The organism is Knoellia terrae, from assembly GCF_048606435.1.
In the GTDB taxonomy this organism is placed as follows: Bacteria; Actinomycetota; Actinomycetes; order Actinomycetales; family Dermatophilaceae; genus Knoellia; species Knoellia terrae.
Window position 1 is genome coordinate 1 of sequence record NZ_JBMBWH010000012.1, and the last position, 55,307, is coordinate 55,307.

Here is a 55,307-nt window from a genome sequence, read left to right on the forward strand (position 1 = left end):
CGAGGTGTCACTGGTGATGACCGACCGGACCCTGCTGCCCGCCGCCTTCGGCGGGACCGCACCGGCCGACGACTGCGCCACCATCCCCGGGTGGGGACCCGTCCCCGGGACCGAGGCCCGAGCCCACATCGCGGCGCTCCTCGCCTTCGGCGGTGACGCGCATGACGTCGATGGGAACGCGGAGGGTGCCGCTGAGAAGGCTGGGTTCGTGTGGCTGCGGCGGCTGTGCACCGACCCGACCGGTCGCGACCTCGTCGCGCTCGACTCCCGGCGCCGGCGCTTCCACGGCGGGCTACGCCGGTTCCTCGAGCTGCGCGACCCCACCTGCCGCATCCCGTTCTGCGACGCCCCGGGCGTCGAGTCGGACCACGCGCACCGGACCACCGACGGCGGCGCCACCGACGCGGTGAACGGCACCCGCCTGTGCCAGCGGCACAACCTCGTCAAGGAGCTCGACGGCTGGCACGTCCGCGTCGAGTCGACCGGACTGGACGGCACCGGAGCACACGGCACACGCCTCACGACACCGACCGGACGAACGCACGACGCGACCGCCCCACCGGTCCTCGGCCACGGATGGACACCACCCTTACCCGACGACGACATCCACCACGACGGCGAACCGCCGCCCTCACTGGCGGACTGGTGGCCCGACGACGACGCCTACTGGGCGGCGTGAGGCCTCACCCGGCGAGCGCCTCTTGGCGCAGCACGATCCGGGTCCACGACCCGAGGTAGAGCACGTTGCCCGAGCGGACGGGGAGGCCCACCTCGATCGGGTCGTCGGGGATGTCACCGACAGCGGCACTGACGTAGGTGCCGTTGGCCGAGCCCAGGTCCTCGAGCACCCACCCGGCGCCGTGTCGCGTGAGCTGGGCATGACGTCGGCTGACGCCCGCGTCACCCTCGCAGTCGATGTGGGGGGCGACCGACGACGTGGCGCTGTGCCGCCCGATGAGGATCTGGCTGCCGCGGAGGCTGACGACCGTCGGCGGGCCCGGGTCGGGCAGCCGGTCGGGGCTGCTCTGGCACTCGTACCACTGGGGGTCGACCCAGACCTCGGCCACCCAGGGGGCGGCTGCGGCGAAGCGGCTGCCGGGGAGGACGGGCATGCGGGCTCAGGCCCGGGGCGCCGGAGGCACGTCGGTCGGGTCGATCGGCTGCGTGTGCTCGACGGGCGCCGCCGGCGTCTGGGCCGGGGACGGTGTCCCCGGGGGTGCCTGCGGGGTGTGCGGCGGCTGGGCGCCGGAGTAGCCGCTCGGCGGCGGGATGGTCGCATCCCGCTGCCCGAAGTCGACCCGGGGCGCCTCTCGCTGCTCGCCGACGGCCTCGAAGTACTCCGCCTGGCGGATGCCGAAGAGGTTGGCGACGATGTTCGTCGGCACCGTCTCGACCTTGGTGTTGAGGTCGCGCACGGTGGCGTTGTAGTAGCGGCGGGCCGACGCGATGCGGTCCTCGGTGGAGGTCAGCTCCTGCTGGAGCGCAAGGAAGTTCTGGTTGGCCTTGAGGTCCGGGTAGGCCTCGGCCACGGCGAGCAGGCGCCCGAGCGACTGGCTGAGGATGTTCTCGCTGTCGGCCTGCTGCGCGGGCGACTGGTTCGGCTGCATCGCCGCACTGCGGGCCCTCATGACGTCCTCGAGGGTGCCGCGCTCGTGGGCGGCATACCCCTTGACCGTCTCGACGAGGTTGCCGATGAGGTCGTGGCGCCGGGTGAGCTCGACGTCGATCTGCCGCCAGGCCTCCTGCACGAGGTTGCGCAGCTTGATGAGGCCGTTGTACATCGCGACGACCACGCCGACGAGCAGCAGCACGACGACGGCGATGACGATGGCGGTGATCATGGGAACTCCCCTGTTGGTGGCGTCTCGCTCGCGATCCTAGGGCCTGGCAGGGCCGGTTCAGGCGAGGCCGAGGTCGGCCAGGCCGTACGCGTGGCGGTACTCCAGACCGGCGTCGGCGAACACCTGCGCGGCCCCCGTGGCGCGGTCCGCGATGGTCGCGACACCGACGACGGTGGCTCCCGCCTCCTGTGCCGCCCTGGCGGCGTCGAGCGGGGAGGCGCCCGTGGTCGAGGTGTCCTCGACGATGAGCACGCGCCTGCCCTCGATCGACGGACCCTCGATGCGCTGCTGGAGGCCGTGCGCCTTGCCCGCCTTGCGCACGACGAAGGCGTCGAGCCGCTCGCCCGCCGCCGCTGCCGCGTGGAGCATCGAGGTGGCGACCGGGTCGGCGCCCAAGGTCAGGCCACCGACCGCGTCGAAGTCCAGGTCGGCCACCATCTCGCGCATGACCCGGCCGACGAGCGGGCTCGCCTCGCCGTCGAGGGTGATGCGGCGCAGGTCGACGTAGTAGTCGGCCTCCTTGCCGGACGACAGGGTGACCCGGCCGTGGACGATGGCCCGGTCCCTGATGAGCTCGAGCAGTCGGGCGCGGTCCGCAGCGGTGTCGGTCATGCGCCCGAGGCTACCGAGCCGCCGGTCAGTCGGCGGACGGGCGGTGGACGCCGCGGGACTGGACCCGCACCAGCGGGCGCGGGAGGAGCCGCAGTGCCGCCACCGCGACCTTGTAACGACGGCCGGGGACGGAGACGACCTTGCCCCGGTCGACGTCGGCAAGGGCGTCGCGCACCAGCCGCGGGGCGTCCAACCAGACGAGCTCCGGCAGCCGGCTCATGTCGACGTCGGCTCGCTGGTGGAACTCCGTGTGGGTGAAGCCCGGGCACAGTGCCGTCGCGGTCACACCCGTTCCCCGGAGCTCGGCCGACAGCCCCTCGGTGAACACGGTGACGAAGGCCTTCTCCGCGCTGTAGGGACCGGACGCGAGGAAGGACGCCACCGACGACACGTTGACGATCGCCCCGCGACCCCGGGCGCGCATGGCGTTGCCGGCCGCGTGGGACAGCACGAGCACGGCCCGGGCCAGCACGTCGAAGACCGCCTCCTCGTCGGCGACGTCGTTGTCGAGAAACCGCTTCTTGAGCGAGTAACCCGCGTTGTTGACGAGCACGTCGACCGGCTGCTCCACCGACGCGAGCCGGGCCGCCACCCGAGCGGTCAGCTCGCGATCGGAGAGGTCGGCGGGGAGCACCTCCACGTCGACGCCGTGGGCCGAGCGCAGCTCGTCCGCGAGCGCCTCCATCCGGGCGACGTCGCGCGCGACGAGGACGAGGTCGTCACCGCGCGCGGCGAGCTGGAGGGCGAACTCCCGGCCGATGCCGGCGGTGGCGCCGGTCACGAGTGCTGTGCTCATGCCTCGACTCTAGGCAGCCTGCTGGCTACCCACGGGTAGGGTGTAGAGGTGCGCATCGCCACCTGGAACGTCAACTCCATCCGTTCACGCATCGACCGGGTCGAGGCCTGGCTCCAGCGGTCCGAGGTCGACGTCCTTGCGATCCAGGAGACCAAGTCCCGCGAGGACCAGTTCCCGTTCGACCGCTTCGAGGCCCTCGGCTACGAGGTCGCCCACCACGGGCTGAGCCAGTGGAACGGCGTGGCCATCGCCTCCCGGGTCGGGATCGAGGACGTGAGCCGGGGCTTCCCTGACATGCCGCACTGGGGCGAGCCGGCCGCCGAGGAGGCCCGCGCCATCGGCGCCACGTGTGCCGGCATCCGCCTCTGGTCCCTCTACGTCCCCAACGGTCGGCACATCTCCGACCCGCACATGCACTACAAGCTCGCCTGGCTGGAGCAGCTGCGCGTCCAGACGGCCGCCTGGGCCGCCGAGGGTGCGCCGTTCGCGCTCATGGGCGACTGGAACATCGCGCCGCAGGACGAGGACGTCTGGTCGATGGAGTACTACCTCGACAAGAGCCACGTCAGCCCGCCCGAGCGCGCCGCCTTCCAGGCCGTCCTCGACGCCGGCGTCGTCGACGTCGTCCGCCCCCACACCGAGCCCGGGACCTTCACCTACTGGGACTACCAGAGGCTCGCCTTCCAGAAGCGCCGCGGCATGCGGATCGACTTCATCCTCGCCTCGCAGGCCCTCGCCGAGCGCGTCCGCGGCGCCGCGATCGACCGCGAGGAGCGCAAGGGCAAGGGCGCGAGCGACCACGCCCCGGTCGTCATCGAGGTGGCCGACGCGTGAGCCAGCGCACCCTGAAGATCCCTGCCGAGGGTGGGGCCCTCCTCGCGGCCACCGAGTTCGCACCCGCGTCGACGCCGGACGCCGACACCCCGACCGTCGTCCTGGCGCACGGGTGGACGCTCACCCGCGAGAGCTGGGAGCCGGTCGTGCGGGAGGTGCAGTCGCACAGGGACGTCCGCATCGTCACCTACGACCAGCGCGGCCACGGGGGCTCCGGCTGGGGCCGGGTGCGGTCGCACTCGATCCGTGCGCTCGCCGACGACCTCGCGACCGTCATCGCGGCCACCGCACCGGCCGGGCCGCTCGTCCTCGGCGGTCACTCCATGGGCGGCATGACCGTCCTGGCGTATGCCGGCCGGCACCGTTCCGCGTTCGCGGACCGGGTGCGCGGGACCGTTCTCGTGTCGACGACGGCCTCGGTCGAGGACCGCAGGGCCATCCGAGGGGAGGCCGCCGCGATGGGCCTCGCCGCGCGCGTGCCGCTCCTGGCACCCCGAGGCCTCCTGCCCGCGGCGGTCCACCGCCGGCACGCCTTCGGCGAGAACCCCGACCCGGCGGCGGTGAAGGCGACCGCGCGCCAGATCGGCCGGACGCCGATCGCGACCACCGGCCGCTACTTCGCGTCGATCAGCGCCCACGACGAGGTGGAGTCGCTCGAGAGCGTCGCCCTCGCCCCCTCCCAGGTGCTCGTGGGCAGCCGGGACCGGATCACCCCGGCGAGGTGGTCGCGGGCCCTGCACGCCGGCATACCCGGCTCGCGCCTCACCGTGCTGCCCGGCAAGGGGCACATGCTCACGTACGAGGCCACCGACGTCGTCGCGGACGCCCTCATCGAGATGATCGACCGCCGCTGACAAGGCGCCTCAGCGGGCGCACCGGTGTCCCGACACACGACACGGCGTGGTCGTCTGCCACGCGGAACCTGCCGTATCACTCCGGGTAGTCGTTCCGTCGGCGGCCTGCGATGGCCGGGTCCGGGAGCCTGCGGTTGAGCGAGAACAACCGGCCGAGGACGGGCATGAGGACGATATTGAGCCCGTGCAGGACGCCGATGATGAGCAGGATGCCGCCGATCCGCATGAGCTCGAAGGTGACCTGGCCCGCGGTGACGTCCTCGATCGGCTTGATGCTTGACCAGCCGTCGGATGGCGCGACCCTGACCGTGAAGAGGATGTAGGCGCTGAAGATGAGGTAGTAGACGATGTCCGTGAGGACGATGTAGCTCTTGCCGGTGAGCGGGTTGTCGTGGAAGACGTCTGCGGCATAGGCCCGCCCGAACCTCTTGATGAACGGACCGAGCCAGAGGGCGATGGCACCGAGGACGAGGTTCGTGGCGACTTCGAGGACCCACCAGGGCATGGCGAGGGCTCCGTTCTCTGCGCGGGGGGTGAGGGTGAGGACGGCCGTGACGACCAGCATGAGGACGAGCAGTCCGACGAGGGACCAGGTGAGCACCGAACGCCGACGGACCCGGTCGGCCTCGATGCTCTCCACGACCCGCTCGAACAGGTCGGGCGAGGGCTCCATGGGGTAGTCGGACAGGGCACGGCTGAGACGGTCCTCGAGGTTGCTCATCGGGTGCCCTCCAGGGTGGTGGCGAGGCTGGCGAGCCCGCGCTGCAGGTGGGTCTTGACGGTGTTGTTCGTCAGGCCCAGGGTCTCGGCGATGTCGGGGATCGACAGGTCCAGGTAGTAGCGCAGCGTCACGCAGTCCCGTTGTCGGCGCGGGAGCGAGCGGAGGGCGTCGATGACCTGCTGGCGCTCCGCCCGAGTCGTCGCGTCCTCCTCGGCGGACGGCGCATCCGGATGCGCGGGCGGGCGGTGCCGCAGGGAGACCAGGCCACGACGGTTGTGGTCCCGGGCGAGGTTGATGACGATCGAGCGGAGGTATGCCGCCGGGTTGCCACCGTGGCGGATCCTGCCGGCCGAGCGTGAGAGTCGGATGAATGCCTCCTGGACGAGGTCCTCGGCGGCGGTGCGGTCGTCGAGGTAGAACCGGGCGAGGCGGGTCAGCGAGGCCGCTTCCGCGGCGAAGAGCCCGACGATGTCGAGGCCGGGCCCGACGTCGGCGACGGACTCCATCGCCCTGACAGACGCGCGAGCAACGGTGTCCGGGTGACCTGCCGGACCGACATTTTTCTGTGAGGTTCCGGTGTCACCCAGCAGCCCCGGAAGCGCGTCTGCATCGATGTCGGCACCCGGTCGACGACGAAGAAAGGTCACCCCGATGCTCACCTCCTCACCACTGCGAACTGCTGCCGGCGCCACCGCCATCGTCCTCCTGACGGCCACCCCGGCGCTGGCACTTGGGCCATTCCTCCGCACCTCGGGCGCCCTCAGCGACTTGGCCCCGGCGGCCTCCGGTCCGTTCGACGGGGCCAGTGCCCGCGTCCAGATGGTCGAGTCGGCGGCCGGCAGTCACGTCGTCCTCACCGTCAAGGGCATCGGCCCGGCTGCGGAGGGCAACACCTATGGTGCGCACCTGCACGACGGACCGTGCATTGCCGGCGACGGACCCGCGGCCGGCCCGCACTACAACGCCCACACGCACGGCCAGGCGCCTCTCCCCGGCGTCAGCGACCGCACCGAGGTCTGGCTGGACTTCGCCGTCGAGGACGGCGCCGGGACCGGCACGGCGAGCGTCCCGTTCGTGCCGAAGCCGGAGAACCGCTCGGTCGTCATCCACGCCCTCCCGACGAACCCCCAAACCGGTACTGCCGGCGCGCGGCTCGCCTGCCTCACGGTCGCCTGGTGATGGCCGCCCTCCTGCGCCACCTCGGTGCCGGCCTCGCGCTCGGCGTGGTGACCGGTGCCGTGGCCCGAGGCTTCATGGCGCTGCTCACCGAGGACCCGCAGTTCAGCTGGACAGGCACGGCCTTCATCGTCGGCGTGTTCGCCGTCGCGGGCCTCTCGTTCGCCGCCGCCCACGACGTCAAGCTGAGGCAGCGGTCGCGGTGGTGGAAGCTGCTCGCCCTGCCGGCCGCGCTGATCGGCTTCGGGCCGGGCGCGCTCATGGTCCCGCCCATCGTGGGCATGGCCCTCGTCGGGTCGCGCAACCGCTGGGTGCGGATGTCCGGCGTCGTGCTCCTGCTCGGGTTCCTGGGCTTCATGCCCACCCTCGTGGGGTCCTCGGACGAGCCGTTCACCACCCGCACCCTTGCCGGCTTCGTGGTCATGTTCGTCGTGTGCGCCGCGGTGGCCGCCGGTGCCCGGACGGCCCTGACGGGCTGGACGCCGAAGCGGTCACGCGGTGCGGTGGCGTCCCTCGAGGCCGAGCGCGAGCGAGGCCAGGGCGCCGACCGCGGCGGCGACGGCCGCCCCGCGGAAGACGTACTCGACCTGCACGACCGCCGCATCGAGCAGGGCCTGGCTGTCGGTCTGGTCGGGCAGGGCGGCGACGGCGGCGTAGTACTGGTTGAGCCCGATCGCCGTCAGTAGCGCCAGCCCCACGACCATGCCGATCATCCGGGCGACGACCACGAGCGCGCTCGCCGTGCCGTGGGCGTCCTCGGGTGAGTCGGCGAGGGCGGCGTTGTTGACCGGCGCCAGGGCCAGACCGATCCCGAGCCCGACCGCCGCGAGGACGACCGTCGAGGACCACTCCGCGAGCGACCCGCGGCCCCAGGTCGACATGACCAGCAGCCCGACGGCCGTGAGCGCGAGGCCCACCCCGCTGACGAGGCCGTCCCCCAGTCGACGCAGCGACCAGCCTCCGACCAGCGCCCCCACGGGGACGGCCACGAGGAAGCGGACGAGGACGAAGGCGGCCACCGTCTCGCTCTCGGTGTGCACGAGGCGGGCGAGCAGCGGCACGTCGACGATGACGGCGACGAGGGCGACCCCGACGCAGAGGCTGACGAGCAGCGACCACCGGGTCCGGCCGACGACCACTCCGCGCGGGACGAGCGGGTGCCTCGCCCGGCGGTGGTGCGCCAGGTAGAGGACGGCGAGGACCGCCGCCACCGGGAGCAGGGCGAACCCGAGTGGGCCGACCACCTCCTTCTCCGGGTCGGAGGCGGCGAAGGTCAGTACGACGCAGCCGAGGGCCCCACCGAGGAGCAGCGCTCCGAGCAGGTCGGCGCGGCGCAGGACAGCCCAGGACCCGTGCACCCACAGGACGACGGCGAGCGCGACCAGCAGCAGCGCGAACACACCGATCGGCGTGAGAACACGCGAGCTCGACCCACCGAAGGGCACGAACGGCACACCGAGCGTCAGGTCCGTCGCGAGGGCCTCGGGAGCCGCCAGCGCCAGCCACCCCACGAGTGCGGCCACGAGCGAGACGACGACGGGCAGCGCCCGGGGACGGGACGGCATACCGCCGCCGACGGCGACCACGGCGGCGGCGAGCAGGACACCGAGGACGGCGTTGAGCCAGAAGATCGCCCGCCCGTCGGCGACCGCGAGCACGGCCGCGCCGAGCACCGGTCCCAGCACCGAACCGAGCTCCTGCACCGCTCCGACGACACCCAGCGGGGTGCCCCGACGCTCACGGTCCCAGAGCTGGGCGACGATGGCGAGGGTGGCCGGGACGAGGCCGCCGCCACCGACGCCTTGGATGACGCGACCGGCGACGAGGACCGGCAGCTCGACCGCGAGCGCGGTGACCGCCGAGCCGACGACGAAGATCGCGAGACAGGCGAGGAGCACCCGCTGGCGCTCGGTGAGGTCGGCGAGGCGGCCGATGAGCGGGAGGACGGCGATGTAGCCGAGCAGGAACCCGGAGATGATCGGGGTCGCGCGCTGGAGGTTGTCGATGCCGAGACCGACGCCGGCCATCATGTCGGTGAGCGCGAGCACGACGACATAGGTGTCGGCGGCCGCGAGCGCCACCGCGACGGACGCCGTCGCGAGCAGCGCCCTAGGGGCGGGTGATCTCAACCGGCGTCCCGTAGTTCTTGAGGCGCAGGGTGAAGGTGGAGGTCGTGCCGGCGAAGAACGGGCCGGTCAGGTCGACGAGCTGGAGCGTGTCGCCCTCGGCGATGCCGTAGGTCGCCGTGAAGGTGCTCGTCCCGTCACCGAGGTTGAGCAGCTCCTTGATCCGGGCGCCGGGCAGGGTTCCGCTGTACTGCTGGAGGACCGCCGCGCCATCGCGGACCTTCTCCCCCGCCACCGGGCTGCCGGTGTCGACGAGCAGCGCGGAGATGCCGGAGGCGGGGTCGAAGAAGTTCGACGGGTTCGGGGCGCCGAGGTCCGCGAGGTCGGTCGGGTTGTAGCCCGGGGTGAAGAACTTCATGTAGGCCTGGTCGCCGATCGTCACCACGTCGGCCGAACCGGTGACGCCCTTGATGGTGGCGGTGACCGTGCCCTTGAACTTGGGCTCGGTGGCGCTGATCTCGCCGGTGCCGATGGCGCCGGTGACGCCGTTCTCGGTCTTCGGGACGTTCTTGCTCGACAGGGTGAGCCCCACGAACTTCGCCTCGTCGAAGGTCTTCTTCGCTGCGGCGAGGTCCGCCGTCGGGTCGACCTCGGCCTCGGCCGCACCTCCCCCGGAGCAGCCGGTCAGCAGGACGACGGCCACGGTGAGGGAGGTGCCCAGCAGGGCGCGTCGTCGCATGGGGCTCACCCTACGTGCCGGCCGAGGCTCAGCCGAGGACGAGCCCGTCGTCCTTGCGGTCCACGGTGACGGTCTGGCCGTCGCGGACCTCGCCCGCGAGGAGGGCGCGGGCCAGGCGGTCGCCGATCTCCTTCTGGACGAGCCGGCGGAGCGGACGAGCACCGTATGCCGGGTCGTAGCCGGTCTCCGCGAGCCACTCCCGTGCCGTGTCCGTCACCTCGAGGGTGATCCGGCGGTCGCTGAGCCGTGCCGCGAGAGCACGGACCTGGAGCTCGACGATGTGGCTCAGCTCCTCGCGCGACAGCGGGTCGAAGATGACGACCTCGTCGAGGCGGTTGAGGAACTCCGGTTTGAACGACGTCCGCACCGCCGCCATCACGGCGTTGCGCTTGGCCTCCGGCTCCATCAGCGGGTCGATGAGGAACTGGCTGCCGAGGTTGCTCGTCATGACGAGGATGACGTTGCGGAAGTCGACGGTGCGGCCCTGCCCGTCGGTGAGGCGGCCGTCGTCGAGGACCTGGAGAAGGATGTCGAACGTCTCGGGGTGGGCCTTCTCGACCTCGTCGAGCAGCACGACGGAGTACGGCCGGCGCCGGACGGCCTCGGTGAGCTGGCCGCCCTCCTCGTGACCGACATAGCCGGGGGGCGCGCCGATGAGCCGCGCGACGGCGTGCCGTTCGGAGTACTCGGACATGTCGATCCGGACCATCGCCCGCTCGTCGTCGAAGAGGAAGTCGGCGAGCGACTTGGCGAGCTCGGTCTTGCCCACACCGGTCGGTCCGAGGAAGAGGAAGCTCCCCGTCGGCCGGTCGGGGTCGGCGATGCCGGCCCGGCTGCGGCGCACGGCGTCGGAGACGGCCTGGACCGCGGTGGACTGGCCGATGAGGCGCGAGCCGATGATGGACTCCATGGAGAGGAGCTTCTCGGTCTCGCCCTGCAGGAGGCGGCCGGCCGGGATGCCGGTCCACGCCGAGATGACCTCGGCGATGTCGTCGGCGCCCACGCGCTCCTTGACCATGAGGTCGGACGAGCCGGCTCCGGCCGCCGCCGCCTCCTCGTTGGCCGCCGCGAGCTGCTTCTCGAGCTCGGGGATCTCGCCGTAGAGAAGCCGGGAGGCACCTTCGTAGTCACCCTCGCGCTGGAGCCGGTCGGCGCGGGTGCGCGCCTCGTCGACCTCGGCCTTGAGGTTCCCGACCCGGTTGAGGCCGGACTTCTCGGCATCCCAACGGGCGTTGAGGGCCGAGAGCTGCTCGGACTTGTCGGCGAGGTCTTCCTGAAGTAGCTGCAGGCGGGCCCTGCTTGCCTCGTCGGTCTCGCGCTCGAGGTGCAGCTCCTCCATCTTGAGCCGGTCGACGGCCCGGCGGAGCTCGTCGATCTCGACGGGACTGGAGTCGATCTCCATGCGCAGCCGCGAGGCCGCCTCGTCGACGAGGTCGATGGCCTTGTCGGGGAGCTGGCGTCCGGTGATGTAGCGGTCGGAGAGGCTGGCCGCGGCGACCAGGGCGGTGTCCTCGATCTCGACCTTGTGGTGGGCCTCGTAGCGTTCCTTGAGCCCGCGCAGGATGGCGACGGTGTCCTCGACCGAGGGCTCGCCGACGAAGACCTGCTGGAAGCGTCGCTCCAGCGCAGGGTCCTTCTCGACGTGCTCGCGGAACTCGTCGAGGGTCGTGGCACCGACGAGACGGAGCTCGCCACGGGCGAGCATCGGCTTGAGCATGTTGCCGGCGTCCATGGAGCCGTCGCCGGTGGCGCCGGCGCCCACGACGGTGTGCAGCTCGTCGAGAAAGGTGACGATCTGCCCGTTGCTCGCCTTGATCTCCGCGAGCACGGCCTTGAGCCGCTCCTCGAACTCACCGCGGTACTTGGCGCCGGCGACCATCGCCCCGAGGTCGAGGCTGATGAGCCGCTTGTCCCTCAGCGACTCGGGGACGTCGCCGTCGACGATGCGCTGGGCGAGACCCTCGACGACCGCGGTCTTGCCGACTCCCGGGTCGCCGATGAGGACCGGGTTGTTCTTGGTGCGGCGGGAGAGGACCTGGACCACCCGGCGGATCTCGGCGTCGCGGCCGATGACGGGGTCGAGCTTGCCGTCGCGCGCCGCCGCGGTGAGGTCGGTGCCGTACTTCTCGAGCGACTCGCTGCCGCTCTCCTGCGCCTCGGACGTCACGGTGCGGCCTGCCCGCAGCTCGTCGATGCGTGCCTCGACGGCTGCGGCTGCGCTGCGCTCGACGCCGGGGAGGGCGCCCTTCTCGACGAGGGCGAGGACGAGGACGTCGGTGGCCAGGTGGGTGTCGCCCTTGGCCGACATCAGCGTCGTCGCGTGCTGGAGCACAGCGAGGGCGGCCTGGCCCAGCGTCGGCGTGGCGGCGCTGGGACCGGAGCTGACCGGCATACGGGAGAGCGCGGAGCGCGCGGCTGCGGTGACGGCAGCGGCCGTGGTGCCGACCGCCTCGAGCAGCGCCGGCGTCGAGGTCTCGGACTGCTCGGCGAGAGCCAGCGCGAGGTGGTCGGGGGTGACCTCGGGGTGGCCGGCGGCCTGGGCGGCGCGCTGGGCGAGGGCGAGGGCTTCGGCGACCTTGGTCGTCGGCGTCAGTTCCATGGGCGTCTCCTCACGAGCTCAGGACAGGGGTCTCGCCGGGTCCAACGCGCGCGAAGTTGAGTTGATTCCGCTCAACTCTGACATCTGCCTCAGCAGGTCGCCGCGATGTCCTCGACCTGGTCGGTGGGCTCGCTGGGTGAGGTGCTTGGCGACGGCGCCGTCGACGGCTTCGGGGTGGTCGTCGACGGGGCAGGGGTGGCCGTCGTCGAGACGGGAGCGGGCTCGATGGCCGACTGCACGAGGGCGCGGATCTTGGCGAAGTCCGGCCGGCCGACGTCGACCACCTTGTTGGTGATCGGCAGGCTGCGGATGGAGCCGCTCTCCTGCACGGTCCCGACGAGCTCGGCCCATGCGGGCAGCTCGGACTGGGGGATGTCGACGCTGACGTTGTCCTTGACCACCCGGGCCAGCGAGGGGTAGTTGCGGAGCAGCTCGGTCGGGTTCGCCTGGTCGAGGATCGCCGCCGTGACGCACCGCTGGCGCCGCATGCGGCTGAAGTCGTCGCTGCCGGCACGGGAGCGGGCGTACCAGAGGGCGTTGTAGCCGTCGAGCCGCTGCAGGCCGGGCTCGATCCAGCGCTCACGGTCCCCGGCGAAGACGATGCGTCCGTTGCGCAGCTGACAGTCGACGCACACCCGTTCCTTGACGTTGATCTCGACGCCCCCCATGGCGTCGACGAGCGCACGGAAGCCGGCGAGGTTCACGACCATCGAGCGGTCGATGTCGAGGCCGAGGGTCGCTCCGATGACGTCGCGGGTGGTCGTGAGCCCGGGGTTGGGGTCCCCCGCAAAGAGCGTGGGGTCCGCTGCGGCCGCATCGCTCGCCAAGGTCCAGACGCCGTTGAGGAGGCACTCGTCCCCGCAGTCGTAGCCGTTCGGCCACTTCGCCGAAAGGGGATTGGAGTTGGGGATCGGGACGCGCTCGAGGTTGCGCGGCAACCCGAACAGCACCGTGTTCCCGGTCTCGGTGTCGATGCTCGCGACCATCATCGAGTCGGTGCGCACACCGACCCGGGTGTCGCTGGCGTCGGAGCCCAGCAGGAGGATGTTGACGCGCGGGTTGCCGGCCCACGCGTTGGCGTCCTCCTCGTCGACCCCACCGGAGATGACGCTGATGACGTCGTGCTGGATGGTGAGGTAGCGGACGGCCGTGGCCGCCGGTGCGACGACGACGAGGCAGCAGAGCGCGGCGAAGGCGGCCCGCCAGACCCGCCCCGACCCACCCGGGGAGGTCTCACGTGCCGTGAAGAGGATGCCGAGGCACCAGAGCAGCGTGCCCACGACGATGAGCACGAGCAGGGTCACGAGCATCCGTGGACGGACGGCGAGGTCGAGCGCGGCGAGCACGAAGCCCTTGCGCCACGCGTAGAACAGCACGAGCGAGGTGAGCAGCAGCGTTCCCAGCAGCAGGGCCAGCCCCTGCGGCCGGCGCCGGGTCGGGATGAGGCCGGCGCCCGGCAGGAGGGTGCTCAGCGCCGTCAGGCCGAAGAACCGGCCGGAGCCGTCGTCCGGGTGGCGACTGTCCTGTCGGCGCGGGGTGGTGGGCACGCGGACATCATGCCGCTCACGCCTATGTGCTCCGTGAGAAAGCGCGGGACTCGCCGGTCAGCCCCGTACGCCCAGCCATGCCACGGCCGCCGTGATGATCTCCTCGGGCGGCCGACGGACATCGAGCACGATGCCGCTCTCGTCGGGGCCGAGCGGCTCGAGCAGGTCGAACTGCGACTGCAGCAGCTGCGGCGGCATGAAATGACCGCGGCGGCTCGTGATGCGCTCGCGAATCACCTCCGCGGGTCCGTCGAGGTGCACGAAGTCCAGGGAGGGCAGCCCGGTGCGCAGGACGTCGCGATAGCGCCGGCGAAGGGCCGAGCAGGTGATGGCGGTCGAGTCCCCCGCCTCCGAGCGCTCCTGCATCCACGCGTTGAGCGCCTCCAGCCACGGCCCCCGGTCCTCGTCGGTGAGGGCGACGCCGGACTCCATCTTCTCGATGTTGGCCCGAGGGTGGAAGGCGTCCGCCTCGGCGAAGGTCATGCCGGTGCGCGCGACGACGCCCTCGGCGATGGTCGTCTTGCCACTGCCCGAGACGCCCATGACGACGACGTGTCGGGTGCGCTCCGCGTGGTCGGCCATCTGGGCAACCTACCGGGCGCGGGCCCACCAGCGCCCGCACACGGCTCGGCCCCGCCACCCGGGACGGGTGACGGGGCCGAGCAGATGCCGGTCCTGTCGGGTGGCAGGGTCAGCCGGTGACCGCGGAGAGCGTCGGGTCGTTGGCGTACGCCTCCTTGGCGTTCTCCTTGGTGACGATGAGCGGCTCGAGCAGGTTCGCCGGGACCACCTTGACGCCGTTGTTGTAGGACTTCTCGTCCGTCACGGTCGGCTTCTCGCCCTTCTGGAGGGCGGCCACCATCTCGAGGGTGGCCTTGACGAGGTTGCGGGTGTCCTTGTTGATGGTCGAGTACTGCTCACCGGCCATGATCGACTTGACCGACTCGACCTCGGAGTCCTGACCAGTGACGACCGGGACCGGCTTGCCGGCGGCCTTCACCGACGTGATGATCGCGCGGGCGAGGGTGTCGTTCGGGGAGAGGACGCCGTCGAGGGTGCCCGAGGCGTAGGACGCCGAGAGGAGCGTGTCCATGCGCTTCTGCGCGTTCTCGGCCTTCCAGCCCTGGGTGACGGCCTGGTTGAAGTTCGTCTGGTTGGAGACGACCTTGAGGGTGCCGTCGTCGATCTTCGGCTTGAGGACGCTCATGGCGCCGTCGAAGAAGACCTGCGCGTTGGCGTCGTCGGGGGACCCGGCGAACAGCTCGATGTTGTAGGGACCGGCTGGCTTCTTGGCGGCCATGCCCTCGAGGAGCGCGTTGCCCTGGAGCTCGCCGACCTTGAAGTTGTCGTAGGCGGCGTAGTAGTCCACGGCGTCGGTGTTCTTGATGAGGCGGTCGTAGGCGATGACGGTCGCACCCGCGTCCTTGGCGGCCTTGACCTGGGTGCCGAGCTGGGCACCGTCGATGGCGCCGATGACGATGACCTTGGCGCCCTTGGTGACCATGGACTGGATCTGGTTCTGCTGCTCGCCGACACCACCGTTGGCGAACTGCACGTCGGCCTTGAAGCCGGCCTTGGCGAGGTCGTCCTTGAAGAGGTTCTCGGCGAGGACCCAGTTCTCGGAGGTCTTCTGCGGCAGGGAGACGCCGATGAGTGCGTCCTTGGGGAAGGCCTCGGCCGCGCCGCTGGCGCCACCGCTCGCGGTGTCGGTGGAGGTCTCCTCGTCCGCACGGCCACAGCCGGTCAGCGCGAGGGCTGCGACGGCGGAGGCCGCCATCAACTTGGTGAGGGAACGCATGTCATCTCTTTCTTTCGTATGCCGTGACTTCCCCGGATCGGTTGGTCACCTGTGGTGCGGATGAAGTTGTGGTGCTGCGGCGGCCGGGTCAGGCCTCCTGCTTCACCGTCTCGCTCGTGTCCTGGGTGGCACGCCGGTTGAAGTTCTGCATCAGCAGGCCGGTGATCGACCGGCGTCCCTGCGACTTGTTGTAGACGTCGAAGGCGACGGCGGTGAGCAGGACGAGGCCCTTGATGATCTGGGTCATGTCGGCCCCGACACCGAGGAGCTGGAGACCGTTGTTGAGCACGGCCATGACGAGGCCACCGATGACGGCCCCGACCACCGTGCCGACGCCACCGGTGACGGCGGCGCCCCCGATGAAGACGGCGGCGATCGCGTCGAGCTCCCAGCCGACGCCGTCGAACGGGCCGGAGGCGTTGGAGCGGGCGACGAACATCATCCCGGCCAGGGCCGCGAGGATCGACATGTTCATCATGACGAGGAAGTTGACCCGCTTGGACCGGACACCGGACAGCTCGGCCGCGTGGCGGTTGCCTCCGACGGCGTAGACGTGGCGGCCGATGATCGTGCGGGTCGAGATGAAGCCGTAGAGCAGGACCAGCCCGCCGAGGATGAGCGCCGAGATCGGCAGCGACGTCCCGGGGCGGCCGGACGCCATCAGCAGGGCGACGGCGAGGATCGCGACCGAGATCAGCCCGAGCCGGATCCACATGGTCGAGGCGGCCTCCACCTCGGCGCCGATCTTGGCCTGGTTGCGGCGGTTGCGCAGGGTGCCCCCGATGATCGCCGCACAGACGACCAGGCCGATGAGCACGGTGAGGTTGTTGTAGCCGGTCTTGGGCCCGACCTCCGGGAGGTATCCAGCGCCGATGGTCTGGAAGCTCTCGTCCACGGGGATGGTGTTGGACTTGCCGACCCACTGGTTGGCGCCGCGGAAGAGGAGCATGCCCGCGAGGGTGACGATGAAGGCGGGGATGCCGATGAAGGCGACCCAGAAGCCCTGCCACGCACCGACGACCGCGCCGATGGCCAGACCGAGCAGGATGCCCGTCCACCACGGGATGCCCCAGTCACGCATCGCGATGGCCACGACGATGCCGGCGAACGCCGCGACCGACCCGACCGAGAGGTCGATGTGCCCGGCGATGATGACGAGCACCATCCCGATCGCCATGACGAGGATGTAGCTGTTGCCCTGGAAGATGTTGATGACGTTGCCGGGGTCGAGCGTCAGCCCGTCGGTCCAGACCTGGAAGAGCACGATGAGGAAGACGAGGGCGAAGATCATCCCGAACTGGCGGGTGTCGCCACCGAAGATCTCCTTGAGCTTGTTCATGCGGCGTCCTTCGGGCTCGTCGAGGTCTTGGTCATGAGGCGCATGAGGGACTCCTGGTCCGCGTGCTCCTTGTCGAGGACACCGGTGATCCGGCCCTCACTGATCGTGTAGATCCGGTCGCTCAGGCCGAGCAGCTCGGGCAGCTCCGAGCTGACGACGATGACGCCCTTGCCCTGGCTGGCCAGGCGCTGGATGATCCCGTAGATCTCGAACTTGGCGCCGACGTCGATGCCGCGCGTCGGCTCGTCGAGGATGAGCAGGTCGGGGTCGGTGAAGAGCCACTTGGCCAGGACGACCTTCTGCTGGTTGCCGCCCGACAGCTTGGCGACGTCGTAGTCGACGTTCGGTGTCTTGGTGCGCAGCTGTCGGCGGTAGTCGTCGGCCGCGGAGTGCTCCGCCCGCCGGTCGATGACGAAGTTGTGCGCGATCTTCTTGAGCTTGGCCGAGACCGTCGTCGTCTTGACGTCGTCGAGGAGGTTGAGACCGAGCACCTTGCGGTCCTCGGTGACGTAGCCGATGCCCGCGTCGATCGCCGCCGGCACGTTGCGCAGGTCGACCCGCTTGCCGTTGAGGGTCATCTCTCCGCTCAGCTTCGTGCCGTAGGAGTGGCCGAAGATCGAGCGCATGAGCTCGGTGCGACCCGAGCCCATGAGCCCGGCGAAGCCCACGATCTCGCCCCGCCGGACGAAGAACTCCGACTGCTTGGCGACGAGCCGGTCGGGCACCTGCGGATGCGCCACGCTCCAGTTCGTGACCTCGAACATCACCTCGCCGATCTCGGGCGTGTGCTCGGGGAAGCGCGACTCGAGCGATCGGCCCACCATGCCGCGGATGATGCGGTCCTCGTCGACGGCGCCCTCGCGGACGTCGAGCGTCTCGACCGTCTGACCGTCGCGGATGATCGTGATGGCGTCGGCGATCGCCTCGATCTCGTTGAGCTTGTGGCTGATCATGATGCTCGTGATGCCCTTGCCCTGCAGGCCCCGGATGAGGTCGAGCAGGTGTCGGGAGTCGCCCTCGTTGAGGGCCGCCGTCGGCTCGTCGAGGATGAGCAGCTGGACGTCCTTGGCGAGGGCCTTGGCGATCTCGACGAGCTGCTGCTTGCCGACACCGATGTTCTTGATCGGCGTCTCCGGGTCCTCCGCCAGGCCGACGCGGGCGAGGAGCTCACGGGCACGGTTGTTGGTGCGGACCCAGTCGATGGCGCCGTTCTTGGTCTCCTCGTTGCCCAGGAAGATGTTCTCGGCGATGGAGAGCTCGGGGATGAGCGCCAGCTCCTGGTGGATGATGACGATGCCGGCGTGCTCGGAGTCACGGATGTTGTTGAACGTGACCTCGGCGCCGTTGAAGCGGATCGTCCCCTCGTAGGTCCCGTGCGGGTGGACGCCGGACAGCACCTTCATGAGGGTCGACTTGCCTGCGCCGTTCTCCCCGCAGATCGCGTGGACGTCACCGCGGCGGACCGTCAGCGTGACGTCGGAGAGTGCCTTGACACCGGGGAAGGTCTTGGTGATGGCCGTCATCTCCAGGATGGGCGCCGCATCGACCACTGTGTCTCCTCGTCGGTCGTTCACCGCGGTCCTCGCTGGCCGCGGTGGCTCGATGCTAAACCCCAGACCTGTCCGTCGCGCACCCCTTTCCGGCACGACTCTCGGGCTTGTCCGATGGACAAGGAGAACCGGACAATTTCTGGTCTTCAGGTGCACGGCACCGGACGGTGCAGGGTGACCGCGACCGGTCAGGAGGTGGTCGGCTCCGGGTCGTACCAGCCGTCGCGCTCCTCGGCGAGCGCACGGAAGCGGTCGCGCAGCCCGCCCTCAACGGCGCCCGTCTCGTCGGCGACCATCTCCTCACGCACGAGGACGGCCCATTCCGCGTCCTCGGCGTCGTCATCTCCCGCGTGCGCGACGCGGATGACGCGAACCTCGGTGAAGCCCTCGTCGCCCAGCTCGGACGCCACCTCGTCGGCGGTCTCACGCTCGGGGAACAGCAGCAGGTGGTCGCTCACGAGCCGAGCGTATGCCGTCCGCCCACCGTGTCCCGACGGCTCGCTCAGGGGCGCCAGAGGACGAGGGCCTGGGAGGCCGAGCCGCCGGGGCGGCGGCGCGGCCGCTCCCCGAGCCGGCTCGCGAGGATCTCGCCCCCGGGGCCCACGGAGAACACGCGCGAGCCGTGGTCGGTGGCGGCCCGGAGCCGCTCGACCTCGATGGTCAGCTCCTTGACACGATGCCGCAGCGCGTCGACATGGTTCTCGAGCTCGAGGATCCGGGCGATGCCGGCCAGGCTGACGCCCTCCTCCTGCGAGAGCCGCTGGACCTGACGGAGCAGCTCGACGTCACGCGCGGAGTAGCGGCGGCCGCCACCTCGGGTACGCGAGGGAGTGACGAGCCCGAGCCGGTCGTACTGGCGCAGCGTCTGGGCGTGCATCCCGGCGAGCTCGGCCGCGACCGAGATGACGAAGACGGCAGCGTCGTCATCCGGTCGCGGCATGCTCGGGCGGGTGGCCACGGTCAGGCCTTCGCCTGCTCGGCCAGCGCCGCCCTCGGGTCGCCGTCGGCCTCTGCCCGAAGCACCTCGACGGCCTCACGGGCCCTGTCCGAGAGGGTCTCCGGCACGACCACCTGCACCTTGGCGAGCAGGTCCCCGGTGCCGGCCTTGCCGGCGACGCCCCGGCCCTTGACGCGCAGCACGCGCCCCGAGGGGGTGCCGGGGGCGATGCGCACCTTGACGGTGGAGCCGTCGAGCGTGGGCACCGGGACGGTGGCGCCGAGCGCAGCCTCCGCGAACGTCACCGGCAGGTCGACCGTGAGGTGGTCGCCCTCCCGGCCGAACACCGGGTGCTTCTGGACGCCCACGGTGAGGATGAGGTCACCGGCGCCGGCGCCGGGCTCTCCCGGCTGGCCCTTGCCGCGCAGGCGGATCTTCTGGCCGTCCTTGACCCCGGCGGGGATCCGCGCGGTGATGGTGCGCCCCTCGGCAGTGCGCAGCGTGACGGTGGAGCCTTCCACGGCGTCGCGGAAGGGCAGGGTCGTCGTGGCCTGGACGTCGGCGCCCTTGCGGGGACCGCGGGGGGCGCCGTAGCCGGCATACCCGGCCTGGCCCGGCCGGGCGGCACCGCCGGCCGCACCACCGAACATCTGCGACAGCAGGTCGTTGATGTCGGCGTCCCCGCCACCGGGGTACCCGCCGTAGGACGAGCCGCCACCGGTGTCGAAGCGCACGCCGGAGCCACCGCCGCCCCCGAAGGCGCTGAAGATGTCCTCGAAGCCGCCGTTGCCGCCCGGGCCGCCGGCACGGAAGCGCGCACCGCCGTGCGCCATCTGGCGGATGGCGTCGTACTCCTCGCGCTGCTTGGGGTCCGACAGCACGGCGTGCGCCTCGCCGATGTCCTTGAACTTCTGCTCGGCCGCCGCGTCACCGGGGTTCTTGTCCGGGTGGTGCGTCCGGGCGAGCTTGCGGTAGGCCTTCTTGACCGTGGCGGCATCCGCGTCCTTGGACACGCCGAGGATCGCGTAGAAGTCCTTCTCGAACCAGTCCTGGCTCGCCATCAGCGCCTCCTTTCAGGCATCGTATGCCGTTGTGTCACAACGACCCTCACTCAGGGTCGGCGACGGCCACCCGTGCGGGACGGAGGACCTGGTCACCGGTGCGGTACCCCGGCTGGAGAACCTGCACGACGGTGGTGCTCGTCGCGTCGGTCGGCAGCTCGGGGTTCGAGGCGTCCCACGCGGCGTGCATGAGGGCCTCGTGGTGCATCGGGTCGAAGACCTCGCCGACCGCGCCGAAGCGGACCAGGCCGAACTTGCCGAGGCTGGCCTCGAGCTTGTCGGCGATGGCCGCGAACGGGCCGTCGGTCAGGTCGCCGTGCTGACGCGCGAGCTGGATGTCGTCGAGGACCGGCAGGACAGACTCGAGGACGTCGCGCACCGCGCGCTCCTGCACGCTGGCCCGGTCGCGGTCGACCCGGCGCTTGTAGTTGACGTACTCCGCGTTGAGCCGCTGGAGGTCGTCGAGGCGCTGGGCCGCGAGCGCGGTGTCGGGGTGGTCCGCGGAGGCGGGCTCGCCCGCGGGGGCGGTGGCCCCGGCCTGCGCCGGAGACACCTCCTCACCGTCGTTGACCGACTCGGTGTTGATCGAGTCCTCGCCCTGCTCGGCGTCGTCGACGACCTCACCGTCGAGGACGTCGTCCTCGAGCGGCTGCGGGTCACCGGGCACGTCGCCCTGCCGGAAGACTTCGGTCACTTCTTCTCCTCGTCGTCCTCGACGACCTCGGCGTCGACGACGTCGTCGTCGGAGGCCGTGCCGTCGTCGGTCGGGGTCGAGCCGTCGGAGGCCTGGCCGGCGTCGCCGGACTCGCCCTGCTCGGCCGAGGCGGCATAGAGCGCCGCGCCCATCTTCTGCGACTCCTCGTTGAGGGTGTCGATCTTGGCCTGGATCTCGTCACGCGACAGCGTGGACCCGGGCTTGATCGCCTCCTTGAGGTCCGCGAGCGCGGTGTCGACGGGGGCGCGCTGGTCATCGCTCAGCTTGTCGCCGGACTCGCTGAGGAACTTCTCGGTCGAGAAGACCAACGACTCCGCGAGGTTGCGGGTCTCGGTCTCCTCGCGACGCTTCCTGTCCTCGTCGGCGTGCGCCTCGGCGTCCTTGACCATCCGCTCGATCTCCTCCTTGGACAGCGCGCTGCCACCCGAGATGGTGATCTTCTGCTCCTTGCCGGTGCCGCGGTCCTTGGCCGTCACGTGGACGATGCCGTTGGCGTCGATGTCGAAGGTGACCTCGACCTGCGGGACGCCGCGCGGGGCGGGGGCGATGCCGGAGAGCTCGAAGGTGCCGAGCGCCTTGTTCTGCTGCGCGATCTCGCGCTCACCCTGGAAGACCTGGATGAGCACGCTCGGCTGGTTGTCCTCGGCGGTCGAGAACACCTCGGAGCGCTTGGTCGGGATGGCGGTGTTGCGCTCGATGAGCTTGGTGAAGAGCCCGCCCTTGGTCTCGATGCCCAGGCTCAGCGGCGTGACGTCGATGAGGAGGACGTCCTTGCGCTCACCCTTGAGGACACCGGCCTGGAGCGCGGCGCCGAGCGCCACGACCTCGTCGGGGTTGACGCCCTTGTTGGGCTCCTTGCCCCCGGTGAGCTCCTTCACGAGAGCCGTCACGGACGGCATACGGGTGGAGCCACCGACGAGCACGACGTGGTCGATGTCGGCCAGGTCGATGCCGGCGTCCTTGATGACGTTCTGGAAGGGCTGCTTGGTGCGGTCGAGCAGGTCCTTGGTCATCTGCTCGAACTGCGCCCGGGTGAGGTTCTCGTCGAGGTGGATCGGGCCGTTCTCGCTCATCGAGAGGTACTGCAGCGAGAGGTTGGTGCTGCTCGCGGACGAGAGCTCCTTCTTGGCCTGCTCGGCGGCGTCACGCAGGCGCTGCATCGCGATCTTGTCCTTGGACAGGTCGACGCCGGTGTTGTTCTTCACCGTGGTGAGCAGGTGCTGGACGATGCGGTCGTCCCAGTCGTCGCCACCGAGCTGGTTGTCACCGCTCGTCGCGCGCACCTGGATGGTGGAGAAGCCGTCCTCCGGGTCCTTGCCGACCTCGAGGAGGGAGACGTCGAAGGTGCCACCACCGAGGTCGAAGACGAGGATGAGCTCGTCCTCCTTGCCCTTGTCGAGGCCGTAGGCGAGGGCCGCGGCGGTCGGCTCGTTGACGATGCGCAGGACGTTGAGGCCCGCGATCTCGCCGGCCTCCTTGGTGGCCTGGCGCTCGGCGTCGTCGAAGTAGGCGGGGACGGTGATGACGGCGTCGGTGACGGGCTCGCCGAGGTAGGACTCCGCGTCGCGCTTGAGCTTCTGGAGCGTGCGGGCGCTGATCTCCTGGGCGGTGTACTTCTTGCCGTCGATGTCCTCGCTCGTCCAGCCGGTGCCGATGTGGCGCTTGACCGAGCGCAGGGTGCGGTCGGCGTTGGTCACGGCCTGGCGCTTCGCGATCTCGCCGACGAGGACCTCACCGCCCTTGGTGAAGGCGACGACCGACGGGGTGGTGCGGCCGCCCTCGGCGTTCGCGATGATCGTGGGCTCGCCACCCTCGAGGACGGCGACGGCGGAGTTGGTGGTTCCGAGGTCGATACCGACTGCACGGGCCATGGGTCTGTCTCCTTGCGTTGAGCTGCGGTTGAGTTGCTTCCACTCAAGTTAGGAGCCGGTATGCCGGTTGGCAAATCCGCGCGTCCAAACTTGCGTTCACCTGACTCAACTTCTGCCACGCTGCCGTTGTTCCCACGGCGAAGACGCGTTGTCGGTGGGGAGCCCTACCGTTCTCGGCATGGCAGAGGAGAGCACCACGCGGCACCTGAGGGTGGTCCCTGCCGCCGCACGCCCGGCCGACGTGGGCGCCGAGGAGCCGACCCGCGAGGCGTACTGGGCACGGGTCCGGGCGCTGCGTGCCGAGCGGGACCGCGTGCGCGCCGGCTGACTCCTCCGGGCGGCAGGTTTCTCGAGTCCCTGCACTCCGTGGCATGGGGGAGGACGCCGGAGCCCGCCCCCGAACGCATCAAGGCCGGGGCGATGATGATGGTCGGGCCCTGCGGGGTACCACCCGGCCGACCCCACGACTTCACGACGAAGGGACCCCTCACGATGTCTGCGACCGAGCACCTCCTGCTCGACCCCGGGTGGCGCGACGGCGTGCGGAGCGTCAACGGCGTCGACCTGCACGTCGTCGAGGCCGGGGACGAGGGCGACCCGGTGCTGCTCCTGCTCCACGGCTTCCCGGAGTTCTGGTGGGGCTGGCGCCACCAGATCACGGCTCTGGCCGACGCGGGCCACCACGTCGTCGTGCCCGACTTGCGGGGCTACAACACCAGCTCGGCGCCCCAGCAGGTGGACGCCTACCGGCTCGACGTCCTCGCGGCGGACGTGCTCGCGCTCGCCGACGCCTACGGCGCGGACCGCGTTGACGTCGTCGGCCACGACTGGGGTGCGGTGATCGGCTGGGAGTTCGCGGCGCGCCACCCCGAGCGGCTTCACCGCCTGGTCGTGCTCGACGGGCCACACCCCGACACGATGCTGCGACAGGTCCTCGCGCACCCCACCCAGGGACTGCGCAGCGCGTATGCCGGCCTGTTCCAGCTGCCGAGGCTGCCCGAGGTCGCGCTGCGCGCGTTCGGTTTCGCCAGCCTGCGCGCGGCGATGCAACGGTCAGCCCGGCCGGGCACCTTCGAGCCGGGGGCCCTCGACCGGTATGCCGCGGCCTGGTCGCGTCCCGGTTCGCTGACCGCGATGCTCAACTACTACCGGGCCCTCCGGTCGAGGCGGCCGGGGTCGTCGCCGTCGCGCGTCACGCGGCCCACGCTCATCCTCTGGGGCGAGCACGACGACTTCCTCGAGGGTCACGTCGCCCGCGCGTCGCTCGAGCGCTGCGACGACGGGCGGCTCGTCGTCATCGAGGACGCCGGCCACTGGCTCCACCTCGAGCAGCCCGACCTCGTCACCACCGAGATCCTCCTGTTCCTGGCGCGCACCGACGACTGACGGGTCAGGTCCCGTCCCCCCGCATGTCCACCGCGTGCGCGACCTTGGTGCGGCGATGTCGGTGGCGACCGCTCCCAGTCACCAGTCCCCGTGTGCGACGTCAGGCCCGCTGCAGGAGGCCGGCGATGGCCGAGCTCGCCGCGAGCTGGCCTGCCGCCGACGCCATGACGACCGACGCCATCGGCATCGGGAACGCCGCGAGGTGGGCCATGTCACCGGCCGCCAGGACACCCGGGAGGCTCGTCCGCCCGAACTCGTCGACCCGTACCGCGCCGGAGGGGTTGAGCTCCAGCCCGAGCTGCTCGGCGAACGGGGCCGACTGGTGCAGCGTCGGACCGACGAAGAGCACCGCGACGTCCTCGGTCGATCCGTCGTCGAGGGTGACCCGCAGGCCCGACCCGTGCCGCTCGACCGCGGTCATCCGGGCCGCGACCACCGGGGCGGTGAGCGTCACGCCCTCGGGGACCTGCTGACCCTCCTCGAAGACGACGAACTCGCCCGCGACAGGGCCCAGCAGACCTGTGAGGTGCCCGGCGGCCGCCGCTCCGACGACGCCGATGCGCTGCCCGGTGAACTCGAACCCGTGGCAGAGCGGGCACTGCGCGGCGAGGTCGCCCCACACCTCCCGCAGGCCGGGCACGGGCGGCAGCTCGTCCCGCACCCCGGTGGCGAGCACGACGGCATACGCGGTCACGACGTCTCCACCGGCGAGGGTGAGCCGGAAGGCGTCGCCGTCACGTTCGACCGTCGCGACCCGCTCCTCGCGCACCGTGACGGTGTCGTATGCCGCGAGCTCCCGTCGCGCCGCCGCGCGGAAGTCGGCGGGCGGCGTGCCGTCGTGGGTGAGGACGTTGTGCATGTGGCTGACCGTCGCGTTGCGGTAGGTGCCGTCGTCGAAGACGGTGACCTGCCGGCGGACGCGACCGGCGGTGAGGGCGGCCTGGAGCCCGGCGGGGCCGCCGCCGATGATGGCGATGTCAGGATGCTGGGTGGTGGTCATGCTCCGAGGATGAACCTTCAGGTGGACCTGAAGGCAAGCGCTGCGACGGCTCAGTCGGGTGGCCGCGCTGCCGGACCTCCCCGACCGGTCGTGCGGGGCTGCTCGTAGCCACCCTCCGGGGGCACCATCTCGGCCCGGACGCCCAGGAGACGGATCGGGCGGTCGTCATCGAGCCCGTGGAGCAGGTCGAGGGCCGTGGCGGCGATGACGGCCGGGTCCCACGTCGGTTCGGCGAGCTTGCGGATGCGCGTCGTCGTGAAGAACGGCGCGAAGCGGACCTTGAGGTGGACCCGGGCGCACGGCCGGCCCTCGCGGCGGAGGTCCTCGACGACCTGCGCCGACAGCGAGGTGATGGCCGCCTCGACCTCGGCGGCGTCGGTGAGGTTGCTCTGGTAGGTCGTCTCGCGGCCGTGGGCCCGGGCCACCCACGGGGTGTCGTCGATGCGCGTCGCGCCGAGACCACGGCCGAGCCGGCCGTAGTGGGGCCCCATCCGGGGACCGAACTCCGCGGCGAGCACCTCGTCGGAAGCGTCGGCCAGCTGGCGCACGGTCACGTACCCGTGCGAGGCGAGCCGGGCGGCGATCCGGTTGCCGACTCCCCACAGCGCGGTGGTCGGCCGCTCCCCCATCACCTCGAACCAGTTGTCCCGCGTGAGGACGAACGTGCCGCGCGGCTTGCCGAAGTCGGTGGCGATCTTGGCCCGCACCGTGGTGTCACCGACACCCACCGAGCAGTGCAGTCGCGATGCCTCGAGCACCTCGGCCCGGATCGCGTCCGCGTGGGCGACGGCCTCGGCGACGTCGGCGCTCTCGGTCTCGATGCCGACGAAGGCCTCGTCCCACCCGAGGACCTGCACGACGGCTCCGGGATGGGCGCGGACCGCCTCCATGACCACGGCAGACGCCTCGTCGTAGGTCGGCGCGTCCACCGGCAGGAACACCGCGTCGGGGCACTTGCGCACGGCGAGCTTGAGCGGCATGCCGGAGTGGACGCCGAAGGCGCGCGCCTCGTAGGACGCGGTCGAGACGACCGCCCGCTCCGTCGGGTCGCCCCGGCCGCCGACGACGAGGGGCAGACCCGCCAGCTCCGGGCGACGGAGGATCTCGACCGCAGCGAGGAACTGGTCGAGGTCGACGTGGAGAACCCAGCGGGCCATGGCGCCAGTGTGCCGCCAACCAGTACGTTCAGGGGGACATGAAGGTGACGACCGGCGACTGGACCATCAGCGAGCTCGCGAGCCGCTTCGACCTGCCCACGCACGTGCTGCGCCACTGGGAGTCGATCGGCCTGCTCGAGCCGCGACGCGACCCGTCGGGCTACCGCCGCTACGGCCACGACGAGCTCGTGCGGATCGCCATCATCCAGCGCAACAAGCTCGCCGGCATGACCCTCGAGCAGATCCGGGTGCTGCTCGACGCCGAGGCCCGCGACCGGCACGAGGTGCTCGAGGGCCACCTGCGCGACCTGGAGGAGCGGATGCTCGCGCTGGAGCGCTCGCGGGAGATGACGGAGCACGCCCTGCGGTGCCGCGCGCACGACATCACCGCCTGTCCCCGTTTCGTCGCTGCAGTGGAGGACCTCGTGAAGGGGCGCAGCCACCCGGCGCTGCGGGGGCGTGCCGGTGCGTGACCTCGTCGTCGTGGGCGGCGGCATCGTCGGCCTCGCCACGGCATACGAGGTCCTGCGACGCCGACCCGGCGCGGACCTCCTCGTCGTCGAGAAGGAGACCGGGGTCGCCCGGCACCAGACCGGGCACAACAGCGGCGTGATCCACGCCGGGGTCTACTACGCACCCGGCAGCCTCAAGGCCCGCTTCTGCACCGAGGGCGCGGCGCGCACACGGGAGTACTGCACCGAGAAGGGAATCCCGTTCGTCGACACGGGCAAGCTCGTCGTGGCGACCACTCCGGTGGAGGTCGACCGGCTCGGCGACCTCACCGACCGGGCGCGGGCCAACGGGTTGCACGTCACGCCGCTGACGGCCGGCGAGCTCCGCGAGCGGGAGCCGCACGTCACCGGCCTGGCCGCCCTGCACGTCCACGCCACCGGGATCACCGACTACGTCGCCGTGTCGAAGGCGCTGGCCGCGGACGTCGAGCGCGCCGGCGGGACGGTGCGCACCGGTACCCGGGTCGTGCAGGTCGACGAGACGACCGACGCCGTCGCCCTCGGCCTCGACCGGGGCGGCTGGCGGACGACGGAGTCCGCGAGGCAGGTCGTCGTCTGTGGCGGGCTGCAGGCCGACCGCCTCGCCGCCCTGTCCGGCCTCAACTCCGGACCCGACGCGTTCCGGATCGTGCCGTTCCGCGGTGAGTACCACCGCCTGCCCGCGTCACGGAACGGCCTCGTCGACACCCTCGTCTATCCCGTGCCGGACCCGGACCTGCCCTTCCTCGGCGTCCACCTCACCCTCACGGTCGACGGAGGGGTCACCGTGGGGCCCAACGCCGTGCTGGGCTTCAGCCGGGAGGGCTACCGCAAGGGCTCGCTCGACCTGCGCGACGTCGCGTCCTACGCGCGCTTCCCCGGCATGTGGCAGGTGGCCCGGCGGCACTGGCGCACCGGCATCGAGGAGCAGCGCGACTCGCTCAGCCGGGCCGGCTACCTGCGGCTCGTGCAGCGCTACTGCCCCGAGCTCACCGTCGACGACCTGCTGCCCGAGCCGGCCGGCATCCGCGCCCAGGCGGTGCTGCGCGACGGCACGCTGGTCCACGACTTCCTGTTGCGGCGGACCGACCGCACCGTGCACGTGTGCAACGCACCCTCCCCCGCCGCCACCTCCGCCTTCCCGATCGCGCGCCACCTCATGAACCTGATCGCGTCATGACGCATCGTGTTCGCTTGTGGCAGAACCGAATTCGCGCTCTCTCGGCTTGAAGCTGGAACTCTTGTTCGATAGATTTGTCCCATGGAAGCCAGCGCCGGAGCCGCCACCCTCGAGGGTCGGTACGCCGCTCTGTGCGAGGGCGCTGCCGAGCTGAGCACGGATGAGCTCCTCGACGTCATCGAGCTCGCGCAACGGGAGAAGGACGCCGCCTCCGCCCGGCAGGCCGTCGCGCTGGCGCACCTGTCCGCCCGCGAGTCCCACCTGTGCGAGGACGGCACCAGCGTCGAGGTCCACCACGGTCTGGGGCACCAGCGGCTGGATGCGCCCGAGCTCGCGGCCCCCCCGGATCGGGTGCTCGGTGCACGTCGCCTCTCACCGGGTCCTGACGGCGATCCGGCAGCTGACCCGCACTCCCGACGTCGTCGAGGCCATGGCCTGCGGTGAGCTCGACGAGCACCGCGCCGCGGCCGTCACCGAGGAGACCGAGTTCCTCAGCGACGAGTCCGCCGCCGAGGTCGTCGACCGGGTCAAGGAGCACTGGGCCGGGCTGACCATGGGGCCGCTGCGCCGGTTCGTGGCTCGCACCGCCGCGCAGGTCGACCCCGAGGCGGCTGCCAAGGAGGCCGAGGACGAGCGCGAACGCCGGGGACTGACCCGCCGCACCGGCACCCACGGCACCGACCACTGGCGCGGCGACTTCACCGTCGAGCACGCCCGTGGCGCCTGGGCCGCCGTCACCGAACGCGCCCGCCGGCTCGTGCGTGAGGGCCGCGCCGAGACGCTGCAGCAGGCCCGCGCCGACGCGATGATGGAGCTCATCCTCGGACACTGCGACGTCAAGGTCGTCATCCACACCACCCGCGCCGCCGGCACCGACGACGAGCACGAGCCCGCCGCTCCCGACTCACGCCCGGCAGAGTGCAAGGACCTTGTCGAGGTCGGCGGACTCGCGGCGCCCGGGACCACGTTCGTGCCCCGCGACTGGCTCGATGGCGCCGACACCCGGGCGAGACGTGCCGGAGGCCCTCGCCTCCGGCCGCACGAGACCGGTACGCACCCGGACCGCCGAAGGACCCACCGAGACGTACCGCATCCCTGCAGCCATGGCCCGCCTCGTGCGCCTGCGCGACGGCTCCTGCCGCTTCCCGGGCTGCTCCACTCCGGCCCGCCAGTGCGACCTGGACCACGTCCGCGCCTGGCCCGCCGGTCCCACCGCACCGGCCAACCTCATGTCCTTGTGCCGGCGCCACCACCGGATCAAGCAACGACCCGGTTGGAGAGCTCGCATTCACCCCGACGCCACCGTCATCTGGACCGACCCCACGGGTCGCCGGCTCACGACCCGTCCCCTCGACCACCTCCACCTCGTCACCGCGTGCGGCACCCGGGACACGCCTGGCGCGGCGACCGACCCCATGCATGGCACCAGCCTCACCGATGCCCTCGACCGGATGCAGACTCTGCCGTCGACGTTCGAGGAGCAGCTCCACGCATGGCTCGACAACGACTCCCGCCACCCCCTCCGCGCCCGACCCCACGTCTGGGCCGCCGACGGCACCCTCCAGTCCGGACCACCACCCCACGTCGACCTCGACACCGCAACCGGGCCCCTCAGCCTGCGCGGACCCGGCGTCACCGTCGTCCTCGACCACCCACCGCCTTCACCGGCACCGGACGTCATCCCGTTCTGACCAGAGGTCCCCAGCGGCGGCCTCGGACAGCCGAGACCGCCGGTGACCTGGTCACGAATCGGCCACCCGTGCCGCGCCTTCCGAGGCTCGGAGCCGCACGGGTGGACGATGTCGGGCAAACCAGAGAACGGGAGCAACGACATGGCAGCCAGCACCCGGCGACGATGCGTGACGGCGGCCGTCGCGGCGGTCCTCACCGGCGTCCTCACGGCCTGCGCCGGCGTCAGCTGGACCCCTGACGGCGCGACGGCAGCAGGGCTCGGCGGCAGCGGACCGCAGAGCTCACGCTCCGTCCCGACGGCGCTCCCGAGCCCGGACGCCAGCACCACCAGCAACCCCACCATCGCGCCGGCGCCCGTGCGACCCACTCCCGCGACCACACCGACGCATCCACCCCTGCCGACGCCATCGACCCCCCGCGCGCGGACGACGCCGACCCCCAGGACCAAGCCCACGCCCACCTCCAGGCCGAAGCCGAAGCCCTCGGTCACCTCCAGCCCGAAGCCGACGCGCAGTGCACCGCTCGTCCACGAGGACCTCCGCCCCGGCGACCGCGGGCCCGAGGTCCTCGCAGTGCAGAAGCGCCTGTCGACCCTCGGCTACTGGATGGGCGAGCCCGACGGCCACTTCGGCTCGCTCACCCAGCAGGCCGTGTGGGCGCTGCAGAAGTCGGCAGGCATCTCCCGCGACGGCACGGTCGGACCGCGGACCCAGCGCGCGCTCGACGACGGCGTGCGTCCCCGGACCCGGCTCGCCGGCGACGGTGTAGACGTCGATGTGGACCGGCAGATCCTCATGGTCGTGCGCGGTGGCGAGGTCCGGTACACCCTCAACACGAGCACCGGCGGCGGCTACGAGTACGTGCAGAAGGACGGCGACACCGTCGTGGCCCGCACTCCCCGGGGCACCTTCCGGGTCGGTTACACCGTCGACGGCCGGGACGAGGGGTTCCTCGGCGAGATGTGGCGACCCCGCTACTTCAACGGCGGGTATGCCGTGCACGGCTCCCCGTCGATCCCGCCCTATCCCGCGTCGCACGGGTGCGCTCGCGTGAGCAACGCGGCGATGAACATGATCTGGGCGCAGGACCACATGCCGGTGGGGTCGACGGTCCTCGTCCGTTGAGGCAACCCCCGCGCCGTGTCAGCGGTGCGCGGGCGCCTCGACCGTGCTCGCCTCGCGGGGGAGGGTCTCGCGCGCCCGCGACCAAGGGATCGTCGCTGCCAGGCTGAGCAGCCCCGTCACCCCGAAGGCCAGCGCGTAGCTGCCCGAGTCCACGAGGGCGCCGGCGAGGATCGGACCGATGATGGCGCCGGCGTCGGCCGACATCTGGAACGCCGCCAGGGCCGGGCCGCCGTTGCGGTCACGGCCGATGACGTCGGCCATGCTCGCCTGCTGCGCGGGGTTGAGCGCGCCGGACCCGAGGCCAGCGATGATGGAGAAGGCGACGAGCACCGGGAAGGTCGTCGCGAGGCCGGTGGCGATCGTCGCGACGCCGGCGACGGCGAGCCCGCCGATGATGAACGGTCGCCGCCCCACCCGGTCGCTGAGCCGTCCGGCGACGTTCATGCCGACCGCGTTGCCCCCGGCGTAGATCGCGAGGACGGCGCCTGCCAACCACGGCTCCTTGCCGATGTTGGCCGCGACGAAGAGCGGGATGATCGCGTTGCGCACCCCGAAGTTGGCCCACCCGTTGGCGAACGCGGACACCAGGCCGGCCCGGTAGGCGCTGTCCTGGAGCCCCTCCCGCGCGGTCATGACCGGGAGCACGGGTGCGTCGGCCGGCGGCCGCAACGCGCTGCCGCTGATGAAGACCGCGACGAGAGCAGCGGCGACGACGAGCGCCGCGGCATACGCGAGGAAGGGCACGCGCAGACCGAGTCCGCCGAGCGCACCACCGACGGCTGGGCCGCCGATGCCGCCGATGAGGAAGGCGGAGCCGTAGGCCGAGGACACCCGGCCACGGATCTCGGGGGGCGCCAGCCGGACGATGAGCGCGGTCGCCGAGATCGTGAACATCACCGAGCCGACACCACCGAGGCCGCGGAAGACGAGCAGCTGCCAGTAGCTCTGGGCGAAGGCCGTCGCCGCGGTGGACGCCGCGACGATGAGCAGCCCCGCGAGGTAGATGGGGCGCTCGCCGAGCCGGACGATGAGGCTGCCGCCCGCGGGCGCGAAGACGAGACGGAAGAAGGCGAAGACGCTGACGACGATGGCGCTCGCCGTCGCCCCGACGCCGAAGCTCTGCGCGAACTGCGGAAGCACGGGCGTGATGAGCCCGAAGCCGAGGGCGATGACGAACGCCGAGGCCACCAGGACCCAGATCTCGCGAGGGATGCGGACGCGCTCGACTCGCGTGGAGGTGGTGGAGGCCATGAGACAGACAAGTATGCCGTCGGCCCCCGACATTCCCCCAGCGCTCAGCCGAGGGCCACGGCGACGGCGATCGGCACGAGTCCCCCGAGGACGACGAGGGTGTCTGCGAGGCGCCACGGCGCGGCCGCGAACCAGGTCCGCCGCGACGCCGACGCGAACCCCCGGGCGTCCATAGCCACGGCGAGGTCTGCCGCCATTCGCAGGGTGCGGACGAGCAGCCCGAACGTCATGGTGGCGAGGGCGCGGACCAGGGCCACCGGCCGCCTCGTGTCGAGGCCGAGGCCGCGCACCCGCCGGGCCACCGTGATCTCGGACCAGACCTCACCGAAGGTGTGCACCCGCTGGAGAGCCGCGGCGAGCGCGACGACGGGACGCGCCGGCAGACGCAGCCGTTGGGCGAGGTGGTCACCGAGACGGTCCGGGTCGACGAGCGGCAGCAGGACCGCAGACGGGAGCACGATGATGAGCACCCGCATGGCTGCCGTGGTGGCCGTCGTCGTGTCGTGCCCGCCGAGCAGCCACGTCGACCACCCGACCGAGAGCGCGCCGAGCACGCCGGGCAGCATCCGCAGCACGACGCGTCTGGCCCTCCCCCCCGGGCGCGGCCCGGATCCGGGACCGGCCCACAGGGCCACCGTCGCCAGCACCGCCTGCACGGCGATGACGACGAGCGAGGTGCGCCAGTGGCCGGGGACGACGCCCGCCGGGATGGCGACGAGCGCGCCGAGCAGGAGGGCCAGCGGGCCGGCGTGTGCGGCGAGCACGCGACGCGGCTGCTCCGGCGCCGGCTCCGTGGGCGGGGGCGAGAGCTCCACCACCGTGTGCGCCCGGCCGATGAGGGACTCGTCGTGGGTCGACACGACCACCGCTCCCCCGGCCTCGCGGTAGGCGGTGAGCAGTCCGACCACGGCCGCCCAGGTGTGCCGGTCCTGCCCGACCGTGGGCTCGTCGGCGAGGAGCAGCGGTGGCAGGTGGAGCACGGACGACGCGATGGCGAGCCGCCGCTGCTCGCCCCCGGAGAGCTCGCGCGGGTCGGCGGCCTCGAGGTGCCCGAGCCCGAGGTCCGCGAGCAGGGTGCGGGCGAGCGCGACCCTCTCGACCGAGTCCTCACCCAGGGCGCGGCTCGCGACGAGCACCTCGTCGAGGACGGTGCGCCCGACGATCGTCGAGCTCGACCACTGCGGGACCCACCCCAGGCGCGCGGCCACCTCGGTCGTCGACAGGTCGCTGACCGGCCGGCCGTCGGCGGTCACCGCACCGGTCGCCGGCTCCAGCGCCCCCGCAAGACCCAGCAGCACCGTCGACTTGCCCGAGCCGCTCGGTCCGACGAGGGCGGTGGCGCTGCCCGGCTCGGGCGCCAGTGGAACGTCGAGCCGCGCGGCGGTGCGGGTGCGCACCGACCCGTCGACGAGCCGGACCGTGCGCTCGATGGTCAGGGGCGTGGCCGACACCGCCTGCGCGCGGTCCAGGGGCGCACCGACTCCGAGCGCCGCGGGCGCACGCGGGGTCGGCGTCGGCGCTCCCGGCACCCAGATGCCCATGTCGAGCAGCCGCTGCCGCTCGTCGCGCAGGACGTGGCGCACGGACCCGTCGGCGACGAGCGCACCCGACTCGTCGAGGACGAGCATCCGCTCGACGAGGTGGACCCACGGACCGAGGACGTGCTCGACGACGACGGCGGTGACCGGGTGTGCCGCCAGCGTGCCTTCCACGCTGTCGCGCACCTGGGCGGCGTGGCCGGGGTCGAGCATGGCCGTGGGCTCGTCGAGGAGGAGCACGCTCGGGTGCAGTGCGAGGGCACCGGCGAGCGCGAGGCGCTGGGTCTCCCCGCCCGACAACGCCGACGTCGGGGTGTCGTGCGGCGTCACCAGCCCCACGGCGGCCAGCGAGGTCGTGACGGAGGCCGGCATGTCGCCGCGCGGCATCCCGACGTTCTCGAGCCCGAAGGCGACGTCGCGTCCGACCGTGGCGGCCACCACCCCGGCACCCGGCTCCTGCAGGACCAGCCCGACCTCACCGGCGCGGGCGCCGGGCGCGTGCCCGTCGATGGTGACCGTCCCGCTCAGCTCCCCCGCGTCGGCGGTCTCGAGCAGACCGGCAACCGCCCGCAGCAGGGTCGACTTGCCCGAGCCCGACGGGCCGACGAGGAGGACGCGCTCACCCGGGCGCAGGGTGAGCGAGACCTCGCGCAGCACCGGCTCGCGTCGGCCGAACGGGCGCCAGGTCACCCCGTCCAGGACGACGTGGCCGCCCGTCGCCCGGACGGGGTCCCGGGATGGTGTCGCGGCCACGGACGGCTCCGCGTCCGCTGAGGTGGCGGACACGTCAGACGGCGCGAGTCTCGCGGTGCTCCTGGCCGGGTGGGAAGGCGTTGAGCGCACCCGCCGCCGCGAGGGCCCGAGTGAGCAGCCAGCCACCCGCTCCGGCGACGACCGCACCCGAGAGCGCGAGCACGCCGGCATACGCGAGCTTCCACGCGAGCGACCAGTCCTGGATCCACGTGAACGACTCGTAGGTCGCAGCGAACGGACCGGCCAGGGCGCCGGCGAGCACCGCGGCGGCGATCCCGAAGGCGCGGTAGCCGAGGAGGGCGAACGCGAGCTCGGTGCCGAGGCCCTGGACGATGCCGGACACGAGGGTGGTCGCGCCCCACTCCGTGCCGGGGACCATCGAGACCAGGGCCGCGACGACCTCGCAGAACAGCGCGGCGCCCGGTCGCCGGACGACGAGCCCGCCGACGACACCGGCAAGGAACCAGGGGCCCGCGAAGAGACCCCCCAGCGGGGCGAACCCGAAGGTGATGGCGCTCAGTGGGCCGGTGTAGAACACGCCCCAGCCCCAGAACGCGATGCCGAGCGCCGCGCCGAGGAACGCGATCGTGAGGATGTCGACGGTCCGCCAGCCCAGGAGCGGGCGGGTCGCGAGGATGCTTCGGGTGCGAGCTGCGCCCGGTGCCCCGGTGGTGGCGTCGGCGGGGGCCGACGCGTCGGTCTGTGCTGCCATGACTTCTTCTCCCGTGGTCTCCGGCGCTGGGCCGTTGGATACCTCGGGGAGGGGCTCCGGGGGGCGCTGTCGGCGCTCCTCGGTTTCCCTGAGAACTCGACTCCCTACGCCGGTGCGAACCGGATCAGGTGTGAGGGTCTGCGGTTGCCCGCACTCTCAGCGCCGGAGCGCTCCCCTGTCGTTGACGAGAGTCACCCTACTCCTCACGTGTGGCAAGGTGGAACGAGGTGGACCGGGACGAGCACTGCTCGTCCGTCACGACGAGCGAACTGGAGAGATCGATGGGCAGCATGGTGTGGAAGATCCTCGGGACCGGCTCGGCGATCGTCGCGGGGATCGCGGCGACCAAGGTGGCCGACCAGATCTGGCAGAAGGCCGGCCGGGACTCGAGCCTGGACCCCAAGGACCCGGACTCGCCGATCTGGGAGGCGCTGGCTTATGCCGCGCTCACCGGTCTCGCGGCCGGCGTCGCCCGCACGATGGCGACGCGCAAGGCGGCGACGTTCTACGCGAAGTCGGCCGGTCACAAGCCGCAGGAGATCATCGACCGCGACATGTGAGCCTCAGCCCAGGGCCGTCGCGATCGGGACGCCGGCGCGGTAGGCGAGGTGCAGGTGGCTCGGCGCATCGAGAACCGCGAGGTCCGCAGGACCTCCCACCTCGATCCGCCCGATGTCGCTGCGCCGCAACGCCTGGGCACCCCCGGCCGTGGCGGCCCACACCGCCTCGCCGGGGGTCATCCCCATCTCGCGGACCGCGAGGGCGATGACGAACGGCATGGAGCTGGAGTAGCACGTGCCCGGGTTGCAGTCGGTCGCCAGCGCCACCGACACCCCGGCGTCGAGCAGCCGGCGCCCGTCCGGATACGGCGAACGGGTCGAGAACTCCACCCCGGGCAGGAGCGTGGCCACGGTGGTGCCCGAGGCCGCCGCGAGCGCGTCGACGTCGGCGTCGCCGAGGAAGGTGCAGTGGTCGACGCTGGCCGCCTCGAGCTCGACGGCGAGCTGCACGCCCGGTCCGGGCCCGAGCTGGTTGCCGTGAACCCGCAGCCCCAGACCGGCACGGGCCGCAGCCGTGAGGACCGCTCGTGACTCGTCCTCGGTGAAGGCGTGCTCGGAGGCCGGCTCGCAGAAGACGTCGGCCCACCTCGCGTGCGGCGCGCAGGCCTCCAGCATGGGACCGGTGACGAGGTCGACGTATGCCGCCCGCTCACCCCGCGCCTCCGGTGGCACGACGTGGGCGCCGAGGAAGGTCGTCTCGCTCGTGAGCTCGCCCGCGATGCGTAACGCTCTCGCCTCGTCCGCCACGGTGAGGCCGTAGCCGCTCTTGATCTCGACCGTCGTCGTCCCCTGGGCGCGCATCTCGGCCACCCGGCGACCGACGAGCTCGCGTAGCCGGTCGTCCGAGGCCTCTCGGGTCGCCGCCACCGACACCCCGATGCCGCCGCCGTCGTAGCGCTCCCCTGCCATCCGGGCCGCGAACTCGCCGGCCCGGTCGCCGTCGAAGACGAGGTGGCTGTGGCTGTCGACGAAGCCCGGGAGCACCGCGCGACCGCCGAGGTCGACGAGGTCGTCCGCGTCCGGGACGGACGCCGAGTCGCCGATCCACGCGACCCGGCCGTCCTCCACCACGAGCGCGGCCCCGGCCCGCAGACCGAGGCCGGCGTGGCCCGTCCCGTCGCACGTGACGAGCTCACCGATGCCGGTGTAGGCGGTGGACCGGGTCCCTGCCGCGCTCACGTGGAGGACCGCACGGCGAGGATCGACTCCGCCACGACGTCGTCCACCGGGCCGAGGTCGTGCACGCCGCCGGAGACGACCCGGCGACCGCCGACGACGACGTCGGTGACATCAGCACCGGTTGCGCCGAAGATGATCTGCGAGAGCGCCACCCCGCTCGTGCGCCGGCTGTCGGTCCGCACGGCGACGAGGTCTCCGAGGGCCCCCACCGCGATCCGGCCGCCGTCCCACCCCAGGCTCGCGTAGCCGGCGGTGGTCCCCATCTCGAGCAGCTCGGCGGTCGGGAAGCGTCCGCGCTCGTGGCTCTTGAGGCGTTCGTGCATCTCGATGCCGCGCATCTCCTCGAACGGGTCGATGACGGCCTGCTGGTCCGAGCCGAGACTGAGCGACACGCCCTCGGCGGCGAGCTCGCACCCGGGGCCGATGCCGTCGGCGAGGTCGCGCTCGGTCGTCGGGCAGAAGCACGCACTCGCACCGGAGCGGCCCATGAGCTCGAGGTCGATGTCGGACAGGTGCGTGGCGTGCACGGCGGTGAACCCCTGGCCGAGCAGCCCCGTGTCGGCGAGGTGCTCGACCGGGCTCGCGCCGTAGACCATCTCGGTCGTGAGGTTCTCGCCGATCTGCTCGCTCACGTGGGCGTGGACGGGGCGGTCCCCGACGACCGTCGCCAGCTCGGCCAGCTGGTCGCGCGTGAGCGCCCGCACCGAGTGCGCCGCCGCCCCGATGCGCAGGAGGTCGGTGTCGCGCAGCGCCTCGACCCGCTCGGCCCAGGCCTGCACCGAGCCGTCCGAGAAGCGGGTCTGGACCTCGTCGAGCGGCAGGTGCCCGCTGGAGGAGAGCCCACCGGAGAGGTAGCAGGCGTCGAGGAGCGTCAGCCGGATGCCGGCCTCCTCGGCGGCCGCCGTGAGCGCCTCGCCCATGGCGTTGGGGTTGGCGTAGCGCTGCCCGCCGGGGCCGTGGTGCAGGTAGTGGAACTCCCCGACGACGGTGTAGCCGGCAGCGAGCATCTCGGTGAACACCCCTCTCGCGAGCGCGAAGGAGGTGTCCGGGTCGAGCTGGGCCGTGACGGCATACATCTGCTGGCGCCACGTCCAGAAGTTGCCGCCGGCACCGTGCGTGCGTCCACGCAGCATCCGGTGGAAGGCGTGGCTGTGCGCGTTCGCGAAGCCGGGGAGGACGAGTCCGCGCAGCCGGACGTCGTCGTCACGCTGCTGGGTGCCGGGGGTCACCTCGGTGATGCGCCCGTCGGTCACGGCGACCCGCACGCCACGGTGGACCTTGTCGGGCAGCTGGGCGTGCTCGCACCAGTAACTGGTCACGTCCTCGCCCCGGCGAGGTCGGTGAGGACGGTGACGAGCGCGTCCACCCCGGCATGGCAGTCCTCGGACGTCGCGAACTCCTCGGGCGAGTGCGAGATGCCGGTCGGGTTGCGCACGAACAGCATGGCGGTCGGGACACCGGCGTTGGCGAGGATCCCTGCGTCGTGACCCGCTCCGGTCCCGATGACGGGTATGCCGCCCAGCCGGGTCGCGAGACGCCTCACCAGCGCGGGGTCGAACGGGGTGGGACCGGTCCACGAGTCCTCGACGACGAGGCCGTCGAAGTCGGCGACCACCTCGGTGACGTCGTCCACGAGCGCCCGGACGGCGGCCTGGTCGACGCCGCGGGCGTCGAGCCAGCCGGTCACCTCGCTCGCGATGGCGTTGACGCCGCCGGGGGTGACGGCGACCTTGCCCACGGTGGCGACGCAGCCGTGGGCCTGTGCGGCGCGACGGGCGGCGATGACCGCCGCGGCGAAGCCGAGCATCGCGTCGTCGCGGTCCTCGAGCCGGGTCGTGCCGGCGTGGTTGGCCTCACCGAGCGTGCGGATGCGCCAGCGGCCGTGGGGCCAGATGTCGCTGCCGACGGCGACGGGGGCGTCGACGTCGACGAGGTGTCGGCCCTGCTCGACGTGCAGCTCGACGAAGGCGCCCACGCGACGCACGGTGGCGGCGTCGGGGCCGAGGTCCTCGGGGTCCCGGCCGGCGGTGCGGATCGCCTCCGCCATCGAGATCCCGGCACCGTCGGTGAGGGACCTCGCGCGCTCGGCGGTCATCGCGCCGGTGAGGACGCGCGAGCCGGCACACGCCACCCCGAAGCGGGCACCCTCCTCGTCGACGAAGTTGACGACCCCGATGGGACGGTCGGGCTCGAAGGCCTTCTCGCGCAGGGCGTCCAGCGCGGCGAACGCGGAGACGACGCCCAGGGGCCCGTCGAAGGCGCCGCCGTCGGGGACCGAGTCCAGGTGCGAGCCGGTGACGACACCCGGCGTCCCGGCGGTGACCGCGGCGTCGGGGTCGCCCCACCACGCCCACTGGTTGCCGACGCGGTCGACGGTGACGTCGAGGCCCCGCTGCTGCGCCTCGCCGACGAACCACTCGCGCAGGGTGTGGTCCTCGCGGGTCCAGGCGAAGCGGTGGTAGCCCCCCGTGCGCCCGTCCCGGCCGACCGCACCGAGGTCCCGCCACATCGCGTCGAACGTCACCGCTGCCTCCTCCGTCCTCGTCACCGGACCTGCCGCCCCCATTCCACACCCCCGAGGGCCTGCCGGCGCGACGCCGCGGCGCATCGGTGTCTGGCATCCGAGACCTCGGTGGCGTCAGGCGAGGGACGGGACGGCCCTAGAGTCGGGGCATGACCGACACCAGGAGTGAGGCGGCGGAGACCGAGGGCGCCCGCCGGGCCCGTGAGGCGCTGGAGGCGAGCGGGATCGAGCACCGGATCCTCGTCTCCACCGAGCGGGCCCGGTCGCTGGTCGAGGCGGCCGCGCAGCGGGGCATCGAGCCGCGTGACATCGTCAAGACGCTCGTCGTGCGACGGGGCTCCGGGGACTACGTCTTCGTGCTCGTGCCCGGCGACCGGGAGATCTCGTGGCCCAAGCTGCGCACCCACCTCGGGGTCAACCGACTCTCGATGCCACCGGCCGACAAGGCCCAGGAGGCGACCGGCTACGAACGCGGGACCATCACGCCCTTCGGGTCGAGCACGGCCTGGCCCGTCATCGCCGACGCCACGGTGCCCGGGCGCACGATCTCGATGGGCGCCGGGGCGCACGGGACCTCCGTGACGCTGGCCGCGGACGACGTCGTGCGGGTCCTCGACGCGGACGTCGTGGACGTCACCGACCCCGCCGAGACCGACGGGGCCTGAGGCGGTCGGGCGTCAGGCGCTGGCGGCGAGGACGTCCTTGACGAGGTTCGCCGGCAGGTAGTCGTAGCGGGCGAACCGCCGCGTGAACGTGCCCGTGCCGTGCGAGACCGACCTCAGGTCGATCGGGTAGTGGGACAGCTCGAGGGCGGGGATCTCGGCGTGGATGACCGTGCGCCCCTCGTGGGCCGCCGGCTCGGTGCCGTGCACCTGCCCGCGGCGGCCGCGCAGGTCGGCGAGCGTCGAGCCCACGGACTCGTCGGCGACGTCGATGTCCACGGCGTCGATCGGCTCCAGCATGGCGACGGTGTTCTCGTTGGCCGCCTGTCGCAGCGCCAGCCCGGCCGCGGTCTGGAAGGCCATGTCGGAGGAGTCGACGGAGTGCGACTTGCCGTCGACCAGCGTGACCCGGACGTCGACGGCGGGGTAGCCGGCGAGCACACCCTTCTCGAGCTGGGCACGCACGCCCTTCTCGACGGAGGCGATGTACTGGCGGGGGACGGCGCCGCCCACCACCTTGTCGACGAACTCGATTCCGGCACCTCGGGGCAACGGCTCGATGCGCAGGCGGCACACGGCGTACTGCCCGTGGCCGCCGGACTGCTTCACCTGGCGGCCCTCGGCCTCGCACGGCCCGACGAAGGTCTCGCGCAGCGCGGTCCGCAGGGGCTCGGCCTCCACCGGCAGGTGGTGCCGCTCCTCGAGCGCGCGGGTGAGCAGGACGACGTGGGCCGGACCCATGGTCCAGAGGACGACCTGGTGGGTCTCGGGGTTGAGGTCGAGGCGCATCGTCACGTCCTCGGAGACGAGCGACTGCAGGACCGTGGCCAGCTTGTCCTCGTCACCCTTGCTGCGTGCGTGGATCGCCACGGGCAGGAGGGGTTCAGGCAGCAGCCAGGGCTCCACGAGCGCGGGCCTGCCGGGCGAGGAGAGGGTGTCGGTCGTCTCCGCAGCGGCGAGCCGGGCCACGAGGACGAGGTCTCCGGCGATGGCCTGCGGCTTGGGCCGGGAGTCGTCGCCGAGCGGGGCGGCCAGCGCACCGACCCGGTCGAGGTCGGTGTCGTGGTCGTCGTGGCCGCCCAGTCGCTCCCCGGCGAACTGCTGGAGGTGACCGGACACGTGCACCGGGTCGTCCGGTCGCAGGGTGCCCGAAAAGATGCGCACGAGCGACTGCCGCCCGACGAAGGGGTCGCTCGCCGTCCGCACGACCTCGGCCACGAGGGGCCCGTCAGGGTCGCAGGGGACGGCCCCGAAGTCACCTCCGTTGGTCCGGAACACGCGAGGCGGCTCGACGTCCACGGGTGAGGGCAGTCCCTGCTCGACGAGGTCGAGGAGCTCCTCGATGCCGACCCCGCTCGTCGCGTGGGTGGGAAGCACCGGGAAGAAGCGCCCCGTGGCGACAGCGGCGTGCAGGTCGGCACGCAGGCTCTCGAGGTCGACCTCCTCCCCCTCGAGGTAGCGCTCGAGGAGGGTGTCGTCGTCCGACTCCTCGATGATCGCCTCGACGAGGTCGGCGTGCCGCTCGCCCAGCAGGTCGACGAGACCGGTGACGGTGCTGCCCGGCCCGTCCGGCTGGACCGGCCGCGCGAGTGGCTGGGCGTCACCGAACCTCCGGCGCAGGGTGGCCACCGTCTCGTCGAAGTCTCCCCGCGCCTGCTCGAGCCGGGTCACCGCGACGGCGCGCGGCATACCGACCGCATCGCACTCGCGCCAGAGCATGCGGGTGGACTCGTCCACACCGTCCGCACCCGAGACGACGAAGAGGGCGGCATCCGCCGCCCTCAGCCCTGCTCGCACCTCGCCCACGAAGTCGGGGTTGCCCGGCGTGTCGAGGAGGTTGACCACCACCTCGCCACTGGCGAAGCTGGCCGCCACCAGGCCCGTCGAGGAGGTCCGATCGGCCTCCCTCGGTCGCCGGCCCTCGACCCGCGCGGCGACGAGGTGGTCGAAGAGCGTGCTCTTGCCGGCGCCCGGTGGGCCCACGAGCACGACGTTGCGGAGCTGGCGGGCAGAGGCGGGGACGGGGGCGTCGTCAGCGCTCGAGGTGCGGCTCATGCCCTCACCCTGCTCCCGTCCGGCGCCACCTGACAAGGCACGATGGCCGTGGTCCGAGCAGCCTGCCCGACGCCGACGAGGCGTACCGTCGGAAGGGCGAAACCGCACCATCCGCACGACCGCAGCGACGGAGCAGCGATGAGAGGGAACCCGAGACCGGTCGTGGACAGGGTCGCCGGCTGGCTGGACGGCTCGGACCCACGGACCACGCGGCGGGTGAGCTGGGGTGCCGTCGCGGCGATCGCCATCGCGCTCGCCTGGCCCACGCCCGCGTCCGACGGCAGCCAGCGGCACCCGACTGGCCGGCCGAGCGTGGCCGCGCCGGCGCAGGGCCCCGCCGTCGCGACTGATGCCGACCCGGCCTGCGCGGCCGGGGCCGGCCCGTCGGCACCTCGGCCCGCCGGGCTGGCGCGGTACTCGACCGGACAGGTGGGGGCATCCGGGGTCGTGGAGTCGACCCGCTGGGGGGTCGCCGGGAGCCGCGGCCTCTGGGGCGTGGCCGAGGTCGCCGACTGCGGTGCGGTCCGGCTGGACGCGGTCTGGTTCGGGCCCACGGGCCAGAAGCACCGCTACCGGATCAGCCCGCCGGGACAGCCCGAGATCGGCGTCGTCGCCAACAGCCTCGACGGTGCGATCTCGGTCTACGGCGTGCGGGCGCTGGTGGGCGGAGGGTTCACCGCGACGCTGCACATCAGCACGGACTGGGGCCTCACGTGGCAGGAGCGCGAGGTGCCACCGTCCGCGGAGGAGGACGTGCGTGCAGGTGCCCTGCCGGCGCAGTGGAGGCAGTGGCCCACGGCAGCGGGCTGAGGACGACCGGGTCAGCCCTCGCGCATGGGGATGCGCACCCCCTGCTCGGCTGCGGTCCGGTCGGCGACGTCGTACCCGGCGTCGACGTGGCGGATGACGCCCATCGCCGGGTCGTTGCTGAGGACCCGCGCCAGCTTCTGCGCCGCGAGCTCGGTGCCGTCGGCGAGGGAGACCTGCCCGGCGTGCAGCGACCGGCCCATGCCGACCCCGCCACCGTGGTGGATCGAGACCCAGCTCGCGCCTGAGCTCGTGTTGACCAGCGCGTTCAGCAGCGGCCAGTCGGCGATCGCGTCGGACCCGTCCGCCATCGCCTCGGTCTCGCGGTAGGGCGAGGCCACGGAGCCGGTGTCGAGGTGGTCGCGGCCGATGACGATGGGGGCGCTCACCTCGCCGGTGCGGACGAGCTCGTTGATCGCCAGTCCCGCCTTGTCGCGCTCGCCCTGACCGAGCCAGCAGATGCGGGCCGGCAGCCCCTGGAAGGCGATCCGCTCCTGTGCGCCCTTGATCCAGGTGTGCAGCCGCTCGTTGTCGGGGAAGAGGTCGAGGACGGCGCGGTCGGTCGCCGCGATGTCCTTGGGGTCGCCCGAGAGCGCCGCCCAGCGGAACGGACCCTTGCCCTCGCAGAACAGCGGGCGGATGTAGGCCGGCACGAACCCCGGGAACTCGAACGCCCGGTCGTAGCCTCCCTGCCGCGCCTCGTCGCGGATCGAGTTGCCGTAGTCGAAGACCTCCGCGCCGGCGTCCTGGAACTCCACCATGGCGCGCACCTGCTGCGCCATGGACTCCCGCGCGCGGTCGGTGAACTCCTCGGGCTTCTTCGCCGCGTACTCGGTCCAGTCCTCGAGGGCGACGCCCGTCGGGAGGTACGACAGCGGGTCGTGGGCCGACGTCTGGTCGGTGACGATGTCGATCGGGACGCCGCGGCGCAGCAGCTCCGGGAAAACTTCAGCGGCGTTGCCGACGACGCCGACCGACCAGCCGCGCCGCTCGTCCTTGGCGCGCAGCGCGAGGTCCACCCCCTCGTCGAGCGAGCCCGCCACCTCGTCGAGGTAGCGGTGCTCGACCCGCCGGCGCAGGCGTGACTCGTCGACGTCGACGATGAGGCAGGCGCCCCCGTTCATCGTCACGGCCAGCGGCTGTGCGCCGCCCATGCCACCGCATCCTCCGGTCAGCGTCAGCGTCCCGGCCAGGGACCCACCGAAGCGCTTCTCGGCGACCGCGGCGAAGGTCTCGTAGGTGCCCTGCACGATCCCCTGGGTGCCGATGTAGATCCACGAGCCCGCGGTCATCTGCCCGTACATCGTCAGGCCGAGCTGCTCGAGCCGGCGGAACTCGGGCCAGGTCGCCCAGTCGCCGACGAGGTTGGAGTTGGCGATGAGGACGCGCGGCGCCCACTCGTGCGTCTGCATGACACCCACCGGCCGGCCCGACTGCACGAGCATCGTCTCGTCCGGCTTGAGCGTGCTCAGGGTGCGCACCATCGCGTCGAAGCTGCGCCAGTCACGGGCCGCTCGACCGGTGCCCCCGTAGACGACGAGGTCGTCGGGCCGCTCGGCGACCTCGGGGTCGAGGTTGTTCATGAGCATCCGCAGCGGCGCCTCGGCGCCCCAGTGGGTGGCGTGGGTGAGCTGGGTGCCGCGCGGGGCGCGGACCGGACGGGCTCCGTCCATGTCGTCGTTCCTTTCTCGCCTCGTGTGCCTGAGCGCGACCTCTGGCTCGCGCTGAGGCACACAGGGCTGGGGTTGCTAGTGGAGTGGGCCGGTGACGGACTCGGCGGCGGCGACGACCGTCCCGGCCACCACCGCCCCGTGCGCCGCGTCGAGGTCGGGCGCGAGGAACCGGTCCGGACCCGGCTCGACCCGCACGGTCTCGGAGAGCGCGTCGATGACGGCGGCGGACGCCGGTGACGGCTCGAGCGGGTCCCGGAGCCGGATGCCACGGGCAGCGGTGACGAGCTCGATGGCGACGACGCGGGAGAGGGCGTCGACCGAGCGGCGGAGCTTGCGGGCCGCCGACCAGCCCATGGACACGTGGTCCTCCTGCATCGCGCTGCTCGGGATCGAGTCGACGCTGGCCGGGACGGCCAGCCGCTTCATCTCCGAGACCATCGCCGCCTGGGTGTACTGCGCGATCATCAGACCCGAGTCGACGCCGGGGTCGTCCGCGAGGAAGGGCGGCAGCCCGTGGTTGCGCGCCTTGTCGAGGAAGCGGTCGGTGCGACGCTCCGACATGGAGGCGAGGTCGGCCGCGACGATGGCGAGGAAGTCGAGGACGTAGGCGACCGGCGCCCCGTGGAAGTTGCCGTTGGACTCGACCCGCCCGTCCACCGTGACGACCGGGTTGTCGATCGCCGACGCGAGCTCCCACTCGGCGACCCGTGTGGCGTGGTCGACCGTGTCGCGCACACCGCCGGCGACCTGGGGCGCGCACCGCAGCGAGTAGGCGTCCTGCACCCGGGTGCACGCCTGAGGGTCGCGGTGCGAGTTCCGGATCGCGCTGTCCGACAACACCTTCCGCATGTTCTCCGCCGAGCGGGCCTGCCCGGGCTGGGGCCGCAGGGCCTGGAGGTCTGCCGCGAAGACGTCGTCGGTGCCGAGCAGCCCCTCGACGCTCATCGCCGCCACCACGTCGGCCGTGGTGACCAGCCGACGCAGGTCGGCGAGCGCGAGGCAGAGCATGCCGAGCATGCCGTCGGTGCCGTTGATGAGGGCCAGTCCCTCCTTCTCGGCGAGCTCGACGGGGGCGATACCCGCAGCAGCCAGTGCCTCACCGGCGTCCATCAGGGTGCCGTCGGCGTCGCGGACCGGCCCCTCCCCCATGAGCGCGAGCGCGCAGTGCGACAGCGGCGCGAGGTCACCGGAGCACCCGAGCGAGCCGTACTCGTGCACGACGGGCGTGATCCCGGCGCTGAGCATCGCGACGTAGGCCTCGATGGTCGTGTCGCGCACGCCCGTCCGCCCGGTCGCCAGCGTCGCGATCCGCAGGAGCATGAGCGCCCGCACGACCTCTCGCTCGACCTCCGGCCCCGCACCGGCTGCGTGGGAGCGGATGAGTGAGCGCTGCAGCTGGGCGCGCAGGTCGACCGGGATGTGCCGGGTGGCGAGGGCGCCGAACCCGGTGGAGACCCCGTAGTGGGCGACGGTGTCGTTCGCGAGCGCCTCGATCGTCGAGCGGGTCGCCCGGACCGCGTCGAGGGCGGTCGGGCCGATCTGGACCCGGGCACCGTTGCGGGCGACCTCGACGACGTCGGTGATCCGCAGCGGGTCGCCTCCGACGACGACGGGGCGGTGCTGGGTCTGGAGATCCGTCATGGCTCAAGCAAAGCGCCGGTATGCCGTCCGCAACAGTCGCGCGCCCGGCATACCGTCTCGGATGCGAGACGGAAGGAAGGGCTGGTCGCGAGACCGTTGCCCCCGGCTCGTCGGGTCTAGCCTGCAGGGCAGGTGACCACCGGAGGACGCGATGTTGAAGAAGCTGAAGCTGGCCAAGGCCTACCTCGAGCATGGCGACGACCTCGCCGGCGCGCTGGTGCCGGACGACGCGGTGGTGGTCGACGCCCCGCCTGATGGAGCGAGGCCCGCGATCGATGCGGCTCTCGACGGGCGGTACGAGCCCGCAGCAGAGCTGTTGCGACAGCAGCGTGAGCAGAGGGCGTGGGAGGACCGGGACGTCGTCGTGGCCGGTCTCGGCCGACGGGCCCTCGCCGCACCGCAGTGGCTGGACGCGTGGCGGCAGGCCCAGCCCGACGACCCCGACCTCGCCGTCGTCGACGCCCGGCGGCTCGTCGAGCAGGCCTGGGAGCAGCGCTCCCGCGACGACGCCAGCCAGGTCGGCCCCGAGCAGCTCCGCGCCTTCCACGAGACCCTGGCGCAGGCCACCGAACGCATCCAGCAGGCCATCGACGGCTCCCCCGGCGACCCGGTCCCGTGGGCCCTCGCGCTGCGCCACGCCCGCGGCACGGAGACCGACCGGGCGACGTTCGACGGCTACCTCGACGCCCTGAAGGCGACCGACCCGCACCACTACGGCGCGAGGTACGAGGCGATGCAGTACCTCTGCGACAAGTGGTTCGGGTCGCACGAGGAGATGTACGACTTCGCCCGGGCCAGCGTGGAGGCGGCTCCCCGTCACGCACGGGTCCAGTCCCTGCTCCTCGACGCGGTCCTCGAGCACCTGGCCGTCGACCCGTCCGCCCTGGCGAGCGACCCCGCGCGGGTCGAGGAGGCGATCGCGCGGGCCCAGGGCTTCGTCGACTCCGCCCCGGACGCGGGCCACCACCTCACCGCCCAGACGCGCAACGTGCTCGCCCGCGTCCTCTTCCACCTCGAGCGGCACCGTGAGGCCTACGAGCAGATGCGGCTTCTCGGCCCGTACGCGACGTCCTACCCCTGGGGCTACTGGGGTGACGCGCGGGAGGAGTTCCTCAGCCACCGCCGGCACGTCGTCACCCTGGCGGCCGGCACCTCGTGACCTCGATGGTCCTGCTCGTCCGGGCCACCGTCGCGGAGCTGCGGCGGCCCGTCATCTGGGCGCGCACCCGGGTGCGGCTCGTCGACAGCGACGTGGCCGGCTGGACGGTCGCCGACGTCGGGGAGCCGAACCAGGCGGCCCTCGAGCGCGTGGCGGAGGAGGTGAGCGCCTTCGGGCCGGCCCTGCTGCTCGTCGTCGGCGAGCTGAGGACCGGCGTGCAGCTGTGGCACGGCGGGCACCGGCTGGCTCGGGTCGGGTGGTCGTCGGGCGAGGTGAACACCCTGCCGAGGGAGGAGGCGGACGCCCTGGCCGAGGTGTTCGGCGCCGCCCTGGGCCTCGATCGCGGTCCGGTCGCGCGGGCCCTGCGGGAGGCGACGACCCCCGACCGGGCCGAGCGTGCGCTGATGACGGCGTTGGGTGCTCCCCTGCCCGGCCACTTCGGCCGGCACCGCAGCGGGCCACTCGACTCGGACCGGACGGTCGAGGTCCGCCGTCACGGCATCGTCGACGCCATGGTCGAGGAGACCCGGGGACCCTGATCCGCCCGCGTTTCGGCATCGAGGCTTCGCGGCCCATCATGAGGGGGTGAGAATCGAGCTCATGTACTTCGCGGGCTGTCCGAACGCGGCGACCGCCGAGGAGCGGCTGAGGGCTGCGATGTCCCGGGTCGGTCGGAGCGAGGTCGCCGTGAACCGGATCGAGGTCCGCAGCCCCGAGCACGCGGAGCGCCTGAGGTTCACCGGGTCTCCCACGGTCCGCGTGGATGGTCGCGACCCCTTCGCCACGGGCAACGAGAGGGTCGGGTTCGCCTGTCGGGTCTATGCGGGGCCGAAGGGCTTGGCTGGTTCCCCCACGGTCGAACAGTTCATGGAGGTGCTGCGATGAGGCGGTTCGTTGCGAGCATCGCGGGGGCGCTCCTGCTCGGTGTGCGACCGCGGCGTCAGGCGGGGTCGCAGCCGGTCGCGGCCGTGGCGAAGCGCTCGATCGCGAACCGCGCCGCCGCCATGTCGGGGGCCCCGTTGACGACGACCGAGAAGATGCGCTGCCTGCCGTCGACGCCGTATGCCGTGCCCGACAACGCGGTGACGTCGCTCAGCGTGCCGGTCTTGGCGCGGACCTTGCCCCGGGCGCATCGCGTGTCCGGCTGGGCGAATCGCGTCGCCAGCGTCCCCGACACGCCCGCCGTGGGCATCGCGTCGGCGGCGTAGAACACGGAGCTGACCGTGCTGGACCGTGACGCCGCGAGGAGCAGGCTGGTCAGCGCGGTGGCCGACGTGCGGTCGGCTCGTGACAACCCGGATCCGTCGTGGACGACGACGCCGCTGGCCTGTGTCCCCTTGGCCTTCAGGGTCGACACGGTGTGGGCACCGGCTGCCGTCCAGGTGGCCGCCTTGCCTGCGGTGCGCGCGGACTGGCGGTGGAGGGCCTCGGCGTAGTCGTTGTCGGAGACCTTGAGCGTGCGCGCCACCAGGGCCGACACCGGAGGTGAGACGACGGCCGTCACCGGCACCGTGCCAGCCGGCGCGGAGCCTCGTGCGTACGAGGACACGGCGACGCCGAGGTGCACCAGCTCGTTCCTGAAGACGGTGCCGGCGTCGAGCGCCGTGTCGAGGACGTTGCGGCCGTCGACCACGAGCGGCCGGACCGGTGCCACGTCGCCGGGGACGTAGCTCGTCTTCCAGCCGGTGGCGTTGGTCGGCAGGGGGAAGAGGTCGTCGTCGACGCGCAGGGACACCGAGGTCCGGCCCGCGCCGACGACCGCGTCCCTGGCCGAGGCGGCCATCGTCCTGAGCTGGGTGGAGGTCAGTGCCGGGTCACCGCCACCCACGAGGTGGAGCACGTCGAGCGCCGGGCTCGCCCTGACCTCCGTGCGGAACCTCGCATCGGGCCCCATCGTGTGCACCGCGGTGAAGGCCGTGGCGAGCTTCTGGCCCGAGGCCGGCATGAGGGCCAGGTCGGCGTTGCGGCTGTAGAGGACCCGTCCGGTGGCCGCGTCGAGCACGACGGCACTGACGGCACTGCCCAGGGCCTCGTCGCGACCGGCGGTCCTGAGGCGGTTGAGGACCGTGCCGGAGATCGGCGGGCGCGAGATCGTCAGCTGCCAGTCGCGCAGGACGTCCCGGCGGGAGTCGAGCGGCGCCTGCGACTCCAGGACGCGCGAGACCTGACGCGGTCGTTTCTCGGACGTGCTGCCGGCCGCCGAGGTGGGGGCGGCGCCACCGGCGACGAGGACCGTGGTCGTCAGCAGGCCAGCCAGCCCACTGAGGAATATCCGGGGGGCTCTGGTCTCGCGCATGGGCAGGAGGATGGCACGAATGATGAGAATGCGCGCGCTGGAGAACTAGTCAGCAGCCGCGCTCACGCCGCCTCCGCGTACGCCGGCGAGCCCTCCAGGGCGGCGTACCGGCCACCGAGCTCTAGCAGCTCGTGGTGCGTGCCCCGCTCGACGATGTGCCCGTGGTCGAGGACCGCGATCTCGTCGGCGCCCTGGATGGTCGAGAGCCGGTGGGCAATGGTGATCGTCGTCCGGCCCCTGACCAGCTCGTCGAGGGCCTTCTGCACGGCACGCTCGGTGTCGTTGTCGAGGGCGCTGGTGGCCTCGTCGAGGACGAGGACCCGGGGGGCGCGCAGGATGGTGCGGGCGATAGCGAGGCGCTGCTGCTCACCGCCGGAGAAGCGGTGGCCCCGGGCGCCGACGAGGGTGTCGAGCCCGTCCGGCAGCGACGCGACGAGGTCCGCGACCTGGGCCGCACCGAGGGCGCGCCACAGCTCGGCCTCCGTCGCGTCGGGAGCAGCCAGCAGCAGGTTGTCGCGGATCGAGGCGTGCACGAGGTAGGTCTCCTGCGACACGACACCGACGATGCGGGCGAGCACCTCGGGGTCGAGGTCGCGCAGGTCGACCCCGTCGATGGTGACCCGACCGGACGTGGGGTCGTGCAGCCGGGCGACGAGCGAGGCGAGCGTCGACTTGCCCGAGCCGGTGTGGCCGACGAGGGCGAGCGACCCGCCGGCCGGGACCACCGCGGAGATGGACGAGACCGCGAGGGGCGCGTCACCGGCATACCGGAAGGAGACGTCCTCGAAGCGGACCTCGCCGCGCACGCGCCCCGGGTCGAGCGCGACGGGCGCGGTGGGGGCGGCGACGTCGGGGATGAGGTCGAGGTACTCGAAGACCCGCGAGAACAGCGCCATCGACGAGACCCACTGCGCACCGACGTTGAGCAGGCCCATGAGGGGGCGGAAGATGCCCGCCTGGAGGGTGGTGAAGGCGATGAGCGTGCCGATCGTCATGCCGCCCGAGGTCGCGGGCAGCCCGGCGACGAGGTAGATGAGCGCCGGGATCGCGGCGAAGACGACCTGCATCGTCGCCATGCGCCACCGACCCGCGAGCTGTGAGCGCAGCTCGAGGTCGACGAGCTCCGAGGACGTGGACGCGAACCGCTCGGCGTGACGTCGGCCGGCGCCGAGCGTCTTGGAGAGGCGGACACCGGAGACCGAGAGTCCCTCCTCGATCTGGACGTTGAGGTCGGCCCGGCGGGACTGCTGGCGGGCCGTGACCTCACGGCGGATCAGCGCGACCTTGCGGGTCATCCACACCGCGGGCGGGATGACGAGCAGCGACAGGAGCGAGAGGCGCCAGGAAAGGGCGACCATCGCGGCCGAGGTGGCGACGGCGGTCGTGAGGTTGGAGGCGATGGAGGTCGCCGTGGTCGTGACGACACCCTGCATGCCGTTGATGTCGTTGGTGAGCCGGGACTGGACCTCGCCGGCGCGCGTGCGGGTGAAGAACCCGAGCGACTGCTGCTGGAGGTGGGCGAAGAGGTCGGTGCGCAGGCGGTGCATGACCCGCTGCCCCACGCCCGTGGACATCCAGGTCTGCACCACGCCGAGGACCTGGGTCGTCGCGGCGACGGCGAGCATGGCGCCCACGGCGAGCAGCAGCAGGCGCACGTCCTGCTGCGGGATGGCCACGTCGACGACCTCGCGCACGAGGAAGGGCTGGGCCATGGAGACGGCGGAGGTGAGGACGATGATCGCGGTGACGATGCCGATGGGGCGGCCGAAGCCGCGGAAGAGCGCGGTGACGCGGCGCAGCGGGACGGGAGCCAGCTCCAGCTGCGCGAGATCCTGCGGGTCGACCTTCATGGGAGCGCTGCCCCCGCGCCCGCCACCGAAGCCCTTGCCGCCGGGGAGACGGGACTGCGCGTCCCTGGGGGTGTCGATGGTGGTGGGAACCGTCATGGGCTCCTTCCCTTCTGTCGAAGTCATTAGTGAGGTTAACTCACAATGAGCCAAACAGAAGAAGTGCAGCTAGCATTCCCGTATGCCGTCCGCCCCCTCGACCGAGCCGTCCGACCCCCCTCTCGGGGAGCTCGTCATGCAGGTGGCCCGGGGCCTGCGACGCTGGTTCGCGACGACGCTGGAGCCGTGGGGCCTGACGCCGCACGAGTCCCGGGCGCTGCGCGTCATCGGACAGCACGAGCCCACCCGGCCGGGCGTGGTGGCGCAGCACCTGCGCATCGCCCCGCGGTCGGTGACCGACGTGGTCGACGCGTTGGAGGAACGCGGGCTGGTGGCACGAGCGCCCGACCCGAGCGACCGCCGCGCGACCAGTGTGTCCCTCACGGCACGGGGCCGCACGGTGCTCGACGAGCTCGACGCGGCCCGTCGCGCCGACCACGAGAGCTACTTCGCGGACCTCAGCGAGCGCGACCGCGAAGCGCTGGCGCGGATCCTCGGGCGCCTCGTCGACGACCGCTGACCGGACGTCGGCGCGTCCCGGGGTCAGGGCCGGGTCGCGAGGATCCCGTCCTCGTCGGCCCAGAGCGTCTGCCCGGGGACGAAGTCCACGCCGCCGAACGACACGGTGACGTCACGGTCGCCGACGCCGTCCTTGGCGCTCTTGCGGGGGTTGGACCCGAGGGCGAGGGCCCCGAGGGGGAGCTCGCGGATGGCGGCCACGTCGCGCACCGCGCCGAGGATGACGACACCGGCCCAGCCGTGCTCGACCGCCGACGCCGCGATGAGGTCACCCATGAGCGCGGACTCCAGGGAGGCGCCTCCGTCGACGACGAGGACCTTGCCCTCGCCCGGCTCGGCGAGCGCCGCCTTGACCAGCGCGTTGTCGCGGTGGCACCGCACGGTGCTGATGGTGCCGGAGAAGGAGGACCGGCCACCGTAGTGGCGCAGCTGCACCGAGCAGGACTGGAGCGCGTCGCCGTGCTCGTCGTAGAGGTCGGCCGTGGCCGGTGAGGTCTCGCTCACGCCCGGCTCTCCTTCACCGCGAGGACCTGGCACGTCGCGTCCAAGAGGATCCGCTGGGCGGCCGAGCCGAGGAGGAGCTTGCCCACCGGCGAGCGGTGGCGCAGGCCGATGACGATGACCGACGCGCCGTCGGACTCCGCCACGTCGAGGATCACCTGGGCGGCGTCGCCGCCCTCCTCGACCCGGCGGACCTCGAACTCCAGCCCGAGGTCCTCGAGGTCGCGGCGCACGAGGTCCAGCTGCTCGTTGCCCGCGCGGCGTGCGTCGACGAGGACGTCGTCACGCGACATGTTGACGACGAGCAGCGGCTCGTCACGACGACGGGCCTCCGCGACGGCCGCGGTCAGCGCCGCCTCTCCGAGCGGGTTGGGGACGAACCCCACGAGCACGGTCATGTCAGGCCTCCGATGAGTTCATGCTGTAGCCGGCCCTGGCGTTCGCCAGGTCGTCGGGTCCTCGGTCGTCGGGACCGCGCCCACCTGTGCCGCTGCCGCCACGGCGCCGGCGGACCAGGCTGACGAGCGGCCAGACCAAGGCGAGGACGATGAGGACGTAGCAGACCCAGGCCACCGGTCCGCCGACGAGCCCGTCGAGCTCACCGCCGGTGAGCTGGAGCGAACGGCGACCCTGGCGCTCGACGAGCGGGCCGAGGATGACTCCCACGATGAGCGGCAGGACGGGGAGCCCGAAGCGCCGCATCGCGAAGCCGAGCAGACCCAGCACGAGCAGCAGCCACAGGTCGAACGGCTGCGAGTTGACGGCATACGCACCCATGGAGGCGAAGAAGAGGATGCCGGCATACAGGTAGGGACGCGGGATCTGGAGCAGCTTGGCCCAGGCCGGGGCGAGCGGCAGGTTGAGCAGCAGGAGCATCGTGTTGCCGACGAACAGGCTGGCGATGAGCGCCCAGACGAGCTCGGGCTCCTTGTTGAGGAGCAGCGGACCCGGCTCGATCCCCCAGCCCTGCAGCGCCGCGAGCATGATCGCCGCGGTGGCGTTGGTGGGCAGGCCGAGGGCGAGCAGGGGCACCATGGTCCCGGCGGCCGAGGCGTTGTTGGCCGCCTCCGGACCCGCGACGCCCTCGATCGCGCCGTGGCCGAACTCCTCGGGGTGCTTGGAGAGCTTCTTCTCGGCCGTGTAGGACAGCAGCGTCGGGATCTCCGCGCCACCGGCGGGGAGGGCGCCGAACGGGAACCCGAGGGCGGCGCCACGCAGCCAGGGCTTCCAGGAGCGGGACCAGTCCTTGCGGCCCATCCACGGACGCCCGACGGGGATGACCTCACCGGCCTTGCGACGGAGGTGGGCGGCGACCCAGAGCGCCTCGCCGACGGCGAAGATGCCGACCGCGACGACGACGATGTCGATGCCGTCGGCGAGCTGCGGGAGCCCGCCGGTGAGCCGCTGCTGGCCGGTGACGAAGTCGATGCCGACGACGCCGATGGTGAGGCCGAGCAGCAGCGAGGTCAGGCCGCGGATGCGCGAGGCGCCGAGGACGGCGGTGACCCCGGTGAAGGTGAGCAGGATGATCGCGAGGTACTCGGGGGCGCCGAGGCTCACCGCGAACTTCACGACCGGCGGCATGAGGAAGACGATGCCGAGCGTGCCGAGCGTGCCCGCGACGAACGAGCCGATGGCCGAGGTCGCGAGCGCCTGGGCGGCCCGGCCGGACTTGGCCATCTTGTTGCCCTCGATGGCCGTGACGACCGACGAGGACTCCCCCGGGGTGTTGAGCAGGATCGAGGTGGTCGACCCGCCGTACATGCCCCCGTAGAGGATGCCCGCGAAGAGGATGAGGCCCTGGATCGGCTCCAGGCCGTAGGTGATCGGCAGCAGCAGGGCCACGGTCATGGCCGGCCCGATGCCGGGCAGGACCCCGACGGCGGTGCCGACGGTGACGCCGAGCAGGGCGATGAGGAGGTTGATCGGCGACAGGACGTCGCCGAAGCCACCGAGGAGGCTGGTGATGTTGTCCATCAGAGGATTCCCTGGAGGATGCCGGCTGGCAGGTTGACGCCGAGGCCGATCGCGAAGGCGTAGAAGGTGATGAGGGAGAGGACCGCCCCGATCGCCAGGCCACGGACGTGGTGCCGGTTGCCCAGCGCGAAGGCGCAGCCCTCGAAGAGCAGCGCCCCGCTGATCACCCAGCCGAGGGGCTCGATGAGCAGGGCGTTGACGCCGAAGGCGGCGATGAGCAGGCCGATGGTGCGCCAGTCGACCGGGGTGGAGAGGTCGATGTCCTCACCCTCCTCGGCGTCGCCGGTGCCGCCCTTCCAGACGTCCACGGCATAGAAGACGGAGACGATGATGAGCAGCACCCCGAGCAGGATGGGCATCGGCTTGGGACCCAGCGGGTCGTTGCTCGTCGCGACGTCCGCGATGCCGCTCGCGTCGAACAGCACGTAGGCGCCGAGCAGCGCGAGCGCAGCGCACAGGGCGTACTGC

Annotated in this window: 54 protein-coding genes, 1 pseudogene and 1 riboswitch (1 of these 56 running past the window's edge); of the genes and pseudogenes, 19 read left to right on the forward strand and 36 right to left on the reverse strand. The window is 72.1% G+C overall.

Annotated features, from left to right (window positions below; genetic code table 11):
• Window positions 1-679 (forward strand): HNH endonuclease signature motif containing protein (locus ACOJV9_RS14890; protein WP_420186008.1); only part of this gene is annotated, 679 nt, incomplete at its 5' end.
• A 4-nt stretch (window positions 680-683) separates the two neighbouring features.
• Here the strand turns inward: ACOJV9_RS14890 and ACOJV9_RS14895 are convergent.
• Genes ACOJV9_RS14895 through ACOJV9_RS14910 form a run of 4 tightly spaced genes read right to left on the reverse strand, consistent with a single transcriptional unit; the run spans window position 684 to window position 3,249 of the window.
• The gene (locus ACOJV9_RS14895) at window positions 684-1,112 is read right to left on the reverse strand and encodes an FHA domain-containing protein (protein WP_420186009.1); all 429 of its coding nucleotides are present in this window, start codon (window positions 1,110-1,112) and stop codon (window positions 684-686) included.
• A 6-nt stretch (window positions 1,113-1,118) separates the two neighbouring features.
• The gene (locus ACOJV9_RS14900) at window positions 1,119-1,841 is read right to left on the reverse strand and encodes a LemA family protein (protein ID WP_420186010.1); all 723 of its coding nucleotides are present in this window, start codon (window positions 1,839-1,841) and stop codon (window positions 1,119-1,121) included.
• A 57-nt stretch (window positions 1,842-1,898) separates the two neighbouring features.
• Window positions 1,899-2,453, reverse strand: coding sequence for an orotate phosphoribosyltransferase (pyrE, locus tag ACOJV9_RS14905; RefSeq protein WP_420186011.1), 555 nt, complete (start codon window positions 2,451-2,453; stop codon window positions 1,899-1,901).
• 25 nt (window positions 2,454-2,478) lie between these two features.
• Complete coding sequence (locus ACOJV9_RS14910) at window positions 2,479-3,249, reverse strand: SDR family NAD(P)-dependent oxidoreductase (RefSeq protein WP_420186012.1); 771 nt, start codon at window positions 3,247-3,249, stop codon at window positions 2,479-2,481.
• Between the two features lie 48 nt (window positions 3,250-3,297).
• Here ACOJV9_RS14910 and ACOJV9_RS14915 point away from each other — a divergent pair, with 48 nt between their 5' ends.
• Both ACOJV9_RS14915 and ACOJV9_RS14920 read left to right on the forward strand, forming a co-directional pair.
• Window positions 3,298-4,083, forward strand: coding sequence for an exodeoxyribonuclease III (locus ACOJV9_RS14915; protein ID WP_420186013.1), 786 nt, complete (start codon window positions 3,298-3,300; stop codon window positions 4,081-4,083).
• Window positions 4,080-4,937: an alpha/beta fold hydrolase gene (locus ACOJV9_RS14920; protein WP_420186014.1), complete on the forward strand. Its 858-nt coding sequence runs from the start codon at window positions 4,080-4,082 to the stop codon at window positions 4,935-4,937. Before ACOJV9_RS14915 ends, ACOJV9_RS14920 begins: the two co-directional genes overlap by 4 nt.
• A gap of 76 nt (window positions 4,938-5,013) precedes the next feature.
• On the opposite strand, the gene ACOJV9_RS14925 is transcribed toward ACOJV9_RS14920, so the two are convergent.
• Window positions 5,014-5,658, reverse strand: coding sequence for a hypothetical protein (locus ACOJV9_RS14925; RefSeq protein ID WP_420186015.1), 645 nt, complete (start codon window positions 5,656-5,658; stop codon window positions 5,014-5,016).
• Entirely contained in the window at window positions 5,655-6,164 is a 510-nt protein-coding gene (locus ACOJV9_RS14930; protein WP_420186016.1) for an RNA polymerase sigma factor, read from the reverse strand. Before ACOJV9_RS14930 ends, ACOJV9_RS14925 begins: the two co-directional genes overlap by 4 nt.
• 145 nt (window positions 6,165-6,309) lie before the next feature.
• Here ACOJV9_RS14930 and ACOJV9_RS14935 point away from each other — a divergent pair, with 145 nt between their 5' ends.
• A complete protein-coding gene (locus ACOJV9_RS14935; protein ID WP_420186017.1) occupies window positions 6,310-6,837 on the forward strand; it encodes a superoxide dismutase family protein in 528 nt (175 codons plus the stop codon).
• 488 nt (window positions 6,838-7,325) lie between these two features.
• Here ACOJV9_RS14935 and ACOJV9_RS14940 read toward each other — a convergent pair whose 3' ends face one another.
• The 13 genes from ACOJV9_RS14940 to dnaK form a co-directional block, all read right to left on the reverse strand.
• Window positions 7,326-8,963 carry an MFS transporter gene (locus ACOJV9_RS14940; protein WP_420186018.1) on the reverse strand — a complete coding sequence of 546 codons (1,638 nt, stop codon included), beginning with the start codon at window positions 8,961-8,963 and terminating at the stop codon, window positions 7,326-7,328.
• Window positions 8,944-9,639 carry an LppX_LprAFG lipoprotein gene (locus ACOJV9_RS14945; RefSeq protein WP_420186019.1) on the reverse strand — a complete coding sequence of 232 codons (696 nt, stop codon included), beginning with the start codon at window positions 9,637-9,639 and terminating at the stop codon, window positions 8,944-8,946. The genes ACOJV9_RS14940 and ACOJV9_RS14945 overlap by 20 nt, the downstream gene beginning before the upstream one ends.
• Window positions 9,640-9,667: 28 nt before the next feature.
• Window positions 9,668-12,238, reverse strand: a complete 2,571-nt coding sequence (clpB, locus tag ACOJV9_RS14950) for an ATP-dependent chaperone ClpB (RefSeq protein WP_420186020.1) — start codon at window positions 12,236-12,238, stop codon at window positions 9,668-9,670.
• Between the two features lie 89 nt (window positions 12,239-12,327).
• On the reverse strand, window positions 12,328-13,785 hold the full coding sequence (locus ACOJV9_RS14955) for an LCP family protein (protein ID WP_420186021.1): 1,458 nt from the start codon (window positions 13,783-13,785) through the stop codon (window positions 12,328-12,330).
• A gap of 57 nt (window positions 13,786-13,842) precedes the next feature.
• Window positions 13,843-14,367, reverse strand: coding sequence for a gluconokinase (locus tag ACOJV9_RS14960; RefSeq protein WP_420186022.1), 525 nt, complete (start codon window positions 14,365-14,367; stop codon window positions 13,843-13,845).
• A 109-nt stretch (window positions 14,368-14,476) separates the two neighbouring features.
• Complete coding sequence (locus tag ACOJV9_RS14965; RefSeq protein ID WP_420186023.1) at window positions 14,477-15,583, reverse strand: substrate-binding domain-containing protein; 1,107 nt, start codon at window positions 15,581-15,583, stop codon at window positions 14,477-14,479.
• Window positions 15,584-15,671: 88 nt separating this feature from the next.
• Window positions 15,672-16,922 carry a multiple monosaccharide ABC transporter permease gene (gene mmsB / locus ACOJV9_RS14970; RefSeq protein WP_420186024.1) on the reverse strand — a complete coding sequence of 417 codons (1,251 nt, stop codon included), beginning with the start codon at window positions 16,920-16,922 and terminating at the stop codon, window positions 15,672-15,674.
• Window positions 16,919-18,445: a multiple monosaccharide ABC transporter ATP-binding protein gene (gene mmsA / locus ACOJV9_RS14975; protein WP_420186025.1), complete on the reverse strand. Its 1,527-nt coding sequence runs from the start codon at window positions 18,443-18,445 to the stop codon at window positions 16,919-16,921. The genes mmsB and mmsA overlap by 4 nt, the downstream gene beginning before the upstream one ends.
• 215 nt (window positions 18,446-18,660) lie before the next feature.
• A complete protein-coding gene (locus tag ACOJV9_RS14980; RefSeq protein ID WP_420186026.1) occupies window positions 18,661-18,930 on the reverse strand; it encodes a hypothetical protein in 270 nt (89 codons plus the stop codon).
• A gap of 44 nt (window positions 18,931-18,974) precedes the next feature.
• Window positions 18,975-19,412 (reverse strand): heat shock protein transcriptional repressor HspR, encoded by a 438-nt coding sequence (locus ACOJV9_RS14985; RefSeq protein ID WP_420186094.1) that lies wholly within the window; start codon window positions 19,410-19,412, stop codon window positions 18,975-18,977.
• Window positions 19,413-19,432: 20 nt separating this feature from the next.
• Complete coding sequence (locus ACOJV9_RS14990; RefSeq protein ID WP_420186027.1) at window positions 19,433-20,470, reverse strand: DnaJ C-terminal domain-containing protein; 1,038 nt, start codon at window positions 20,468-20,470, stop codon at window positions 19,433-19,435.
• 46 nt (window positions 20,471-20,516) lie between these two features.
• Window positions 20,517-21,164, reverse strand: a complete 648-nt coding sequence (gene grpE, locus ACOJV9_RS14995) for a nucleotide exchange factor GrpE (protein ID WP_420186028.1) — start codon at window positions 21,162-21,164, stop codon at window positions 20,517-20,519.
• A complete protein-coding gene (gene dnaK / locus ACOJV9_RS15000; protein ID WP_420186029.1) occupies window positions 21,161-23,056 on the reverse strand; it encodes a molecular chaperone DnaK in 1,896 nt (631 codons plus the stop codon). The genes grpE and dnaK overlap by 4 nt, the downstream gene beginning before the upstream one ends.
• 178 nt (window positions 23,057-23,234) lie before the next feature.
• On the opposite strand from dnaK, the gene ACOJV9_RS15005 reads away from it, so the two are divergent.
• Window positions 23,235-23,384, forward strand: a complete 150-nt coding sequence (locus tag ACOJV9_RS15005; protein WP_420186030.1) for a hypothetical protein — start codon at window positions 23,235-23,237, stop codon at window positions 23,382-23,384.
• Window positions 23,385-23,548: 164 nt separating this feature from the next.
• Window positions 23,549-24,442: an alpha/beta fold hydrolase gene (locus ACOJV9_RS15010; protein WP_420186031.1), complete on the forward strand. Its 894-nt coding sequence runs from the start codon at window positions 23,549-23,551 to the stop codon at window positions 24,440-24,442.
• A gap of 100 nt (window positions 24,443-24,542) precedes the next feature.
• Here the strand turns inward: ACOJV9_RS15010 and ACOJV9_RS15015 are convergent, their stop codons facing one another.
• Complete coding sequence (locus ACOJV9_RS15015) at window positions 24,543-25,442, reverse strand: NAD(P)/FAD-dependent oxidoreductase (protein ID WP_420186032.1); 900 nt, start codon at window positions 25,440-25,442, stop codon at window positions 24,543-24,545.
• 50 nt (window positions 25,443-25,492) lie between these two features.
• Window positions 25,493-26,599, reverse strand: coding sequence for a DNA polymerase IV (locus ACOJV9_RS15020; RefSeq protein WP_420186033.1), 1,107 nt, complete (start codon window positions 26,597-26,599; stop codon window positions 25,493-25,495).
• Window positions 26,600-26,637: 38 nt separating this feature from the next.
• Between ACOJV9_RS15020 and ACOJV9_RS15025 the strand changes: the two genes are divergently transcribed.
• The 6 genes and pseudogenes from ACOJV9_RS15025 to ACOJV9_RS15050 all read left to right on the forward strand — a co-directional run bounded on the left by ACOJV9_RS15025 (window position 26,638) and on the right by ACOJV9_RS15050 (window position 31,086).
• Window positions 26,638-27,072 (forward strand): MerR family transcriptional regulator, encoded by a 435-nt coding sequence (locus ACOJV9_RS15025; RefSeq protein WP_420186034.1) that lies wholly within the window; start codon window positions 26,638-26,640, stop codon window positions 27,070-27,072.
• Window positions 27,065-28,270 (forward strand): L-2-hydroxyglutarate oxidase, encoded by a 1,206-nt coding sequence (gene lhgO / locus ACOJV9_RS15030; RefSeq protein ID WP_420186035.1) that lies wholly within the window; start codon window positions 27,065-27,067, stop codon window positions 28,268-28,270. Before ACOJV9_RS15025 ends, lhgO begins: the two co-directional genes overlap by 8 nt.
• Window positions 28,271-28,351: 81 nt before the next feature.
• Window positions 28,352-28,714: a hypothetical protein gene (locus ACOJV9_RS15035; protein WP_420186036.1), complete on the forward strand. Its 363-nt coding sequence runs from the start codon at window positions 28,352-28,354 to the stop codon at window positions 28,712-28,714.
• A pseudogene (locus ACOJV9_RS15040) lies at window positions 28,629-29,045 on the forward strand (DUF222 domain-containing protein); the annotation flags it as partial. The gene ACOJV9_RS15035 and the pseudogene ACOJV9_RS15040, both read left to right, overlap by 86 nt.
• 214 nt (window positions 29,046-29,259) lie before the next feature.
• Window positions 29,260-29,961, forward strand: a complete 702-nt coding sequence (locus tag ACOJV9_RS15045; RefSeq protein WP_420186096.1) for an HNH endonuclease signature motif containing protein — start codon at window positions 29,260-29,262, stop codon at window positions 29,959-29,961.
• Window positions 29,962-30,102: 141 nt separating this feature from the next.
• Complete coding sequence (locus ACOJV9_RS15050) at window positions 30,103-31,086, forward strand: L,D-transpeptidase family protein (protein WP_420186037.1); 984 nt, start codon at window positions 30,103-30,105, stop codon at window positions 31,084-31,086.
• Window positions 31,087-31,104: 18 nt separating this feature from the next.
• On the opposite strand, the gene ACOJV9_RS15055 is transcribed toward ACOJV9_RS15050, so the two are convergent.
• Genes ACOJV9_RS15055 through ACOJV9_RS15065 form a run of 3 tightly spaced genes read right to left on the reverse strand, consistent with a single transcriptional unit; the run spans window position 31,105 to window position 35,340 of the window.
• On the reverse strand, window positions 31,105-32,337 hold the full coding sequence (locus ACOJV9_RS15055; protein ID WP_420186038.1) for an MFS transporter: 1,233 nt from the start codon (window positions 32,335-32,337) through the stop codon (window positions 31,105-31,107).
• A gap of 44 nt (window positions 32,338-32,381) precedes the next feature.
• Window positions 32,382-34,628 (reverse strand): ATP-binding cassette domain-containing protein, encoded by a 2,247-nt coding sequence (locus tag ACOJV9_RS15060; RefSeq protein ID WP_420186039.1) that lies wholly within the window; start codon window positions 34,626-34,628, stop codon window positions 32,382-32,384.
• 34 nt (window positions 34,629-34,662) lie between these two features.
• On the reverse strand, window positions 34,663-35,340 hold the full coding sequence (locus tag ACOJV9_RS15065; RefSeq protein ID WP_420186040.1) for an ECF transporter S component: 678 nt from the start codon (window positions 35,338-35,340) through the stop codon (window positions 34,663-34,665).
• 84 nt (window positions 35,341-35,424) lie between these two features.
• Window positions 35,425-35,527: riboswitch (TPP riboswitch) on the reverse strand.
• 94 nt (window positions 35,528-35,621) lie between these two features.
• Between ACOJV9_RS15065 and ACOJV9_RS15070 the strand changes: the two genes are divergently transcribed.
• The gene (locus ACOJV9_RS15070) at window positions 35,622-35,900 is read left to right on the forward strand and encodes a DUF4235 domain-containing protein (RefSeq protein ID WP_420186041.1); all 279 of its coding nucleotides are present in this window, start codon (window positions 35,622-35,624) and stop codon (window positions 35,898-35,900) included.
• Window positions 35,901-35,903: 3 nt separating this feature from the next.
• Here ACOJV9_RS15070 and hutI read toward each other — a convergent pair whose 3' ends face one another.
• The 3 genes from hutI to ACOJV9_RS15085 are packed head-to-tail and all read right to left on the reverse strand — an operon-like array spanning window position 35,904 to window position 39,645.
• The gene (gene hutI, locus ACOJV9_RS15075; RefSeq protein ID WP_420186042.1) at window positions 35,904-37,079 is read right to left on the reverse strand and encodes an imidazolonepropionase; all 1,176 of its coding nucleotides are present in this window, start codon (window positions 37,077-37,079) and stop codon (window positions 35,904-35,906) included.
• Entirely contained in the window at window positions 37,076-38,398 is a 1,323-nt protein-coding gene (locus ACOJV9_RS15080) for a formimidoylglutamate deiminase (RefSeq protein ID WP_420186043.1), read from the reverse strand. The genes hutI and ACOJV9_RS15080 overlap by 4 nt, the downstream gene beginning before the upstream one ends.
• Window positions 38,395-39,645: an allantoate amidohydrolase gene (locus tag ACOJV9_RS15085; RefSeq protein WP_420186044.1), complete on the reverse strand. Its 1,251-nt coding sequence runs from the start codon at window positions 39,643-39,645 to the stop codon at window positions 38,395-38,397. Before ACOJV9_RS15085 ends, ACOJV9_RS15080 begins: the two co-directional genes overlap by 4 nt.
• 107 nt (window positions 39,646-39,752) lie before the next feature.
• On the opposite strand from ACOJV9_RS15085, the gene ACOJV9_RS15090 reads away from it, so the two are divergent.
• Complete coding sequence (locus tag ACOJV9_RS15090) at window positions 39,753-40,268, forward strand: aminoacyl-tRNA deacylase (RefSeq protein WP_420186045.1); 516 nt, start codon at window positions 39,753-39,755, stop codon at window positions 40,266-40,268.
• Between the two features lie 12 nt (window positions 40,269-40,280).
• On the opposite strand, the gene ACOJV9_RS15095 is transcribed toward ACOJV9_RS15090, so the two are convergent.
• On the reverse strand, window positions 40,281-42,320 hold the full coding sequence (locus tag ACOJV9_RS15095; RefSeq protein ID WP_420186046.1) for an elongation factor G: 2,040 nt from the start codon (window positions 42,318-42,320) through the stop codon (window positions 40,281-40,283).
• Between the two features lie 162 nt (window positions 42,321-42,482).
• Between ACOJV9_RS15095 and ACOJV9_RS15100 the strand changes: the two genes are divergently transcribed.
• The gene (locus tag ACOJV9_RS15100) at window positions 42,483-43,130 is read left to right on the forward strand and encodes a hypothetical protein (RefSeq protein WP_420186047.1); all 648 of its coding nucleotides are present in this window, start codon (window positions 42,483-42,485) and stop codon (window positions 43,128-43,130) included.
• 11 nt (window positions 43,131-43,141) lie between these two features.
• On the opposite strand, the gene hutU is transcribed toward ACOJV9_RS15100, so the two are convergent.
• Together hutU and hutH are read right to left on the reverse strand one after the other, a co-directional pair.
• Window positions 43,142-44,800, reverse strand: coding sequence for a urocanate hydratase (gene hutU, locus ACOJV9_RS15105; protein WP_420186048.1), 1,659 nt, complete (start codon window positions 44,798-44,800; stop codon window positions 43,142-43,144).
• Window positions 44,801-44,875: 75 nt separating this feature from the next.
• The gene (gene hutH / locus ACOJV9_RS15110; RefSeq protein ID WP_420186049.1) at window positions 44,876-46,441 is read right to left on the reverse strand and encodes a histidine ammonia-lyase; all 1,566 of its coding nucleotides are present in this window, start codon (window positions 46,439-46,441) and stop codon (window positions 44,876-44,878) included.
• Between the two features lie 151 nt (window positions 46,442-46,592).
• On the opposite strand from hutH, the gene ACOJV9_RS15115 reads away from it, so the two are divergent.
• From ACOJV9_RS15115 to ACOJV9_RS15125, 3 genes are read left to right on the forward strand one after another with little or no spacing between them, the layout of a single operon-like run.
• On the forward strand, window positions 46,593-47,600 hold the full coding sequence (locus tag ACOJV9_RS15115; RefSeq protein ID WP_420186050.1) for a hypothetical protein: 1,008 nt from the start codon (window positions 46,593-46,595) through the stop codon (window positions 47,598-47,600).
• Entirely contained in the window at window positions 47,597-48,139 is a 543-nt protein-coding gene (locus ACOJV9_RS15120; RefSeq protein ID WP_420186051.1) for a hypothetical protein, read from the forward strand. Before ACOJV9_RS15115 ends, ACOJV9_RS15120 begins: the two co-directional genes overlap by 4 nt.
• Before the next feature lie 46 nt (window positions 48,140-48,185).
• Window positions 48,186-48,485: a DF family (seleno)protein gene (locus ACOJV9_RS15125; protein ID WP_420186052.1), complete on the forward strand. Its 300-nt coding sequence runs from the start codon at window positions 48,186-48,188 to the stop codon at window positions 48,483-48,485.
• A 55-nt stretch (window positions 48,486-48,540) separates the two neighbouring features.
• Here the strand turns inward: ACOJV9_RS15125 and dacB are convergent, their stop codons facing one another.
• Together dacB and ACOJV9_RS15135 are read right to left on the reverse strand one after the other, a co-directional pair.
• Window positions 48,541-49,896, reverse strand: a complete 1,356-nt coding sequence (gene dacB / locus ACOJV9_RS15130) for a D-alanyl-D-alanine carboxypeptidase/D-alanyl-D-alanine endopeptidase (protein ID WP_420186053.1) — start codon at window positions 49,894-49,896, stop codon at window positions 48,541-48,543.
• Window positions 49,897-49,958: 62 nt separating this feature from the next.
• On the reverse strand, window positions 49,959-51,842 hold the full coding sequence (locus ACOJV9_RS15135; RefSeq protein ID WP_420186054.1) for an ABC transporter ATP-binding protein: 1,884 nt from the start codon (window positions 51,840-51,842) through the stop codon (window positions 49,959-49,961).
• Window positions 51,843-51,924: 82 nt separating this feature from the next.
• Here ACOJV9_RS15135 and ACOJV9_RS15140 point away from each other — a divergent pair, with 82 nt between their 5' ends.
• The gene (locus tag ACOJV9_RS15140; protein WP_420186055.1) at window positions 51,925-52,362 is read left to right on the forward strand and encodes a MarR family winged helix-turn-helix transcriptional regulator; all 438 of its coding nucleotides are present in this window, start codon (window positions 51,925-51,927) and stop codon (window positions 52,360-52,362) included.
• Between the two features lie 23 nt (window positions 52,363-52,385).
• Here the strand turns inward: ACOJV9_RS15140 and rraA are convergent, their stop codons facing one another.
• The 4 genes in view from rraA to ACOJV9_RS15160 are tightly spaced (at most 1 nt apart) and all read right to left on the reverse strand, a layout consistent with a single transcriptional unit that may run on beyond the window.
• Window positions 52,386-52,865: a ribonuclease E activity regulator RraA gene (gene rraA, locus ACOJV9_RS15145; RefSeq protein WP_420186056.1), complete on the reverse strand. Its 480-nt coding sequence runs from the start codon at window positions 52,863-52,865 to the stop codon at window positions 52,386-52,388.
• Window positions 52,862-53,260 (reverse strand): universal stress protein, encoded by a 399-nt coding sequence (locus ACOJV9_RS15150; protein ID WP_420186057.1) that lies wholly within the window; start codon window positions 53,258-53,260, stop codon window positions 52,862-52,864. Before ACOJV9_RS15150 ends, rraA begins: the two co-directional genes overlap by 4 nt.
• A 1-nt stretch (window position 53,261) precedes the next feature.
• Window positions 53,262-54,839 (reverse strand): tripartite tricarboxylate transporter permease, encoded by a 1,578-nt coding sequence (locus ACOJV9_RS15155; RefSeq protein ID WP_420186058.1) that lies wholly within the window; start codon window positions 54,837-54,839, stop codon window positions 53,262-53,264.
• Window positions 54,839-55,307: the 3' portion of a tripartite tricarboxylate transporter TctB family protein gene (locus tag ACOJV9_RS15160; protein ID WP_420186059.1), read on the reverse strand. The gene runs 95 nt beyond the window's last position; 469 of the gene's 564 nt are visible here — the last part of the coding sequence; its start codon lies beyond the right edge, outside the window — the gene reads right to left on this strand; the stop codon is at window positions 54,839-54,841. Before ACOJV9_RS15160 ends, ACOJV9_RS15155 begins: the two co-directional genes overlap by 1 nt.

Coding starts and splice junctions, on each gene's coding strand:
- ACOJV9_RS14895 (WP_420186009.1), bottom strand. CDS start 1,112: ATGCCCGTCCTCCCCGGCAGCCGCTTCGCCGCAGCCGCCCCCTGGGTG.
- ACOJV9_RS14900 (WP_420186010.1), bottom strand. CDS start 1,841: ATGATCACCGCCATCGTCATCGCCGTCGTCGTGCTGCTGCTCGTCGGC.
- pyrE (WP_420186011.1), bottom strand. CDS start 2,453: ATGACCGACACCGCTGCGGACCGCGCCCGACTGCTCGAGCTCATCAGG.
- ACOJV9_RS14910 (WP_420186012.1), bottom strand. CDS start 3,249: ATGAGCACAGCACTCGTGACCGGCGCCACCGCCGGCATCGGCCGGGAG.
- ACOJV9_RS14925 (WP_420186015.1), bottom strand. CDS start 5,658: ATGAGCAACCTCGAGGACCGTCTCAGCCGTGCCCTGTCCGACTACCCC.
- ACOJV9_RS14930 (WP_420186016.1), bottom strand. CDS start 6,164: ATGGAGTCCGTCGCCGACGTCGGGCCCGGCCTCGACATCGTCGGGCTC.
- ACOJV9_RS14935 (WP_420186017.1), top strand. CDS start 6,310: ATGCTCACCTCCTCACCACTGCGAACTGCTGCCGGCGCCACCGCCATC.
- ACOJV9_RS14945 (WP_420186019.1), bottom strand. CDS start 9,639: ATGCGACGACGCGCCCTGCTGGGCACCTCCCTCACCGTGGCCGTCGTC.
- clpB (WP_420186020.1), bottom strand. CDS start 12,238: ATGGAACTGACGCCGACGACCAAGGTCGCCGAAGCCCTCGCCCTCGCC.
- ACOJV9_RS14960 (WP_420186022.1), bottom strand. CDS start 14,367: ATGGCCGACCACGCGGAGCGCACCCGACACGTCGTCGTCATGGGCGTC.
- ACOJV9_RS14965 (WP_420186023.1), bottom strand. CDS start 15,583: ATGCGTTCCCTCACCAAGTTGATGGCGGCCTCCGCCGTCGCAGCCCTC.
- mmsB (WP_420186024.1), bottom strand. CDS start 16,922: ATGAACAAGCTCAAGGAGATCTTCGGTGGCGACACCCGCCAGTTCGGG.
- mmsA (WP_420186025.1), bottom strand. CDS start 18,445: ATGACGGCCATCACCAAGACCTTCCCCGGTGTCAAGGCACTCTCCGAC.
- ACOJV9_RS14985 (WP_420186094.1), bottom strand. CDS start 19,412: ATGCCGCGACCGGATGACGACGCTGCCGTCTTCGTCATCTCGGTCGCG.
- ACOJV9_RS14990 (WP_420186027.1), bottom strand. CDS start 20,470: ATGGCGAGCCAGGACTGGTTCGAGAAGGACTTCTACGCGATCCTCGGC.
- dnaK (WP_420186029.1), bottom strand. CDS start 23,056: ATGGCCCGTGCAGTCGGTATCGACCTCGGAACCACCAACTCCGCCGTC.
- ACOJV9_RS15005 (WP_420186030.1), top strand. CDS start 23,235: ATGGCAGAGGAGAGCACCACGCGGCACCTGAGGGTGGTCCCTGCCGCC.
- ACOJV9_RS15010 (WP_420186031.1), top strand. CDS start 23,549: ATGTCTGCGACCGAGCACCTCCTGCTCGACCCCGGGTGGCGCGACGGC.
- ACOJV9_RS15015 (WP_420186032.1), bottom strand. CDS start 25,442: ATGACCACCACCCAGCATCCTGACATCGCCATCATCGGCGGCGGCCCC.
- ACOJV9_RS15020 (WP_420186033.1), bottom strand. CDS start 26,599: ATGGCCCGCTGGGTTCTCCACGTCGACCTCGACCAGTTCCTCGCTGCG.
- ACOJV9_RS15025 (WP_420186034.1), top strand. CDS start 26,638: ATGAAGGTGACGACCGGCGACTGGACCATCAGCGAGCTCGCGAGCCGC.
- ACOJV9_RS15035 (WP_420186036.1), top strand. CDS start 28,352: ATGGAAGCCAGCGCCGGAGCCGCCACCCTCGAGGGTCGGTACGCCGCT.
- ACOJV9_RS15045 (WP_420186096.1), top strand. CDS start 29,260: ATGGCGCCGACACCCGGGCGAGACGTGCCGGAGGCCCTCGCCTCCGGC.
- ACOJV9_RS15050 (WP_420186037.1), top strand. CDS start 30,103: ATGGCAGCCAGCACCCGGCGACGATGCGTGACGGCGGCCGTCGCGGCG.
- ACOJV9_RS15055 (WP_420186038.1), bottom strand. CDS start 32,337: ATGGCCTCCACCACCTCCACGCGAGTCGAGCGCGTCCGCATCCCTCGC.
- ACOJV9_RS15065 (WP_420186040.1), bottom strand. CDS start 35,340: ATGGCAGCACAGACCGACGCGTCGGCCCCCGCCGACGCCACCACCGGG.
- ACOJV9_RS15070 (WP_420186041.1), top strand. CDS start 35,622: ATGGGCAGCATGGTGTGGAAGATCCTCGGGACCGGCTCGGCGATCGTC.
- ACOJV9_RS15085 (WP_420186044.1), bottom strand. CDS start 39,645: ATGGGGGCGGCAGGTCCGGTGACGAGGACGGAGGAGGCAGCGGTGACG.
- ACOJV9_RS15090 (WP_420186045.1), top strand. CDS start 39,753: ATGACCGACACCAGGAGTGAGGCGGCGGAGACCGAGGGCGCCCGCCGG.
- ACOJV9_RS15095 (WP_420186046.1), bottom strand. CDS start 42,320: ATGAGCCGCACCTCGAGCGCTGACGACGCCCCCGTCCCCGCCTCTGCC.
- hutU (WP_420186048.1), bottom strand. CDS start 44,800: ATGGACGGAGCCCGTCCGGTCCGCGCCCCGCGCGGCACCCAGCTCACC.
- hutH (WP_420186049.1), bottom strand. CDS start 46,441: ATGACGGATCTCCAGACCCAGCACCGCCCCGTCGTCGTCGGAGGCGAC.
- ACOJV9_RS15115 (WP_420186050.1), top strand. CDS start 46,593: ATGTTGAAGAAGCTGAAGCTGGCCAAGGCCTACCTCGAGCATGGCGAC.
- dacB (WP_420186053.1), bottom strand. CDS start 49,896: ATGCGCGAGACCAGAGCCCCCCGGATATTCCTCAGTGGGCTGGCTGGC.
- ACOJV9_RS15135 (WP_420186054.1), bottom strand. CDS start 51,842: ATGACGGTTCCCACCACCATCGACACCCCCAGGGACGCGCAGTCCCGT.
- ACOJV9_RS15140 (WP_420186055.1), top strand. CDS start 51,925: ATGCCGTCCGCCCCCTCGACCGAGCCGTCCGACCCCCCTCTCGGGGAG.
- ACOJV9_RS15150 (WP_420186057.1), bottom strand. CDS start 53,260: ATGACCGTGCTCGTGGGGTTCGTCCCCAACCCGCTCGGAGAGGCGGCG.
- ACOJV9_RS15155 (WP_420186058.1), bottom strand. CDS start 54,839: ATGGACAACATCACCAGCCTCCTCGGTGGCTTCGGCGACGTCCTGTCG.